The sequence below is a fragment of the Marinobacter sp. SBS5 genome (genome assembly GCF_048285575.1).
Taxonomy (GTDB): domain Bacteria; phylum Pseudomonadota; class Gammaproteobacteria; order Pseudomonadales; family Oleiphilaceae; genus Marinobacter.
Genome location: NZ_JBLWAZ010000001.1, coordinates 796,359 through 852,995, shown reverse-complemented (window position 1 = coordinate 852,995; position 56,637 = coordinate 796,359). Strand labels below are relative to the sequence as shown.

General features: G+C 55.1%; 54 protein-coding genes (2 of these 54 running past the window's edge). 26 read left to right on the top strand and 28 right to left on the bottom strand.

Going from position 1 to position 56,637, the window contains the following annotated elements; all coding sequences use genetic code 11:
- Both ACNQ6O_RS04140 and ACNQ6O_RS04135 read left to right on the top strand, forming a co-directional pair.
- Positions 1–16: the end of an acetyl/propionyl/methylcrotonyl-CoA carboxylase subunit alpha gene (locus tag ACNQ6O_RS04140; protein ID WP_418051973.1), read on the top strand. It extends 1,934 nt beyond the left edge of the window; 16 of the gene's 1,950 nt are visible here — the last part of the coding sequence; its start codon lies beyond the left edge, outside the window; it ends in the stop codon at positions 14–16.
- 59 nt (positions 17–75) lie between these two features.
- Positions 76–1,905 (top strand): long-chain-acyl-CoA synthetase, encoded by a 1,830-nt coding sequence (locus tag ACNQ6O_RS04135; protein ID WP_418051972.1) that lies wholly within the window; start codon positions 76–78, stop codon positions 1,903–1,905.
- Between the two features lie 178 nt (positions 1,906–2,083).
- Here the strand turns inward: ACNQ6O_RS04135 and ACNQ6O_RS04130 are convergent, their stop codons facing one another.
- Entirely contained in the window at positions 2,084–3,064 is a 981-nt protein-coding gene (locus ACNQ6O_RS04130) for an NADPH:quinone oxidoreductase family protein (protein WP_418051971.1), read from the bottom strand.
- Positions 3,065–3,342: 278 nt separating this feature from the next.
- On the opposite strand from ACNQ6O_RS04130, the gene ACNQ6O_RS04125 reads away from it, so the two are divergent.
- The 5 genes from ACNQ6O_RS04125 to ACNQ6O_RS04105 all read left to right on the top strand — a co-directional run bounded on the left by ACNQ6O_RS04125 (position 3,343) and on the right by ACNQ6O_RS04105 (position 8,009).
- The gene (locus ACNQ6O_RS04125; RefSeq protein WP_418051970.1) at positions 3,343–3,960 is read left to right on the top strand and encodes a trimeric intracellular cation channel family protein; all 618 of its coding nucleotides are present in this window, start codon (positions 3,343–3,345) and stop codon (positions 3,958–3,960) included.
- Between the two features lie 137 nt (positions 3,961–4,097).
- Positions 4,098–5,396 carry an NCS2 family permease gene (locus tag ACNQ6O_RS04120; RefSeq protein WP_418051969.1) on the top strand — a complete coding sequence of 433 codons (1,299 nt, stop codon included), beginning with the start codon at positions 4,098–4,100 and terminating at the stop codon, positions 5,394–5,396.
- 23 nt (positions 5,397–5,419) lie between these two features.
- A complete protein-coding gene (locus ACNQ6O_RS04115) occupies positions 5,420–5,962 on the top strand; it encodes an adenine phosphoribosyltransferase (RefSeq protein WP_418051968.1) in 543 nt (180 codons plus the stop codon).
- A gap of 21 nt (positions 5,963–5,983) precedes the next feature.
- On the top strand, positions 5,984–6,646 hold the full coding sequence (locus tag ACNQ6O_RS04110; RefSeq protein WP_418051967.1) for a fumarylacetoacetate hydrolase family protein: 663 nt from the start codon (positions 5,984–5,986) through the stop codon (positions 6,644–6,646).
- A gap of 58 nt (positions 6,647–6,704) precedes the next feature.
- The gene (locus ACNQ6O_RS04105; RefSeq protein ID WP_418051966.1) at positions 6,705–8,009 is read left to right on the top strand and encodes an ABC1 kinase family protein; all 1,305 of its coding nucleotides are present in this window, start codon (positions 6,705–6,707) and stop codon (positions 8,007–8,009) included.
- A gap of 146 nt (positions 8,010–8,155) precedes the next feature.
- Here the strand turns inward: ACNQ6O_RS04105 and ACNQ6O_RS04100 are convergent, their stop codons facing one another.
- Positions 8,156–8,842: an SIR2 family NAD-dependent protein deacylase gene (locus ACNQ6O_RS04100; RefSeq protein ID WP_418051965.1), complete on the bottom strand. Its 687-nt coding sequence runs from the start codon at positions 8,840–8,842 to the stop codon at positions 8,156–8,158.
- Positions 8,842–10,245 (bottom strand): FAD-binding oxidoreductase, encoded by a 1,404-nt coding sequence (locus ACNQ6O_RS04095; protein ID WP_418052263.1) that lies wholly within the window; start codon positions 10,243–10,245, stop codon positions 8,842–8,844. The genes ACNQ6O_RS04100 and ACNQ6O_RS04095 overlap by 1 nt, the downstream gene beginning before the upstream one ends.
- A gap of 189 nt (positions 10,246–10,434) precedes the next feature.
- On the opposite strand from ACNQ6O_RS04095, the gene serA reads away from it, so the two are divergent.
- Positions 10,435–11,664 carry a phosphoglycerate dehydrogenase gene (gene serA / locus ACNQ6O_RS04090; RefSeq protein ID WP_418051964.1) on the top strand — a complete coding sequence of 410 codons (1,230 nt, stop codon included), beginning with the start codon at positions 10,435–10,437 and terminating at the stop codon, positions 11,662–11,664.
- A 75-nt stretch (positions 11,665–11,739) separates the two neighbouring features.
- Here serA and ACNQ6O_RS04085 read toward each other — a convergent pair whose 3' ends face one another.
- The 3 genes from ACNQ6O_RS04085 to ACNQ6O_RS04075 all read right to left on the bottom strand — a co-directional run bounded on the left by ACNQ6O_RS04085 (position 11,740) and on the right by ACNQ6O_RS04075 (position 14,934).
- Positions 11,740–13,041, bottom strand: a complete 1,302-nt coding sequence (locus tag ACNQ6O_RS04085) for a S8 family peptidase (protein ID WP_418051963.1) — start codon at positions 13,039–13,041, stop codon at positions 11,740–11,742.
- A gap of 197 nt (positions 13,042–13,238) precedes the next feature.
- Positions 13,239–13,895, bottom strand: a complete 657-nt coding sequence (locus tag ACNQ6O_RS04080) for an OmpA family protein (protein ID WP_418051962.1) — start codon at positions 13,893–13,895, stop codon at positions 13,239–13,241.
- A gap of 49 nt (positions 13,896–13,944) precedes the next feature.
- Positions 13,945–14,934 (bottom strand): alpha/beta hydrolase, encoded by a 990-nt coding sequence (locus tag ACNQ6O_RS04075; protein ID WP_418051961.1) that lies wholly within the window; start codon positions 14,932–14,934, stop codon positions 13,945–13,947.
- Between the two features lie 70 nt (positions 14,935–15,004).
- On the opposite strand from ACNQ6O_RS04075, the gene ACNQ6O_RS04070 reads away from it, so the two are divergent.
- Entirely contained in the window at positions 15,005–15,898 is an 894-nt protein-coding gene (locus ACNQ6O_RS04070) for an alpha/beta hydrolase (RefSeq protein WP_418051960.1), read from the top strand.
- On the opposite strand, the gene ACNQ6O_RS04065 is transcribed toward ACNQ6O_RS04070, so the two are convergent.
- Genes ACNQ6O_RS04065 through ACNQ6O_RS04050 form a run of 4 tightly spaced genes read right to left on the bottom strand, consistent with a single transcriptional unit; the run spans position 15,876 to position 19,900 of the window.
- Complete coding sequence (locus ACNQ6O_RS04065; protein WP_418051959.1) at positions 15,876–16,154, bottom strand: GIY-YIG nuclease family protein; 279 nt, start codon at positions 16,152–16,154, stop codon at positions 15,876–15,878. The two genes, ACNQ6O_RS04070 and ACNQ6O_RS04065, sit on opposite strands and share 23 nt — an antisense overlap.
- Positions 16,147–17,052, bottom strand: coding sequence for a DMT family transporter (locus ACNQ6O_RS04060; RefSeq protein WP_418051958.1), 906 nt, complete (start codon positions 17,050–17,052; stop codon positions 16,147–16,149). Before ACNQ6O_RS04060 ends, ACNQ6O_RS04065 begins: the two co-directional genes overlap by 8 nt.
- Entirely contained in the window at positions 17,052–18,431 is a 1,380-nt protein-coding gene (locus ACNQ6O_RS04055; protein ID WP_418051957.1) for a sigma-54-dependent transcriptional regulator, read from the bottom strand. Before ACNQ6O_RS04055 ends, ACNQ6O_RS04060 begins: the two co-directional genes overlap by 1 nt.
- Complete coding sequence (locus ACNQ6O_RS04050; protein ID WP_418051956.1) at positions 18,431–19,900, bottom strand: ATP-binding protein; 1,470 nt, start codon at positions 19,898–19,900, stop codon at positions 18,431–18,433. Before ACNQ6O_RS04050 ends, ACNQ6O_RS04055 begins: the two co-directional genes overlap by 1 nt.
- Positions 19,901–20,127: 227 nt before the next feature.
- Between ACNQ6O_RS04050 and ACNQ6O_RS04045 the strand changes: the two genes are divergently transcribed.
- A complete protein-coding gene (locus ACNQ6O_RS04045; RefSeq protein WP_418051955.1) occupies positions 20,128–20,532 on the top strand; it encodes a DUF4168 domain-containing protein in 405 nt (134 codons plus the stop codon).
- A gap of 53 nt (positions 20,533–20,585) precedes the next feature.
- Here the strand turns inward: ACNQ6O_RS04045 and ACNQ6O_RS04040 are convergent, their stop codons facing one another.
- Genes ACNQ6O_RS04040 through ACNQ6O_RS04030 form a run of 3 tightly spaced genes read right to left on the bottom strand, consistent with a single transcriptional unit; the run spans position 20,586 to position 23,465 of the window.
- Positions 20,586–21,386: a mechanosensitive ion channel domain-containing protein gene (locus tag ACNQ6O_RS04040; protein WP_418051954.1), complete on the bottom strand. Its 801-nt coding sequence runs from the start codon at positions 21,384–21,386 to the stop codon at positions 20,586–20,588.
- 9 nt (positions 21,387–21,395) lie between these two features.
- Positions 21,396–22,607 (bottom strand): hypothetical protein, encoded by a 1,212-nt coding sequence (locus ACNQ6O_RS04035; RefSeq protein ID WP_418051953.1) that lies wholly within the window; start codon positions 22,605–22,607, stop codon positions 21,396–21,398.
- Between the two features lie 18 nt (positions 22,608–22,625).
- Positions 22,626–23,465, bottom strand: a complete 840-nt coding sequence (locus ACNQ6O_RS04030; RefSeq protein WP_418051952.1) for a 23S rRNA (adenine(2030)-N(6))-methyltransferase RlmJ — start codon at positions 23,463–23,465, stop codon at positions 22,626–22,628.
- 178 nt (positions 23,466–23,643) lie between these two features.
- On the opposite strand from ACNQ6O_RS04030, the gene ACNQ6O_RS04025 reads away from it, so the two are divergent.
- The 5 genes from ACNQ6O_RS04025 to ACNQ6O_RS04005 all read left to right on the top strand — a co-directional run bounded on the left by ACNQ6O_RS04025 (position 23,644) and on the right by ACNQ6O_RS04005 (position 29,905).
- Positions 23,644–24,936 (top strand): imelysin family protein, encoded by a 1,293-nt coding sequence (locus ACNQ6O_RS04025; RefSeq protein WP_418051951.1) that lies wholly within the window; start codon positions 23,644–23,646, stop codon positions 24,934–24,936.
- A 6-nt stretch (positions 24,937–24,942) separates the two neighbouring features.
- Positions 24,943–26,346, top strand: coding sequence for a di-heme oxidoredictase family protein (locus tag ACNQ6O_RS04020; protein ID WP_418051950.1), 1,404 nt, complete (start codon positions 24,943–24,945; stop codon positions 26,344–26,346).
- A 9-nt stretch (positions 26,347–26,355) separates the two neighbouring features.
- The gene (locus tag ACNQ6O_RS04015; protein ID WP_418051949.1) at positions 26,356–27,399 is read left to right on the top strand and encodes an imelysin family protein; all 1,044 of its coding nucleotides are present in this window, start codon (positions 26,356–26,358) and stop codon (positions 27,397–27,399) included.
- Between the two features lie 13 nt (positions 27,400–27,412).
- A complete protein-coding gene (locus ACNQ6O_RS04010) occupies positions 27,413–28,507 on the top strand; it encodes a DUF1513 domain-containing protein (protein ID WP_418051948.1) in 1,095 nt (364 codons plus the stop codon).
- 84 nt (positions 28,508–28,591) lie between these two features.
- Complete coding sequence (locus tag ACNQ6O_RS04005; protein ID WP_418051947.1) at positions 28,592–29,905, top strand: MFS transporter; 1,314 nt, start codon at positions 28,592–28,594, stop codon at positions 29,903–29,905.
- 78 nt (positions 29,906–29,983) lie between these two features.
- Here ACNQ6O_RS04005 and ACNQ6O_RS04000 read toward each other — a convergent pair whose 3' ends face one another.
- From ACNQ6O_RS04000 to ACNQ6O_RS03975, 6 genes are all read right to left on the bottom strand, one after another.
- Positions 29,984–31,537 (bottom strand): thrombospondin type 3 repeat-containing protein, encoded by a 1,554-nt coding sequence (locus ACNQ6O_RS04000; RefSeq protein WP_418051946.1) that lies wholly within the window; start codon positions 31,535–31,537, stop codon positions 29,984–29,986.
- A gap of 2 nt (positions 31,538–31,539) precedes the next feature.
- On the bottom strand, positions 31,540–32,613 hold the full coding sequence (locus ACNQ6O_RS03995) for an OmpA family protein (RefSeq protein ID WP_418051945.1): 1,074 nt from the start codon (positions 32,611–32,613) through the stop codon (positions 31,540–31,542).
- A 395-nt stretch (positions 32,614–33,008) separates the two neighbouring features.
- Positions 33,009–33,371 (bottom strand): DUF4870 family protein, encoded by a 363-nt coding sequence (locus ACNQ6O_RS03990; protein WP_418051944.1) that lies wholly within the window; start codon positions 33,369–33,371, stop codon positions 33,009–33,011.
- A 96-nt stretch (positions 33,372–33,467) separates the two neighbouring features.
- A complete protein-coding gene (locus ACNQ6O_RS03985; RefSeq protein ID WP_418051943.1) occupies positions 33,468–35,510 on the bottom strand; it encodes a PhoX family protein in 2,043 nt (680 codons plus the stop codon).
- Positions 35,511–35,690: 180 nt separating this feature from the next.
- On the bottom strand, positions 35,691–35,984 hold the full coding sequence (locus ACNQ6O_RS03980) for a hypothetical protein (protein WP_418051942.1): 294 nt from the start codon (positions 35,982–35,984) through the stop codon (positions 35,691–35,693).
- Positions 35,985–36,062: 78 nt separating this feature from the next.
- Positions 36,063–36,314 carry a hypothetical protein gene (locus tag ACNQ6O_RS03975; protein ID WP_418051941.1) on the bottom strand — a complete coding sequence of 84 codons (252 nt, stop codon included), beginning with the start codon at positions 36,312–36,314 and terminating at the stop codon, positions 36,063–36,065.
- A 166-nt stretch (positions 36,315–36,480) separates the two neighbouring features.
- Here ACNQ6O_RS03975 and ACNQ6O_RS03970 point away from each other — a divergent pair, with 166 nt between their 5' ends.
- A complete protein-coding gene (locus tag ACNQ6O_RS03970) occupies positions 36,481–37,734 on the top strand; it encodes an alkane 1-monooxygenase (protein WP_418051940.1) in 1,254 nt (417 codons plus the stop codon).
- Positions 37,735–37,777: 43 nt separating this feature from the next.
- Here ACNQ6O_RS03970 and ACNQ6O_RS03965 read toward each other — a convergent pair whose 3' ends face one another.
- Together ACNQ6O_RS03965 and ACNQ6O_RS03960 are read right to left on the bottom strand one after the other, a co-directional pair.
- Positions 37,778–38,557: a crotonase/enoyl-CoA hydratase family protein gene (locus ACNQ6O_RS03965; protein WP_418051939.1), complete on the bottom strand. Its 780-nt coding sequence runs from the start codon at positions 38,555–38,557 to the stop codon at positions 37,778–37,780.
- Between the two features lie 86 nt (positions 38,558–38,643).
- Complete coding sequence (locus ACNQ6O_RS03960) at positions 38,644–40,446, bottom strand: acyl-CoA dehydrogenase (RefSeq protein WP_418051938.1); 1,803 nt, start codon at positions 40,444–40,446, stop codon at positions 38,644–38,646.
- A 209-nt stretch (positions 40,447–40,655) separates the two neighbouring features.
- Between ACNQ6O_RS03960 and ACNQ6O_RS03955 the strand changes: the two genes are divergently transcribed.
- Positions 40,656–41,648, top strand: a complete 993-nt coding sequence (locus ACNQ6O_RS03955; protein ID WP_418051937.1) for a GlxA family transcriptional regulator — start codon at positions 40,656–40,658, stop codon at positions 41,646–41,648.
- A 108-nt stretch (positions 41,649–41,756) separates the two neighbouring features.
- Complete coding sequence (locus ACNQ6O_RS03950; protein WP_418051936.1) at positions 41,757–41,921, top strand: hypothetical protein; 165 nt, start codon at positions 41,757–41,759, stop codon at positions 41,919–41,921.
- Positions 41,922–41,985: 64 nt separating this feature from the next.
- Here the strand turns inward: ACNQ6O_RS03950 and ACNQ6O_RS03945 are convergent, their stop codons facing one another.
- On the bottom strand, positions 41,986–44,040 hold the full coding sequence (locus ACNQ6O_RS03945) for an FAD-dependent oxidoreductase (RefSeq protein ID WP_418051935.1): 2,055 nt from the start codon (positions 44,038–44,040) through the stop codon (positions 41,986–41,988).
- Positions 44,041–44,387: 347 nt separating this feature from the next.
- Here ACNQ6O_RS03945 and ACNQ6O_RS03940 point away from each other — a divergent pair, with 347 nt between their 5' ends.
- Genes ACNQ6O_RS03940 through ACNQ6O_RS03910 form a run of 7 tightly spaced genes read left to right on the top strand, consistent with a single transcriptional unit; the run spans position 44,388 to position 51,850 of the window.
- Positions 44,388–47,189: a monovalent cation/H+ antiporter subunit A gene (locus ACNQ6O_RS03940; protein ID WP_418051934.1), complete on the top strand. Its 2,802-nt coding sequence runs from the start codon at positions 44,388–44,390 to the stop codon at positions 47,187–47,189.
- Positions 47,189–47,557, top strand: coding sequence for a Na+/H+ antiporter subunit C (locus tag ACNQ6O_RS03935; protein WP_418051933.1), 369 nt, complete (start codon positions 47,189–47,191; stop codon positions 47,555–47,557). Before ACNQ6O_RS03940 ends, ACNQ6O_RS03935 begins: the two co-directional genes overlap by 1 nt.
- Complete coding sequence (locus tag ACNQ6O_RS03930) at positions 47,554–49,071, top strand: monovalent cation/H+ antiporter subunit D (RefSeq protein ID WP_418051932.1); 1,518 nt, start codon at positions 47,554–47,556, stop codon at positions 49,069–49,071. The genes ACNQ6O_RS03935 and ACNQ6O_RS03930 overlap by 4 nt, the downstream gene beginning before the upstream one ends.
- Complete coding sequence (locus ACNQ6O_RS03925) at positions 49,071–49,559, top strand: Na+/H+ antiporter subunit E (protein ID WP_418051931.1); 489 nt, start codon at positions 49,071–49,073, stop codon at positions 49,557–49,559. The genes ACNQ6O_RS03930 and ACNQ6O_RS03925 overlap by 1 nt, the downstream gene beginning before the upstream one ends.
- Positions 49,556–49,825: a K+/H+ antiporter subunit F gene (locus ACNQ6O_RS03920; protein WP_418051930.1), complete on the top strand. Its 270-nt coding sequence runs from the start codon at positions 49,556–49,558 to the stop codon at positions 49,823–49,825. The genes ACNQ6O_RS03925 and ACNQ6O_RS03920 overlap by 4 nt, the downstream gene beginning before the upstream one ends.
- 21 nt (positions 49,826–49,846) lie before the next feature.
- Entirely contained in the window at positions 49,847–50,173 is a 327-nt protein-coding gene (locus ACNQ6O_RS03915; RefSeq protein ID WP_418051929.1) for a Na+/H+ antiporter subunit G, read from the top strand.
- Between the two features lie 30 nt (positions 50,174–50,203).
- On the top strand, positions 50,204–51,850 hold the full coding sequence (locus ACNQ6O_RS03910; protein WP_418051928.1) for a fatty acid--CoA ligase: 1,647 nt from the start codon (positions 50,204–50,206) through the stop codon (positions 51,848–51,850).
- Between the two features lie 60 nt (positions 51,851–51,910).
- On the opposite strand, the gene ACNQ6O_RS03905 is transcribed toward ACNQ6O_RS03910, so the two are convergent.
- The 4 genes from ACNQ6O_RS03905 to ACNQ6O_RS03890 all read right to left on the bottom strand — a co-directional run bounded on the left by ACNQ6O_RS03905 (position 51,911) and on the right by ACNQ6O_RS03890 (position 54,787).
- Entirely contained in the window at positions 51,911–53,164 is a 1,254-nt protein-coding gene (locus ACNQ6O_RS03905; RefSeq protein ID WP_418051927.1) for a D-amino acid dehydrogenase, read from the bottom strand.
- Positions 53,165–53,199: 35 nt separating this feature from the next.
- A complete protein-coding gene (locus ACNQ6O_RS03900) occupies positions 53,200–53,559 on the bottom strand; it encodes a translation initiation factor Sui1 (protein WP_418051926.1) in 360 nt (119 codons plus the stop codon).
- Positions 53,560–53,580: 21 nt separating this feature from the next.
- A complete protein-coding gene (locus tag ACNQ6O_RS03895; RefSeq protein ID WP_418051925.1) occupies positions 53,581–54,108 on the bottom strand; it encodes a DUF4136 domain-containing protein in 528 nt (175 codons plus the stop codon).
- Positions 54,109–54,181: 73 nt separating this feature from the next.
- Positions 54,182–54,787 carry a YigZ family protein gene (locus ACNQ6O_RS03890; protein WP_418051924.1) on the bottom strand — a complete coding sequence of 202 codons (606 nt, stop codon included), beginning with the start codon at positions 54,785–54,787 and terminating at the stop codon, positions 54,182–54,184.
- 10 nt (positions 54,788–54,797) lie between these two features.
- Between ACNQ6O_RS03890 and ACNQ6O_RS03885 the strand changes: the two genes are divergently transcribed.
- Complete coding sequence (locus ACNQ6O_RS03885) at positions 54,798–55,013, top strand: hypothetical protein (RefSeq protein ID WP_418051923.1); 216 nt, start codon at positions 54,798–54,800, stop codon at positions 55,011–55,013.
- On the opposite strand, the gene ACNQ6O_RS03880 is transcribed toward ACNQ6O_RS03885, so the two are convergent.
- Positions 54,990–56,306: a sensor histidine kinase gene (locus tag ACNQ6O_RS03880; RefSeq protein ID WP_418051922.1), complete on the bottom strand. Its 1,317-nt coding sequence runs from the start codon at positions 56,304–56,306 to the stop codon at positions 54,990–54,992. The two genes, ACNQ6O_RS03885 and ACNQ6O_RS03880, sit on opposite strands and share 24 nt — an antisense overlap.
- A protein-coding gene (locus ACNQ6O_RS03875; protein ID WP_418051921.1) for a response regulator transcription factor crosses the window boundary here: on the bottom strand, positions 56,303–56,637 show its 3' portion. Its footprint extends 355 nt past the window's final position; the window shows 335 of its 690 coding nt (coding positions 356–690); the start codon falls outside the window, past its right edge; it ends in the stop codon at positions 56,303–56,305. The genes ACNQ6O_RS03880 and ACNQ6O_RS03875 overlap by 4 nt, the downstream gene beginning before the upstream one ends.

Sequence of the window (56,637 nt, the reverse complement as noted above, 5' to 3'; positions counted from 1 at the left end):
CTCTGAAGAAGCATAACTAACAACATAATTCGCGAGCACCACGTATGCTCTCGTGACGAAGGGAATGGAACAAAAATGAGTCAAGATATAATCTCCACCCGCGACTTAATGCGTAGCCTTCCACCCGTGCTCGGTCGTTTTCCTTCTATTGCACGAGGGCTTTACTACTACCTCGCCAAAGACAACGAAAAAGACCTGAACCTGAGTAAGTTGATCGATCGCAACGCTCGGAAATATCCAAACCGACCAGCAATACTTTGTGAAGATCTCACGGTCACCTGGCAAGAGTTTGATGCCTGGAGCAACCGGGTCGCGCATTATCTGAAAGATCAGGGACTGGTGAAAGGCGACTCCATTGCCGTCTTACTGGAAAACCGCCCGGAATTGCTCGCGGTTGTCGCCGGCGCAGCAAAAATCGGCGTTGCTTGTGCCATGCTGAACACCTCTCAGAAAGGCAAGGTGCTGATCCACAGCATTAACCTGATCGAACCGAAAATGTTCGTAGTCGGTGAAGAGCTGCTTGAGCAGGCGGAAGGGGTACGCTCCGACATCAAGTTGGATCACGCCAACCCCATGCTGTATCTGGCAGATGCCAACACCCAGAACGTATTCGGCGAAGCGCCTGAGGGCTACACAAACATGGCCATTGAGGTCAGCCGGTTCCCTTCAACCACGCCCGAGTTAACCGTTCCGGTGCTGATGGGTGATACCGCCGTTTATCTGTACACCTCAGGCACAACCGGACTGCCCAAGGCTGCACCCGGATCTCACCGTAAGTTTGTACGCGCCTACGGTGGCTTCGGCATGCTGTCGCTGAACATGAAACCGGAAGACGTGCTCTACTGCACGCTCCCGCTCTACCATGGCACCGCCCTGCTGGTTTGCTGGGGGTCTGTACTGGCCGGTGGTTCTGCCATCGCATTGCGCAGAAAGTTCTCCGCTCGAGCTTTCTGGGATGACGTTCGTAGATATCAGGCCACCACCTTCGGTTATGTCGGTGAACTTTGCCGCTACCTTCTGAACCAGCCCGCCAGTGCGCAAGACCGCAACCACCCTTTGACCAAGATGATCGGCAACGGTTTGCGCCCGTCCATCTGGAAAGAATTCAAAGAACGGTTCGGCATTGAAACTGTGGCAGAGCTTTACGCGTCTTCCGAAGGCAACATCGGGTTCTCGAATTTTTTCAACATGGACAACACCGTGGGCTTTTCGACGGCCCCTTACCGCTTGGTAAAATTCCACGATGGCACCCGCGACCCAATTCGTAATGAGAAGGGCTTCCTGGAGGAAGTCGAGAAAGGAGAGCCCGGCTTGCTGCTAGGCGAGATCACCAAGAAGTGGGCGTTTGAGGGTTACACCCAAAAAGAAGCCACAGAAAAGTCGATCCTGCGGGATGGCTTCAAGAAAGGTGATTCCTGGTTCAACACTGGCGATGTGTTGCGGGAAATCGGCTTCCGCCACTTGCAGTTTGTGGACCGTATGGGCGACACCTTCCGTTGGAAGGGCGAGAACGTGTCCACCAACGAGGTTGAAAACATCATCGACGGCTCCGGCATGGTCGAAGAAGCGATCGTTTACGGTGTCGAAATCCCTCACACCAACGGTAAGGCCGGCATGGTAACGTTGGTTCCACAAAAGGCCAACGGTGACTTTGATGCCGACAAGTTGCTAGCTTACCTGCAAGAGAACTTGCCAGCTTATGCTGTTCCGGTGTTCATTCGGGTGACACAGGCCATCGAGAAAACGGGTACTTTCAAGTACCGGAAGGTGGATATCCAAAAACTGGGCTACTCCTTGGAGCGTCCGGAGGATGAAGTTTACGCTTGGCTTCCGAAAACATCCGCCTATACCAAGGTAACTCCGGAGCTGATTGCTGATATTGAAGCGGGTGGCGTTCGCTTCTGACCTGCACGGGCCTGGGTCGATCTCTTCGGCCCTAGCCTGCTTGTTTTGGCGTTAGCCGGGTTGGCTTGGGCTTCCAAAAAACCGCTACGAGCACATCCATGTGCTCGTAGCGGTTTTTGGGAGGGGCCACCCGCTCGCGCCTACCTCCCAACGTCCAGGCTAGGTGCCGAAACTTAGATCAGACACCCACGTTCAGAACAATCTTCCCGGTAGCCCGGCGCCCCGATAACGCACCCAATGCCTCGGCGTACTGCTCGAACTCAAATACCTCACTGACCTTCGGATCGATTTTGCCTTCGGCATAAAGCTTCAAAAGCTCCATCATATTCTGAGCACTGGCCTCTGGCTCACGCTGGGTGAAACTGCCCCAGAACACGCCTACCACCGAACAACCCTTCAGTAACGTCAGGTTCGCCGGAACTTTCGGAATATCACCCGCAGCAAAACCGATGATCAAGTGACGACCGTTCCAAGCCATCGAACGCAATGCCTGCTCTGTGAAATCACCACCAACCGGGTCGTAGACCACATCTACACCCTTACCTTTGGTCAGCTTCTTAACCGCATCCTTCAGCGACTCTTCGGAATAATTAATCAACTCATCCGCGCCGGCGGCTTTGGCGACAGCCAACTTTTCGGCAGTACTGGCAGCAGCAATAACTTTTGCGCCCATCGCCTTGCCAAGTTCCACAGTCGCCAGACCTACACCACCACTAGCGCCCAACACCAACAAAGTCTCACCAGGCTGAATATTCGCGCGCTGCTTTAACGCGTAATAAGACGTGCCATACACCATCATGAAGCCGGCTGCTTGCTCGTAAGGCATACCTTCAGGCAACGGCAAAAGGTTGGATTCCGGCGCTACCACTTCTTCAGCGAATGCGCCCCAACCAGTTAGCGCCGCTACACGATCGCCCGGCTTAAAGCGGGTTACTTTATCGCCCACCTCGATCACCTCACCCGCAAGTTCTCCGCCGGGCGAAAAAGGCATAGGCGGCTGTAGCTGATACTTGCCCTCAATAATCAAAGTGTCTGGGAAGTTCAGGCCAGCAGCCTTTACTCGAATCTTTACTCCACGACCTTTGGCCTCCGGGCTGGGCACGTCTTCGATAACCAGATTTTCAGCCGGGCCGTATTCTTTGCACAGAATTGCTTTCATGATCTCTCCAAGGCAGTCGGGTGCTCAAAAATTTCTGCACACCCAATTATCAGCAGGTTGACGCTTATTATTGACCAAACTCAAGCTAAACAGAGTTGTCCCATGAAGCAAATCAAGTTCGCTTATCTAGCTCGATAAACCCAGCTAATATAGCAATTGACCGCCCCCAGCCTGTCATATCACGCCATTTTGGATGAATTTAGCGGCAATTTCGGCTATTCTTCGCGCTGCCCGTTCTGAACACATCTAAACCGAACCTTTTCAGCCCAGAGCTCACCATGTTTGACATCATCTACGCGCTTGAAATGATTGGCATCGTGGCTTTTGCCATTTCCGGAATGATCGTTGCGCGGTCAAAAAACATGGACCCTGTCGGGGTGTTTGCTATCGGATTCATCACCGCGCTGGGTGGCGGTACGCTGCGGGATTTGATGATGGATAACCATCCCCTGTACTGGATCAAGCATCAGGAGCAGCCCATTCTGATTCTGGGCATGGCCATTGTTTTCAGTTACTGGAGCCGTGCCCACAGCCTGAAAGAGTCTCGAATTGTTTTTCCGGATGCTATCGGCCTGGGCATTTTCTCCATTCTTGGCGCTCAGCTGGCACTGGACTTGGGGCACTCGTGGTTTATCGCATCCATGCTCGGAGTAATGACCGGGACTTTCGGAGGCGCGCTGCGCGATACACTATGCAATGAAGTGCCCTTTATATTCCGGAAAGACCAGATATATGCCTCCATATCATTCGCCGGCTGCTGGCTGTATTTCGTTTGCCAATGGCTTCTGGAAAGTGAAACAACGGCACTGACCATTGGCCTACTGTTCATTGTTCTAGTAAGAATGCTGGCCGTGCGTTTTGATATTCGCCTGCAGCGTGATCAAGCTCAAAACTGAGCATGAAATCATCACTTGGCGCAGAGCCGTCTAGCCGGTAACATTGCTTTTTTTTCACACAGATCGCTTTTTTTTCCGCATTTAATCAGTTTTTTCACACCTTCAACCCTAGGCACCCCGAGAGGCAGACCCACGTCATGCTTGAACGACTGTTCCAACTCAAAGCCCACGGCACCAACGTCCGTAAAGAAGTCATCGCAGGTATCACCACATTCCTGACCATGGCTTACATTATTGTGGTCAACCCCAGCATGCTTTCGGCAACCGGCATGGACTTCGGTGCCGTATTTGTTGCGACGTGTCTTGCGGCGGTCATCGGCACCCTGATCATGGGCCTATGGGCCAACTACCCCATCGCCTTGGCACCCGGCATGGGCCTCAACGCCTTTTTCGCCTTCACCGTTGTCGGCAGCATGGGTTACAGCTGGCAGGTTGCGCTGGGTGCCGTATTCATCTCCGGTTTCCTGTTCTTTATGCTGAGTATTTTCAAGGTTCGGGAATGGATCATTAACAGCATTCCGCTGTCCTTGCGCTTTGGTATCTCCGCCGGTATCGGTTTCTTTTTGGCTCTGATCGCGCTGAAAAACGCCGGCATCGTGGTTGATCACCCCGCTACGCTAGTCAGCATGGGTGATGTCACCGCAGCAGAAAGCCTGCTGTTCTTTGGTGGTTTCATTCTGATTTGTGCGTTGGCCTTCCGTCAGGTTACCGGTGCCGTGATGATCGGTATTATCGCCGTGACTGTCGTCGCTTTGATGCTCGGCATGGTGGAGTACAACGGTTTCGTGTCAGCACCACCCAGTCTGGCCCCTACGTTCATGCAGCTCGATCTGGCCGGCGCTCTGAACATTGGCATGATCAGCGTGATTTTTGCCTTCCTGTTTGTGGATCTGTTCGACACCTCTGGCACCTTGGTTGGCGCCGCTCAACGTGGTGGCCTGTTGGATAAAGATGGCAAACTACCTCGCCTGGGCCGTGCCCTGATGTCGGATTCTGTCGCCACCATGTCTGGCGCTGCACTCGGCACCTCGACCACCACCAGTTACGTTGAGTCCACCGCGGGTATTGCTGCGGGTGGCCGTACCGGTTTGACTGCGGTTGTTGTGGCTGGTCTGTTCCTGGCTTGCCTGTTGTTCTCTCCCATCGCCAGCATCATCCCCGCTTATGCAACAGCGCCGGCTCTGCTTTATGTTGCCTGCCTGATGGCCAGTGGTCTGAAACTGATCGACTGGGACGACATCACCGATACCGCGCCTGCCATCGTGACTGCCTTGATGATGCCTCTGACTTTCTCCATTGCTCACGGTATCGCACTGGGCTTCATCACTTACGTAGCAGTTAAAGCCCTGGCTGGTAAGTGGTCCGACCTGAACTGGAGCGTAGCCGTCATCGCGATCGTTTTCGTCTTGAAATTTATTTTCCTGGATGTGGCATAAGCCGCATCCAGAACAGGTGAGTTATGGATTATTTTTCCCAGAGCATTAAGCAGGCCATTCGTACCGTTCCGAACTGGCCGAAAGAAGGCGTGTCGTTCCGTGACATCACCACGGTTCTGCAAGACAAAACCGCCTTCCGTAAACTGATCGATGCCTTCGTGCACCGTTACCACGGCCAGCACATTGATGCCGTCGCCGCAGTAGACGCACGAGGATTCATCATCGGTTCGGCATTAGCTTACGAGCTGAACGCCTCTCTCGTGCTGGTGCGTAAGAAAGGCAAGCTGCCGTTCGACACCATGGTCGAAGACTACGAACTCGAATACGGCACCGCATCCGTAGAACTGCACAAAGATGCCTTCCATGCTGGCGACAAAGTTGTGCTGGTAGACGACCTGATCGCCACCGGCGGCACCATGCTGGCGGCCAGCCGCCTGATCCGCCGCATCGGCGCCGAGATCGTGGAAGTGGCCGCGATGATTGACCTGCCAGACCTCGGCGGCTCAACCAAGCTGCAGGAAGAAGGCTTGCGGGTTTATACTGTGTGTTCGTTCGAAGGAGAATAATCACTCAGTCAGGAGGCGACCATGCCCGGTTATCAACACCTTTGGAAAGACGGCACACCTGTCCATTTACCACTCGGTAAAATCGTGTGCATTGGTCGCAACTACGCCGAACACGCGCGGGAGCTCAACAACCCGGTACCCAGTGAACCGCTGCTGTTTATCAAGCCCTCGACAGCAGCGACTCACATTACCCGCCCGCTCGAATTACCCCGCAATCAGGGGCAAGTGCACTTTGAAACCGAGCTTGCCGTACTGATTGGCCGACCGCTAACAAACGCCTCCGCCAGCGAAGCAGAACTGGCTATCCTCGGCTACGGCTTGGCTCTGGACCTGACCCTTCGAGACCTGCAAACAGAACTCAAAGAGAAAGGCCATCCATGGGAGCGCGCCAAAGCGTTTGACGGCGCCTGCCCGCTATCTCCTTTTGTACCGGCCGACAAGCTCCCCAGAGGCAACATTCACTTCACCCTCGATATCAATGGTCGCAGGCAACAGACCGGCGATACCCGTGATATGCTCAATACCATCGTGCCGCTCATTGCACACATGAGCAGCCAATTCTCTCTGCTCCCGGGCGATGTCGTATTGACCGGCACACCCAAGGGCGTTGGCCCTCTGGAATCAGGGCAAACGCTGTCATTGGAGCTGGAGGATGTACTGTTTGTGGAAACCAAAGTCCTCTGATCGGCTGTTGCCAAAGGCCTTCGGTTAAACTTCTGCGTTAGGGAAATCGCACGTCACTATGGCTAAGAAACCCGTCACCTCACGTTCAGGCCGTTTTCTCAAGCTGGCCGGCATGACCGCTTCCGTAGCCAGTGAATACGCCGGGCAGAAAGCTCGCGGCCTGTTTCGCACCGTCGACGATGAAGGTGCCAAAAGCGAAAGCTACACCCGCATGGCCAGCCAGATTGCCGACACGCTCGGAGAAATGAAAGGCGCCGTCATGAAGGTAGGCCAGATAGCCTCCCAGACTCAGGACTTCCTTCCTAAAGAGTTTTCCGAAGCACTTGAAAAGCTGCAAAAAGAAGCGCCGCCCATGCCTTTCGAGGTTATTCTGGAGCAGGTGGAGTCGGAACTTGGCAAACCGGTCAGCGAGCTCTTCGAATACCTTCAGGAAACCCCTTACGCCTCAGCGTCCATCGGCCAAGTCCACCGCGCTCGAATGCACGACGGCACAGACGTCATCGTAAAGGTTCAGTACCCGGGGGTCGATGAATCCTGCGATTCCGACCTGAAGCAACTGCGCATGGCGTTAAAACTTGGCGGCCTGCTCAAGATGCCGAAAGAAACGGTAGACCTGCTGTTCGGAGAAATTCGGGAACGCCTGAAGGAAGAGCTGGACTACGAGAACGAGGCGCAAAATCTCAAGATTTTCGGCGAATTCCACAAAGACCAGCCCTGGGTCATTATCCCGACGGTTATCGATAGCCATTCCACGCGCCGGGTTTTAACGCTGGAATTGGTCGAAGGCGATCACATCAGCAAGGTCACGCCTGAGCGCTACAGCCAGGAAACCTTGAACCTCATCGGCCACCGAATCTTCACTATCATGGCTGATCAGTTGTTCCGTTTCCAATGCATCCACGGTGATCCACACGCTGGCAACTTTGCCTACCGGCCGGACGGCACCATCGTCATGTACGATTTTGGCTGCGTGAAGAAACTGAAACCGGAAATTGTGGAGGCTTACCGGAAAGCTCTTATCTCAGCACTCGAGGAAGACTATTCCAGTCTCGATCAACACCTGATCGATTTAGGCGCTCGCGTAGGTAGCCAGCCGGCCATCGACGAAGCCTACTACGCCATGTGGCGGGATATTTTGATCGTGCCTTTCGTGGATGACGAACCTTATGACTTTGCTGAAGCCGATATCCACAAGCAGGTCGCAGCGAAAACCAGCACGGTCTTTAAATACCTGGATTCGTTTAAACCACCGGTCGAAAGCATTTTTATAGATAGAATGATTGCCGGGCACTACTGGATGTTGAAGCGACTAGGTGTGCAGGCTGCGTTCAAGAGCGAACTGGAGAAATACCTGCAAGCTTGAGGCGTATGTAATCAGGTGCAAGCCCTGTCGGGGGGCGCTTTCCAAAAACCGCTCCTTCGGCACGTCCATGTGACGCTTCTGCTCCGCCATCCATGGCTGCGCACATTTTTGGAAAGCGCCCCCCGACAGGGCCCAAGCTCTTCAGTCTATCCGCTACAACCTAACGCATTCACCCACTCAGCCAAGCCTTCACTGGCGCCTTTTCGAATTACCCGCGCCCGAGAAACCGAGGCGGGCTCGCCGGGGTCGATGACCGTGATCGGCACGTCAAAGTCCACTTCGTGAACCAATCCGGCTGCCGGGTACACCTGCAAAGAGGTGCCGACAATCAACAACCGGTCAGCGGTTCGCACCAATTCAGCGGCGGCTTCCAGCATCGGCACTTCCTCGCCGAACCAGACAATGTGCGGGCGTAATTGAGCGCCGCGGCCGCAGGTGTCACCCGGCTGGATATCGCGGTAGCCGATGTCATAGACCAGCTCAGGGTCAACCGTGCTTCGCGCCTTGGTCAGCTCACCGTGCAAATGCACCACATTGGTTGAACCGCCCCGCTCGTGGAGATTATCAATGTTCTGGGTAACGATAGTGACCCGGTATCGGCTTTCGAGTTCTGCCAGCAAACGGTGGGCCGGGTTGGGCTCAACTGTCTGAAGTTGCCGGCGCCGTTCGTTATAGAACCGGAGCACCAAGTCCCGATTCCGTTCGAAGGCTTCCGGCGTGGCTACGTCGTACACACTGTGCTTTTCCCATAGACCGTCGTTATCCCGGAACGTGGAAAGACCGCTTTCGGCGCTGATACCAGCGCCGGTGAGTACAACGATATGCTCTTTCATTAATCGAAAATCTTTCCTGGATTCATAATACCGTTCGGATCAAACGCCAGCTTAATCCCCTTCAGGTAAGCGATTTCTGCTTCACTGCGAGTGTAGTGCAAATAAGGCTTCTTGGTCATGCCGACGCCGTGTTCCGCAGACACACTGCCCTGATAGCGTTCAACAATCTCAAACACCCACTTGTTCACCTGCTGACACTTCTCGAAGAAGTCTTCCTTCGCCATGTCTTCGGGCTTGAGAATGTTCAGGTGCAGGTTGCCGTCGCCGATGTGACCGAACCAGATGATTTCGAAGTCCGGGTAATGCTCGGTCACTACGCTGTCGATTTCCTGCAGGAATCCTGGCACCTTGGAAACCACAACAGAAATGTCGTTCTTGTAGGGGATGCGCGGGGCGATGGACTCGGAAATCCGCTCACGTAGCTGCCACAAGCCGTTGGCTTGAGTTTCGCTCTGGCTGATGACGCCATCCAGAACCCAGCCCTTCTCCACGCACTCTTCAAACAGCGTCATGGCGTCGTCCATCACCTGATCGGACACGGCCTCGAATTCCAGAAGTGCATAGTAAGGCGCTTCGGTTTCAAACGGAGCCTGAACCTGGCCGTGGGCCAAAACGTGTTGCATGGCTTGGTGGGAGAAGAATTCGTAAGCGGTCAGATCCAGTTTGCTCTGGAACGACTGCAGCACATCCATGGTGTTGACCAGATCGTTAAGGCCCAGCACCAGCACCGTCAGGTTGTCCGGCTTACGGGTCAGTTTCATGGTCGCTTCGGTGATGAAGCCCAAGGTGCCTTCTGCGCCGATAAACAAATGGCGCAAATCGTAGCCGGTGTTGTTCTTGGCCAGATCCTTGTTCAGGTCCAGGATATCGCCCTTACCGGTCACTACCTTCAGGCCAGCCACCCAGTCACGGCTCATGCCGTAACGGATCACTTTGATGCCACCTGCGTTAGTGGACAGGTTTCCACCCAGCTGGCTGGAACCAGCAGAAGCGAAGTCCACGGGGTAATACAAGCCGTTGTCTTCCGCGAAGTTTTGCAGTTGCTCGGTCACCACCCCGGCCTGGCAGCGCACAGTTCGATCGCTGGCGTTGAAATCCAGCACCTGATTCATGTTATCGAAGGCCACAACGATTTCACCGTTGGCAGCCACTGCGCCGGCGCTCAAGCCCGTACGCCCGCCCGACGGCACCAAACCGATTTTGTTTTCGTTGGCAAACCGCACCACTGCCTGCACTTGCTCTGTGGTCTTCGGCAATACAATGGCCAACGGCTTGGGCGGATAGATCTTGGTCCAGTCCTTACCGTAGGTGTCCAGATCGGAAGGGTCAGTCAATACTTTGCCCGGGTTCTCACCGGTGGTAACCAGTTTTTCAAGGGCGGCAATGATCTGTTCGGAACTCATGAGCGTGTCGGTCTCGTCAGGTTTGGGCTCTGGTTTGATCAAAATCAACACAAAAAGAATTGATCCAGGCAAACCGGCGCACTGTGAAAATCGATCTTTATGGTATCATACCGCCCCTGTTCTGTGAGCTAGGCTGACGATCCCTGGCCGCAGGTCATTTCACGTGACGAAAGGTTCGGAAGCACGCCCATGTCAAATACGTCTCTCGAAAAGAGCAAAATCCGGATCCTGCTGCTGGAAGGCGTCCATCAATCTGCCATTGATACCCTGAACGCTGCGGGCTACACCAATATTGAGTACCTGACCCATTCACTCGGTGAAGAAGAGCTGATCGAGAAGATTGCCGATGCCCATTTCGTTGGCATCCGCTCTCGCACCCAGTTGACCGAGAAAGTATTTGAAGCTGCCAAAAAGCTGGTCGCTGTGGGCTGTTTCTGCATCGGCACCAACCAGGTTAACCTGCAGGCCGCAACCCGTCGCGGTATCGCAGTGTTCAACGCGCCTTTCTCCAACACTCGCTCTGTAGCAGAACTGGTGCTGGCTCAGGCTATCCTGTTGTTGCGCGGCGTACCCGAGAAGAGCGCCAAAGCGCACCGCGGTGAGTGGCTGAAGTCTGCCAAAGACAGCTACGAAATCCGTGGCAAGAAACTGGGCATCATTGGTTACGGCAACATCGGTACTCAGTTCAGTGTTCTGGCCGAAGGTCTGGGCATGGACGTGTACTTCTACGACGTGGTTTCCAAGCTGCCGATCGGTAACGCCACTCAGGTAGGCTCCCTGAAGGAACTGCTGAACATCGCCGACGTCGTTTCCCTGCACGTACCGGAAACACCTTCTACCAAGTACATGTTCAAAGCAGAACAGCTGGCACAAATGAAGCCAGGCTCCATTCTGATGAACGCCTCCCGCGGCACCGTGGTCGACATCGACGCTCTGGCCGACACCCTGCGTTCCGGCAAGTTGTTGGGTGCTGCCATCGACGTGTTCCCGGTTGAGCCGAAGTCCAACGACGAAGAGTTTGTTTCTCCGCTGCGCGAATTCGACAACGTGATCCTGACCCCGCACGTGGGCGGCTCCACCATCGAAGCGCAGGAAAACATCGGTCGCGAAGTGGCTGAAAAGCTTGCCATGTACAGCGACAACGGTACTTCCGTTTCTTCCGTGAACTTCCCGGAAGTGGCGCTGCCCTCGCACCCGGACCAGCACCGCTTGCTGCACATTCACGAGAACGTGCCGGGCGTTATGTCCGAGATCAACCAGGTGTTCTCCGAGAACAACATCAACATCTGTGGCCAGTACCTGCAAACCAAAGAAGATATTGGTTACGTGGTTGTTGATGTCGATAAAGCCTACGGCGAGCTTGCACTTGAGAAGCTGCGTCAGGTGAAGGGCACAATTCGTACCCGCGTACTGTTCTGATTGAAGCCATAACGGCGCATTCAGGACACAAAAAAACCGGAACATTGTTCCGGTTTTTTTGTGTCTGTTTAACGGTTACTGTGGTGCGCGCAACAGCAAGTTCGGTGAACCGGCTTTGATACCATTCAGCACGTTACCCGTACCCAGATTAATCACGGCATCTGCAACCTGGGCTGGTGTGAGTCCCGGCCGCTCAGACAAGATCAAAGCCGAAACACCCGCCACATGCGGTGATGCCATAGACGTACCACTGATGGTATTCGTCTGATCATCGCCCTCGTGCCACGCAGCCGTGATATTCGATCCCGGTGCGAAAATGTCCAGACACTGGCCGTGGTTGGAGAAGGAGGAACGCTGGTCGTCACGAGTAGTACTACCCACCGTGATCGCAGGCTCCACCCGGTTCGGAGAACCGCCGCAGGCATCGGCATCGTCATTGCCCGCAGCAACAACAAAGGTTACACCCTCTTCGATAGCGCCACGAACCGCGCTATCCAGCGCTTCGGAAGCACCGCCACCCAAAGACATATTCGCAACCGCCGGAGCTTGGTGATTAGCAGCCACCCAGTCAACACCGGCAATCACATCGGCGTTACTGCCGGAGCCGGAGCAATCCAGAACTCGCACGGCAGCGATCGAAGCCTGCTTGGCCACACCGTATGTTGAACCCACTGACGTGCTGGCTACGTGGGTGCCGTGGCCGTTACAGTCGGTGGTGTCTGTCGCATCGGTCGAACCACCCAGGTTAAGAAGCGGCCCAACCAAAGGCAGCGCACCCAATCCTAGAAAACCGGCATCGTTAACCGCAAAGTTACGACCTTCAATCACTCGGCCAGCAAATTCCTGATGGGTATCACGAAGCCCGGTATCAATCACATATACGCTGACACCAGCACCCGCGGAGGCCGGGTAACGATACTGCTCATCCAGCGGAAGAACCGTCTGATCGATGCGGTCCAGTCCCCAGGTAGCACCGGGCTGAGTTGCCGAGTTCGCCGCGACGACACGATCCTGCTCAACCTTCAGAACACCCGGCAAAGAAGACAGCAAACCTGCCTGTTGCTCGGTTAGCGCCAAAGCGGCCCCTGTCAGTGCCGTCTGATAAACATGCAGCACTTCACCGCCACCCACAGCAAACAGCAACGACTGAATACCCGCGGTCAAATCTCCAAGACCTAATAGTTCAGGAAGTGCCGGGGCGAGCGTCACAATGTATCGACCGGGAATCGCATCCCCCGCTTGCAGAGTAACTGTCTGGTTTGAAGTGTTTGCCGAACTGCTCAGGCCAAGCGTATCAAACAATCCAGCCTGAGCTGGAGCTGCGGATAGAAGGCAAACGCTCAAACTGGCAGCGGTGATCAGTGCGTGCTTTTTCATAGGGTACTGCTCTCTTGTTGTAGTTAACCGAGCATGAGAACTTGCCATAATGTGCCCCTGCTCCCACTATCCATTCAGGCCAACCACCAATCTGCTTCCCTATAAAACCAAAAAAGCTTCGCAACCCGAAGGTGGCGAAGCTTTTTGAAGCCCCCGGTATAGCCGGGCGCCAAAGCTCTATTGAGAGCCTGTCGAGCTTACTGCATTGGCACCAGCGTTAGCTCTACACGACGGTTCTGCTCACGGCCAGCCGCTGTCTCGTTTGACGCAACAGGAGCCCGTTCACCGTAACCAGTAGCGCGAGTACGTCCTGGCGCAATGCCTTGATTCATCAAGAAGTCACGTACAGAAGAAGCGCGACGCTCACTCAAGAGCTGGTTGTAGCTGTCACGACCAGTGCTGTCGGTATGGCCATCGATCTGGATGATGGTCTTGTCGAATTCCTTCAAAACAAGCGCAACAGACTCCAGCGTGCCGGTAAAGCCGGGCCGGATGCTGGACTGGTCCGTGTTAAAGGTGATGTTACCCGGCATAACCAACTCGATCTGGTCGCCGTTACGCACAACACGCACCCCGGTGCCTTCCAGCTTATGACGCAACTGCGCTTCCTGGCGGTCCATGTAGTAACCAATACCGCCACCCACAGCAGCACCGCCTGCGGCACCAATCAATGCGCCCTTGCCGCGATCGCTTTTGCTGGACGTAGCCGCACCAATAGCTGCGCCGCCCAAGGCACCAATGATGCTACCTTTGGTCGCGCTCGAGGTTTTCTCTTCCCCGGTATACGGATCGTAGGTCATACAGCCACTCAGGCCCACGGTAGCAACTGCAAAGGCAAGAATCGTTTTCTTCATCACAAACTCCTGATGCTATTAGTTTTTTAGCTGGTCATTCCTGACCGCATTACTGCGAGAATGTATCAATAATGGTATTAAATACCGTCGCCTGCAAATCCTTGGCCTCATTGACCAAGTGATGGCGCCCATCTGGAATAGTGCGTTCGTTGACCGACGAAAACTTGTTTCGAATGATCCGCAGATTGTGCTGCCAGTCGACAGTCAGGTCTTTTTCGCCCTGTACAACCGTTACCGGGAAGTCCACCGGTCGCGCCGATTCAATGTGCGGCACCCACTTGCGCAAAGCCGTTACCCAATCCACATGCACGGCACGAGCCTGCAAAGGATCATGCTCCCGAAGAAACTTCAGGAACCGGGTATTGCTACTATTCTGACCAAAGGCTCTGCGCCAGCGACTCAGGAACGGGCGCGCGACACTGTGCAGCACCTTGGCACCCAGCCAGCCCATAGGCCGCACCAGTGGCGCCAACAACACCACCTTTCGGAAAGCCGATGTTTCCTGGTTATGGTGGTTAGACAACAGATAGTCGATAAGAATCGCACCACCTGTGCTTTGTCCAACCGCATACCACGGCCCCCGAATTTTATCGTCCACCTGCGTCATAACGGCCGTTAAAACCGCCTGGTACTCCAGGAAGCTACCGATCGCTGCCGGCGTGCCACTGGACAGCCCATGACCAGGCTGGTCATACGCAAGGACATCAAAGCCAGCCCCCAGACACCGGTCAATAAGCTGGGTATACAACCCAACGTGATCAAAATAGCCGTGCAATATAAACACGGTACCTTTGGACTCAACCGCATCCGGCAATCGGAAATAATGCACCATGACCTCATGATGCTGAGCCTTGATGTAGCCTTGGTGATAGGTCACCTCTGGGTGTTCCACCCACAAGTCCAAACCGTAAAACCGACAATAGGCTTCCATCTCGGAACTCAGTTCCCGAGGCTTCTGCGGGTTGAACGGCTCCAGCCGTTCAAGCAACGAGTGCCTGTCCCAGTTCGGTATTTCTATGGTATCTGTTTTCCAGTACACGTAGAGTTAAACGCCTGTCATGTGTCAATAATTGACGATCATCGTAACCCATTCACTAGGGAGAGCACAGATGTTCCAACCGCTTCTTGAAGCTGGACTGCGCCAGATAATGTACCGACTCGTGCGCCCGCTGCTCTCGAAGGGTGTCCCATTAGCACTGCAACGGGATCTGATTCGACAAGCCTATCGGGCATCAACACCACCCCGAAGCGTGCAGTTCAGCAAAGACAAACTGGGCGATGTACCCGTATTACGTGCACAGTCCAACACCCTTTCATCCGGCACCATCTTGTACCTGCACGGCGGCGGTTACATTATCGGCTCTGCGGCTACACACAACGGCATTGCGGGCCACTTAGCAAAGCTGACCGGCTGTGAAGTGATCGTTCCCGATTACCGGCTGGCGCCCGAACATCCGTATCCCGCGGCACCAGACGATGCCGAAGCGGTGTATCAGGCCTTGATTCATGAAGGGAAACCGGCAGATAAGATCGCTCTAGCCGGAGATTCTGCTGGCGGCGGGCTGGCACTAGTTCTGGCGATGCGCCTCCGAGAACACGGGCATCCCGTGCCCTCATCCATTACGTGTTTTTCACCTTGGACTGATCTGACCAGTCAGCAACACTACACACCCGAGTGCGAACCGGTTCTTCACGGCAGCTGGGTTTTCAAAGCGGCAAGAATGTATGCCGGCGAAGAAGCGCTGACTCATCCAATGATCTCTCCGGTATTTGGAGATTTGAAGGGGCTTCCGCCCACATTGATTCAGGTCGGGAGTCAGGAAATTTTGCTTAATGACTCTACTCGGCTGGCAGAGGTTGCCAAAGAACACAATGTCGACGTCACTCTCGAAATCTACAACAACCTCTGGCACGTTTTTCAGATCCACAGCGCCCAATTAAGCCGTGCCTCTGATGCCCTTAAAATAGCGGCCAAGCACATCAGGCGCCATCTAGCAGAGTAACATCCCCACGCACCAAAGCCTCTTTTCGCGCTCTTGGCCAGCGTTTCACCTGCCACTCCAGCTTGGAGGCCCGGCTTCGGTCACCGGCCAGCGTATGAAACTCCAGCGTCAACGGGCCTTTGCCTCGCAAGCTACGGGCGCCTTTTGGCGCGCCCGCCTGATGTTCCGAAAACCGACGAGGAACATCTGTGGTTATACCGGTGTACAGACTACCCGCTGCGGTGCGCACCAGATACAGGTGCCACTGCTCAGCCATGCTCCAGTCCTTGAGTCCGAGCTTGTACCTTCTTTTGCTGCAGCCACAAGCCAGCGATGATCAACACTAACCCGATATACGTCGATGGCAGGATAACCTCACCCAAGATGAAGTAGATAAACACCAAAGACAAGAACGGCGCTATAAAAATCAAATTACTGACTTTTGCCGTATTTTCCGCTCTTTTCATGGCCTGAGACCACAAAATAAAGGCAACACCCATCTCGAAGACACCAATGTACACCGCTGCGGCAAGCGATCCAAAGCCGGAAAATTCGAACCCGACGGTATACCAGCACACCAATGCAATCACCGGCAGGCCAAACAGAAAGTTCAGGAATAACCCCACAATGGGGTCGCGGGTGTCTCGCGTCGCGATAATCCAGTATGAGGCCCAAACGATGGTGCTCCCCAAAGCCAGAGACACCCCCAGCGGGTCTGAAAAATTCAACGAAGTAACGGCGCCCCGGGTGGCAATCACCACCACGCCGGCATAACACACCAAACCCGCCAGCACGTCGAGGCGACGGAGTTTCTGCCCCAAGAACGGGACAGACAAATACGCAAGAACCAACGCCCAGGTATAGTTGAGTGGCTGGGCCTCCTGAGCCGGCAGCCGATCAAAAGCCCCGAATAACAGAAAATAATACAGACACGGGTTGATGAGGCCCATGCCGATAGATTGCAGATATTGGGTCTTACTGAGCTGGAATACCTGCTGCCAGCGCCCCATGATGACCAGCGCCGAAGCCATAACGAAAATCGAGGCGGTGCAAGCCACCAACAACATCTGAACCGGCGCCAAATCCGCCAAGGCCAGTTTGAATGCGGTCGCCACAGTAGACCATAGCAACACCGTAGCCAGGCCAAACAACATGGCCTGTTTCTGATTTTTCATCACTTTTGCTCCAGAGTGGATTCCAGCCAACGGTAGAGAGTTCGCCTGTTAATACCCAATATTTGCGCGGCGCGACGTTTGTTGCCCTCCACCGCAGTCATCACTTGGCGCACATAATTTTGCTGCAAGGCGTCCAAAGTGGGCCATTCTGGGATATTAGTGCCCTCTGGGTCTATCGCATTAATCTGAAACGCCCCCTGACGCTTACGAATACGTTCAGGCAAATGTTCGGGCTGAATGGTGTCACCGCCGCAAAAAGTTACCGCCCTTTCGATCGCACTGGAGAGCTCCCGTACGTTGCCGGGGAACGGATAGTCCCTCATGACTCTTAAGGTGACCTCACTAAACTTGGTAAACCCGCGACCGTGCCTGAGACACGCTTCCTTGAGAAAGTGCATGGCGAGTAACTCCACGTCTTCCCCCCGTTCTCGCAGGGGCGGCACGCAAAGAGATAAGGTTTCAAGGCGGTAGTAGAGGTCTTCACGGAACAATCCGTCTTCAACCGCTTTCATCAGGTTCACGTGAGTGGATGCAAGTATACGCACATCAACCGCTTCTTCGTGGTCTGCCCCTACCGGCTTGATCGCACCCTCCTGCAATACCCGCAGCAGCTTGGCCTGAAGCGACATTGGCATCTCGCCGATTTCATCCAACAACAGAGTGCCACCGCTGGCCTCAGCAAATAAGCCCTTCCGGGCCTGACGGGCGCCGGTAAATGCGCCGGCCTCATGACCGAAAAATTCACTTTCCATCAGATCCGGCGGAATACCCGCGCAGTTCACCGCCAGAAACGCTTTGCCGGCTCGGTCACTCTGGTTATGGATGGCATGTGCCACCAATTCTTTTCCGGTACCGCTTTCGCCATGGATCAATACCGCAGCCTGACTACGAGCAACCTGTCGGATTTCCCCCCGCAAGCGCTCCATAGCGGAACTGTCGCCCACCAACCCCATATTTTTCTCGCCGTATTGGCGGGACTGGATTTCGGCCAGTTGCCGGTTGATATCGGCCTGCGCCAGTAACCGCTTTATTTTCAGGCGCAGGTGATCGGTAGATAACGGCTTTGTCAGAAAATCATCAGCCCCCGCCTTCAAAGCTTCTACGGCCTGGTCAACCGTGCCAAAAGCTGTGATGACTATAAAGGGAATCCCCGGGTATTCTGCCTGCTGAAATGCCAGCACCTGCATGCCGTCGCCATCAGGCAGCCGAAGATCCGAGACGATCAACGCCGGGCGCTGTTCTTTTAAAGCCTTACGGGCGTCTTGAACCGTTGCAGCACCAATAACCGTATAACCATCCGCTTCCAGTTCCTCAGCCAGCAGTTGCCCCAAACTCGGGTCATCTTCCACCAACAGAATAACGGGTGCGCTTGCCGGCATTATGTTGCCTCCTTCGGGAAATAAAGACTCATACGACAACCTCCCAGATCACTGTCACTTACCTCTACTCGGCCTCCGTGTTCTTTAAGTACACTACTCACCACTGCCAGACCAAGACCGGTCCCCTCGCCGGCCGCACGGGTACTGTAGAAAGGTTCAAACACCCGGGAACGGTGCTCTTCCGGTATACCGGGACCGTCATCTTCCACCCGAACTTCCCAGCAATCATCAGCATCGTGTGCCGATACCCGTAACCGGCACCGTGCAGACTGGCACGCATTGCGGATCACATTCAGGCAAGCCAGCCCCACTCGTAATGGTTCTGCACGCACGGCCATAGGTTGGCCAAGCCCGGCCGTGTCCAGTATTTCAGGATCGCATCGACTGTCTTCCGATACCCACGTCATGACGTCCGAGAGCACCGACGACAAGTCCAGCGAACGGCGGGAGTCCGGCACGTGGCGAAAACAGTCCAGTAGCTGCTGAATAATGGTGGTCATCCGGGTGACCTGATGATCGATATCCGTGAGATGGCGTTGCTGCGCTTCTGGCAAACCCGAACGAGCAAGAATACGGGCACGGCCCTGAATCACGTTTAATGGGGCCCCCAATTCGTGAGCCACGCCCCCGGCGACCCGGCCAATCATTGCGACCTTTTCCTGATATTCCAACTGCTCGGCCAGCGCTCGCTCCCGAGCGATTCGCCCTTCAATTTCCGATTCTGCCCCGGCCATCCGACGACCCAGCTTCAGAATGCCCTGATGAATCTGCCGAAGCTCCCGGGGGCCAGACGGTGGAACAGCCAACAACCATCGCCCGGGCGCCAAACCGGCCATATTTTCAAGCAAGCGGCTGACATGCCGCCCTACCGTTCGGTAGTGTCCCAGCACAACCACCAGAATCATAATGAAGGAAAATGCAGACCAAATGCTGACTGCCCACCAGCGAGATGAGGCCACCAAATCATGGAAATCACTGCGTTTACGGGTGACCTGAAGCAAACCCTGGATACGACCATCTGCGCCCACCAACGGTGTAAAGTGGGAAAATACCGACTCTCCATCTACCCGACGAAACGCGCCGCCCAGCTTCCCGCTGGCAATCACTCTTTCCGCACTCGCACTGTTGGATACGTCCGTGTCCGCCACGCCCAGACTGGCTACCCGATCGCTGTTTTCATCGAATACCGAGGCCCCGGATATGCGGCCAATCTGAAAGATGGATTTGAGCGATTCCCCCAGCACCACCTCATCGCCTTGCGCCAATGCATTGGATACCGGCCCGCTAATCGCTTGGGCAACCAACTCCAGATCTTCTCTCAGACGGTCATTCAGATTCTTTTCTACCGCACCCAAGCCTATATAGATGGCGATACCACTGAACAAAACCAAAGGCACAACAATGCTCAAGACCAGAGTCAGCTGCAAAGACCGGAACATATCCCGAAAGCGCCGGCTAAGAGGAATCATAAGCCGCTCCTTTACCAGAGTGTCACAGCATTTCTGACACATGAGGCATATTGCCACAACCTTCATTACCAACCATTAACACAAAAAACTTATAACTATTTGATTTGTATGAATTTAAAAGAAACACCAAGATTGGCACGCAGTCTGCAAACGTTAAAGTGACATCCACAGACACCGGGCGCAGCAATCTTCCACCCCGGTATGCTCAAGAGAAAGGAGCCTGACCTATGAATAAGCTACTTGTTTCCGTAACGGCATCTCTGGCACTTCTGGCTGCCACCCCAACCATGGCGCAGCAACAAGGACAGCAGCCCCCTGCCAATCCCCACACTCAAAGCCCCGGCTATTCTGATCCCGCCGCTGCAGGCACCCAAAGCACCAACTTCAGCGATGCCCAACTGAAAGAGTTCATTGAAGCTCAGGATCGTGTCATGGAAGTCCGTGAAGAGTACATCGAGAAGATTGAAGCCGCTGACTCACAGCAGAAAGCTCAGGAGCTTCAAATGCAGGCAAACGACAAAATGGTTTCTGCGATTCAGGACGCTGGCATCGAGATATCCACCTACAATGCCATCGCAACCGCCTACAGCAGCGAGCCAAAAATTCGCAACCGCGTTGATGCCCTGATGTAAGCACCACGATAACTGAGTCGTCAGTTGCCCCGCTTTTGCGGGGCTTTTTCATTTCAGTGCAACAGCAGTGGCCGTGAAATCATTCTCACACCCTCCGCGGCACAGACCTGTGCTGCCCGAGCCGTCAGATCAGCGATAAACTGGGTTTGATCACCCGGCGTTAATGGGTAAGCCTTCAAGCGATACTTCATGCCGATATCACTGCCTACGACAGCAACGACAACCGGCTGATAGGTTTTGGTCAGCGGACAGGTATAAATCACATCGCGAAACAGTTCACGCATGCGCGCAATATCGTGGTTTGGCTCTAGATAGAGCTCCGCCACACACATCAGGTTATCAGAACCATCGGTACTGTTTGCCAGCAGGTTGTTCCATAGCAAACCATGCGGAACAACGACGACCGTATCGTCGAGGGTGACAATTTCAGCGGCCCGAGTGCCAATCGCACGGACCTCGCCGTACTGACCGTTAACTTCAATCCAATCGCCTGGCCTGTAGGGCATTTCGTACAAAGTGACGATTCCGGCAATCAGACTGTTTGCGTAATCCTTGAACGCAAAGCCTAGCGCTAAACCCAATGCCCCGAAAATCGCGAGCATATTTTCGAACGACGGCTCCACCAAAATCGGAACGACCATCACAATGGTCAATACAATGATCACCAGCCGGAGCAAAGGCACCATTGCCAACAAGTACAACCGAGGCTTACCTGACAGTTTATGCGCCAGTATGGGCACCAGCTTCTGCACCACCATAATCAGCAACGAAGCAACGGCAACGACAGCAACTGCTTCTATAATTGCATCCGACGTGATCGTGGCCAGCGCGTCCTTAAGACCCAAATCTTCCATTATCCGCTCCTAGAACCCATCTACCGAGAATCCGCGTGCCTGCAGGTACTTGCGGACTGACGGGTAACCCAACGGAGTCAGCTGATACGCTTGCGTGTTTTCATCCTGCTGGATCAGATCCGCTCTGAGAAAACGGGACAACACCAGCTTCAGCTCACGAATAGCAATGCCTGTGACCAGCTCAAGAGAGTCAATGGTCAAACCGCTGTGTAGCAGCAAGGCGTGCAAAACGATACCGGCTTGTTGCCCAGAACCCTGCGGCACGCCGGGTAGACTTAACTGATCAAACGGCACCACCCAGCACTCAGCGGCGTTACCCTCACCCGCTCCGTTTTTTTCCTGCTCGGCATCTTCTTCCGGCTTGGCTCGCAATGCTCGCTGCCAAATAGCGTGGGCAACCCCCCTGTTTCCCCTGGCAGCGTTGGCAAGATCCTGCATGAAACAACTGTACTTTTCTTTGGACTCTTCGGTCTTGGGCGGCAATACATAGAGACCGTCGTTCGTCATGCGCGCCGTGAGTGACCATCCATTGCCACCATGTGCTAAAAAATCCAACCAGCCGGTTAAACGCTCCGAATCCAAAGGCGCCAATGTTAACGGCCCTACATGTAACTCTGGCCAATACCTGACCCAGAACTGCCAGCACCAACTCGAGCATGCCACAATTCCATTACCAGCATTATTCAGAGCGGCACGAGCAAAAAAGGATTTCAGCAGATTCAAACCAGAACGGTGTCGGAGCCAAAAGTCAGCGAGCTCTGGCAGCACCCAGTCATCATCGTTCAGTTGCTCGTCCCACCAACTGTCTGCGTCTTGCTCTGTCATCAACAGGTTATCTGGCGGCTCAATCACTCGTGCCGGCAAAGTCAACAACGCTTCGGATACCCCGGAAAACGGCGGCGCGACGATAAAACTCAACTGACGATTGTGAGTTCCTTGCTGGCGGAGCGCTTCGAGCTGCTCCAGTATGGCTGATGCAAAAGCCACGGCGTCCGGTTTCGGCGCGTACCTACTCAGTTTTTTAGCCGGCAGGGAGGGCAAGTCATCCAAACTTTCAAAGGCTTCGCTCTCGGGCGCAAGTCCCGATCGCAACTGGTCCAGTATGTCCTTAAACCCGGCACGCAGCGTTTTGTGTACCGAAATATCCGGAGTACTCCACTGATCCAGTGGTATCAAGCCTCCCGGCAGACAAGATTGTCCGCTGTCCTTTTCCGTCGTCAAAAACTGTCTCCCTTTGTGTTATTCAGGCACCAGCCAAGTAAGAGTCGCCGACACTCCCAGTCTAGCCTCACCCTCAAGCTCCGCCAGCATATCGCTGAGACGTTGATCGAAGCCCCAGGGTGGATTGATCACCAACATTCCGGAACCGACCATGCCCCGTTCTGGCGGCTGCTCGAGCATCACTTCACTGCGCAACACTTTGCGCACACCACTGCCTTCCACGCCGGCAATCAGCGGTTGCTGAAGGCCACTGGTCAGAATGGGATACCAAATCAGATACACACCGTGGCGACATTTCTTCCATGCCTGAGCCAAGGTCTTCGCGACCAGGTCGTAGTCGTCTTTCACTTCATAGGACGGATCGATCAGTGTGAGCAGTCTGGGCTGCGCGGGTGGCAAACATTTCAACAACCCTTTCAATCCATCTTCGTTCAAAACTCGAACACCGCTCTCAGCGCCCCAGGTTTCCAGATGCCGCCCTTCAGTGGGATGCAACTCGAACGTCGTTATCGAATCCCCGGGCCGGCCCAAATTCGCAAACCAGGCGGGAGAACCGGGGTACAGCGATAAGGTGCCGGAGCCTTTGTTCAGGCCGCCCAACAACTTCACCATTGGCTGCCAGTCTGGCGAATTCAGCTGTCCGCGTAACGACCACAGCCGGTGAATACCGGCATCGGCTTCTGCCGTTTTTCTGGCGCGCTCACTGGTCAGGTCATACAGCGCACTACCGGCGTGGGTATCAAAACACGCAATGGCGGTTTTCTTGGCTTGCATCATGGTCAACGCCAACGTCAATGCCGCGTGTTTTTGAACATCTGCGAAGTTTCCGGCATGGAAGGCGTGAAGATAACTCAACATATCGTACTCCTGATTTCAGCCGTCCATTAAGCCGCAGACACCCCTTACAAACAACACCAAACTGATGCGCTTTGTCGCTTCAAAACAAAAATTCTTGCGTCAAAGTTATCAAAGCCCCCATAATGCAAACGCTAATACTTCCTATTACCAACCACATCCACGCAACACGGAGTTTTCGATGACCGCTTTGTTCCGCCCGGTTCCGCTGGCCCTAACCATCGCAGCCACCCTGTCCACCGGCTGCGCCCTCACCAACACTGCCGACAACTCTGAACCGGTCACTAAAGCATCTGTGGTCTCTCATTACGCGGACCTGGCTCACGCCAACTACCAGGACGCCCTGATCACCGCAAAAGCATTAGATAAAGCCACTGATCAACTGATTGCCAACCCTACCGAAGCAACTCTGCAAGCAGCCAAAGAAGCCTGGCTAGCTGCCCGTGTGCCCTACCAGCAAACAGAAGTGTTCCGGTTCGGCAACACGGTCGTGGACGACTGGGAAGGCCAGCTGAACGCATGGCCGCTGGATGAAGGGCTGATCGATTACGTCAAAGCCGACGATTACCAGTACGAATTGGGCAACGCCGGCGCAACGGCCAACATTATCGCAAACACCAGCGTTAACGTGGGCGGGGAAATGCTCGACACAACCGTATTAACCCCGGAACTGCTGGCTAACTTGAACGAAATTGGCGGCTCTGAAGCCAACGTCGCCACGGGCTATCACGCGGTGGAATTCCTGCTGTGGGGGCAGGACCAGCACGGTTTTGAACAAGGCGCCGGTGAACGCCCGGTCACCGATTACGCAGCGGGCTCGGACTGCACCAACGGCCACTGCGAGCGCCGCGGACAGTATCTGGATGCTGTGACCGACCTGTTGGTCTCCGACCTCGAATGGATGGTGGCCCAGTGGGCTCCGGGTAGCGAGAACAACTACCGCAGCCAACTGACAAGCGGCAATGTAGACGAAGCGGTTCAGAAAATGCTGTTTGGCATGGGCTCTTTGTCTCTCGGCGAGCTGGCTGGCGAGCGTATGAAGGTGGCTCTGGAAGCCAACTCCTATGAAGACGAACACGACTGTTTCAGCGACAACACCCACAACTCCCACTACTACAATGGCCAGGGTATCCAGAATGTTTATACCGGCACCTACCGCCGCGTAGATGGCAGTCTGGTCAGCGGTCCGTCACTGTCCGATCTGGTGGAAGCCAATAACCCTGAATTGGACGCTCGCCTGAACGCCCAACTGGATGCTTCCATGAAAGCGCTGGGACAACTAAAAGCGCACGCTGAAAGCAGCGACAACCCGATGGCCTTTGACACCATGATCGCACCGGGCAACACCGAAGGTGCACAGATCGTTAATAACGCGATCATGGCACTTGTTGAACAGACCGGTTCCATTGAGCAAGCCGCACGCCAACTCGGCATTGAAGCCCTGTCCCCTGACGATGCCGGCCACGCATTCTGAGGCACGATGAAAAACGTACTAATCTGGGGAACGCTGGCTATGGCCAGCGTTCCCGTTTTCGCCGCCAGTCATTCTGGCTACCCGATACAAACCACACCGAATACCGGTGGTGAAGGCACGGTTCAACAAGCAGACACCAATGCCTATTCGCTGCCCCAAGCCAACCTGTCGATGACCAAACGGCTGGACTTCAGTGTGGGCAACAGCTTCTTCCGAAACCCTTGGGTTGAAGCCCCTGCCAGCACCGACGCCCGCGATGGGCTTGGGCCGCTGTTCAACACCAACTCGTGTCAGGGCTGCCACATCAAAGATGGTCGCGGTCACTCTCCGGGCATCGACGAGCCGCCGGTATCCCTGTTCCTTCGGTTGGCCGTACCCGCGGACCCGCTAAAAGATTCGGACATACTTCGAACTCAGGGATTCAAACCGGCTCCCGTTTATGGCGCCCAGCTCCAAACAGCCGCTTTACCAGCAGCCAAACCCGAAGCCAATCTGCGCATCGAATGGCAACCCGTCACTGAGACTCTGGCCGATGGCCATCAAGTATCAATGCGTAAGCCGGTGTATCACATCGACACCCCCAACTACGGCCCGTTGCCGGAGAATCTGTTGACCTCCCCCCGCGTGGCGCCGCAAATGATTGGCATGGGGTTGCTGGAAGCCATTCCAATCAGCGACCTTCAGGGCTTGGCCGATCCTGATGATGCGGACAAAGACGGCATTTCAGGGAAATTGAATCAGGTATGGGACCTGGCCACTAGGCAGACAGCCCCGGGCCGCTTTGGCTGGAAGGCTGCAGAGCCCAACGTACACCAGCAAAGCATGGGTGCGTTCGCCGGTGACATGGGGCTGACCTCTAGCCTGAAGCCAACCACCGACTGCACGCCGGAACAGAAGTGTGAACAATTCCCCGATGGAGGCGCACCGGAAGTCACCGACAAAGTCGCCGGCTTTGTCACCTTCTACGCCAAGAGCCTGGCGGTTCCCGCACGGCGCAATCTGGAGCAGAAAACCGTGCAGCAAGGCGCCAAACGCTTTAACGAAATAGGCTGTGCGGCTTGTCATACGCCCAAGCACACCACCGGAGAAGTAGCCGACCGCCCTGACCTCAGCAACCAGACCATCTGGCCTTACACCGATTTGTTACTGCATGACATGGGGCCTGCGTTGGCAGACGGGCGCGATGAATTCCTCGCCAACGGCAACGAATGGCGCACTCCGCCACTGTGGGGCACCGGTTTGGCCCAAGTGGTGAATCCGCAAGCAGGGTTCCTGCATGATGGCCGTGCACGTACACCGGAGGAAGCCATTCTTTGGCACGGCGGCGAAGCACAGGCAGCTGCCGACCGTTACCGTCACTTGCCAGCCAGTGACCGACAAGCTCTGATCGATTTCCTCAATTCGCTTTAAGGAGTTGCCATGCAGCCCATCATTCGAGCTTTATGCGCTTCGACCCTCGCCGTTGTCGCCTCAATCAGCTACGCGGCCGCTCCGGCAGATGGGCCGCAGAGTGCCCGCGCTGGCTGGCACCCATCGATCCAGTCCGGCTACGACCTACTGGCCGAGGAAACCAACCAGCTTGCCAAACAAGCGAAGACCTACTGCGCAGCGCCCAGCAGAGACGCGAGAGAACAGCTCGAGCAACACTGGCGTGATGCCTTTATGGCCTGGCAACAGGTGCGTTTTGTCAGCTTTGGGCCAGTGGAGAACAACAATCTGGCTTGGCAGTTCCAATTCTGGCCAGACCCGAAAAATCTGGTTGCTCGTAAGGCCAGTTACTTAACCAAATCAGACCAACCCATCACCGCAGACGTAATTGAGCAATCAGGCGTGGCGGTTCAGGGCTTCCCAATGCTGGAATACCTGTTATTCGATGAGGCCTTGGCTTCCGGTGAACGCGCCCTGCCAGCCCCCCATAGTTGCGCTCTGCTAACCAGCATCACCCGGCACATGGCCTCAAACAGCCAACGGCTCAGCGCCGACTGGCACGATTTCAAAACACCCTATCTCAATACCGAGGCCTATCACATCTCCACCATCAAGGCTGCCATGACAACCTTGGAGATCCTTGAAGAACGGCGCCTGGCAAAGCCCATGGGGCTTCGCGGCAACGGCAAACGTAATCCATACATCACCGATGCCTGGCGCAGCGGCGCCAGCCTGTTGTCGGTTGAAGCTACTTTGCGTGGACTGCAGCAACATTTCCTGCCCGGCTTTCTGGAATTGCTGGAACAGAACGGTGAACTGGATCTCGCTGCTCGAATCCGACGCCAGTTCAAAGCGGCACTGGATAATTTCCCGGCTGCAAACCAACCAATGACGACTCTACTATCCGACGACAACGCTTTTCGGGTTCTGCAAGGGCTGTACGTAGATGTCTCTCAGCTAACCACACTCGTCAACGATCAAGCCGCCGTTGCTTTGGGTGTTGTGCGCGGCTTCAATTCCAGTGACGGCGACTGAGAGGCCACTTGTGATGGATAGAAGCCGACGACAACTTTTGAAGGCTGCTCTTGCCGGCAGCGCTGCTTTGAGTCTGAGTGGCTGCAGCCTGCTGCCTCGAAAATCCGGCTTCAACCCCGAACACTATTCCGCGGCTGTTGGTAAACCCGATGGCACCTTCGGCGTTAGCGCGTTCGACCTGAAAGGCGCGCCGCTTTGGGTTTCGCCAGTGAAAACCCGTTGCCACAGCGGTTGCTCTCGTCCAGTGGGCAACCAGCTGGTGTTCTTCGAGCGCCGACCGGGATGGAGCTTCTACGTGCTGGACACCCGAACCGGTAGCCGCCTTCACCATATTGAAGCTGCTCCGGGCGAACACTTTGTTGGTCATGGCGTATTCTCGCCAGATGGTCGCTGGCTGTATGCCACCGCCAGTCGTTATGAGCCGGGTGAAGGTATCGTTGCTGTTTTCGATGCCGAGCAAAACTACCAGCGGGTGAATACCTTCGAATTGGCGGGTATAGGCCCACACCAAATTACTCTACATCCAGACGGCGAAACCCTTGCCGTCGCCCTTGGCGGCATCCTCACCCACCCCGATTACGACCGGCTGAAACTCAATCTCGATACAATGGCACCGGCACTGATTCTGATGAATCGTCGCTCGGGTAAGATTATTGGCCGCCTAAACCCTAGCCATCACCAACAGAGCCTCCGGCACTTAGACATCCACCCTTCGGGCAAAGTGTATGTGGCTTATCAACACCAAGGGCCCCGCCATGAAAGCCCGGCTCTGCTTGCCCGGCTGGACGACAACCGGCTGCGAGAAATTCGTTTTGACGAGGAGACTCAAGCCGCCCTCGCCAACTACATTGCCAGCGTCATCGCGCACCCGGAAAACGATCTGGTAGCGGCAGCGTCTCCGGTGGGCGGCACGGCAGTGATTTTCCAAGGCAGCACTGGAAAACTGCTCACAAAAGCCTCTATTCCGGACTGTTCAGGTGTGCAGGCGCTGGCCGGAGGGGATTTTCTGATTTCCTCGGGCCAAGGCAAGCTGGTTCAGCTTGGCGCAAACCAACCCGCTCAGGAAATTGCCCAACTGCCCCTGTATTGGGATCACCACTTGGTGTAGTCAGCAACGAGTACACCAAGTGTTCCTTAAGCAACTTCCCGGCTCCTGCTATGCTTGGCAAAAACTTTGGCCGGAGTAGTCACCTTGTCCGAAAAGTCTTCCTATTCGATTGACCAGCTATACAGCCTGATTGCCAACGAAGAAGATGCGCGTGTTTGCAAAGACATTCCCGCGGAAGCCTGCCGGGAAGTCCCGCGTAACTTCTTCTTGATTCTATTCAGCAACGTTTTGACCAAGCTGGGCGACCTGCTGATCAGCCCGAAGACCGTTTTGGCCTGGCTGATGAGCGCCGTCGGGGCACCCGCTCTGGTGGCTTGGCTGGTGCCCATCCGGGAATCGGGATCGATGGTGCCGCAAATGGTGATCGGCGCTTGGGTCCGCCGAAAAGCTGTGCGCAAGTGGTTCTGGACTTTGGGCAGTTTCGGGCAGGCAATGAGTGTCATAGCCATGGCTGCCAGCGTTTGGTTTCTGGAAGGCTACGCTGCAGGTACCGGCATTGTGGCTGCCCTCGTCGTATTCTCGCTGTCTCGCGGCTTTTGCTCAGTCTCCATGAAAGACGTGCAAGGCAAATGCATACCAAAAACCCGCCGCGGCCGCTTGTCCGGCTTGGCCAGTTCCCTTGGCGGCACGGCCACCGTGATCCTTACCGCCCTGCTATTCTGGGATCGCGGCGACCCAACCGTCGGCTTCTACACCCTTCTACTGTTGCTCGCCGCCAGCATGTGGATTATCGCCGGTTTTCTGTTCGCTGGGGTTGAAGAATACCCCGGTGAAACCGATGGCGGTGGGAACGCTTTGGCTGAAGCCTTCAAAAGCCTTTCTCTGCTTCGCACCGACACCCTGTTCCGAAACTTTGTCATCACCCGGGCCTTGTTGCTGTGCTCCGCACTGGCCTCCCCCTACTTCGTCGTGCTGGCCCAGAAAGAATCCGATATTGGCTGGATGCTCGGCTTCTTCCTGCTCGCCAGCAGCTTGGCCAGCTCCCTCAGCGCCAGTTTCTGGGGGTGGGCGGCCGATACCTCCAGCCGCCGCGTGATGATCCGTGGCGCCGCGATGGCCAGTGGGATCTGTGTCACGGTTGGGTGTTTGGCGTTGGTGTTTGGCCCCGGTTTCGGGGGAGCCTGGTTTTACCCCATTGCCTTCTTCATTCTGAGCATTGCCCACGCCGGAGTTCGTCTTGGCCGTAAAACCTATTTGGTGGACATGGCCGGCGGCAACAAGCGCACGGACTACACATCAGTGAGTAACACGGTGATTGGTGTTTTGTTGCTGGCAACCGGAGCACTCACCGCAGCTATCTCGCTGATTTCCGATATCGCCGTGATTATCGTGCTTGGGTTGATGGGATTTGCGGGGATGATCAGTGCGCTGCGGTTGGATGAAGTGACGGAAGATTGACCGGCCTTTTTAGACGGGACACGGGAAACAAAAAAGGCCGGCAAATTGCCGGCCTTTTTTGTTTCATTCAGGTTGTTGTTACGGCACCTGAACCTCGGTTTTGGACGCGCACACAGCGTGTACGTTGAACTCGTCCAGCAGTGACAGAAGCTGGAAGCCGCCACTGACCACTTCCACCGAATCAAAACGTTTTGAAGTCTGGAACACTAGGAACCCTACCTCATCACCACCCAACAGTCCGGAGATACCCAGCAGGTCCAGATCCGCACCCACCTGACCATTAGACTCCTCCTGAATCTCACCGTCGAGCAACGTCCGCACTTTCAAACCACCGTTGGTCAGCAGACCTAGCCTAACCAGCTGAGCCGCCTCTGCGACCGAAACACCGATCACATTTTGTCCAGGATAAGCGAAACCAGAGGTCGCCGCTACCCGCAGTCCAACGTTCGACAGACCAAGCAGGTTGGTATTCTGGATGGTCGCAAAGTTGCCCAGATCCTCATCGATGACGTTGCCTTCATCGCTCACGTTACACAACAGCCCACCCAAAGCGGGTAACAGGCAGCCAGACTCGTCTGCGGAGGCCACCGCTTTGATGTCGTTGTCGCTAGCGAGCATAGGCGTGAACTGCTGACCAACGCCGCAAGCAAACTCGATGTTATCGACTCGATCACATGCGTCACCAATGCTGTCACCGTCGGTGTCGGTCTGGTTACCAACACCGGCAACATCCGCTTGGTCAGGACCGTTAGGTACATACGGACAGTTGTCCGGATTGATCAGTTTCGGCCCGAAGTTACCAAATCCAAGATCGATTTTATCATCCACGCCATCTCCATCCATGTCGACGTCACAGGCGTCGCCGGTACCATCAAGATCGGTATCTTTCTGATTGGGGTTGGACACCAACGGACAGTTATCACCAGTAACAACACCGTCTCCGTCTTCGTCCTTATCAGCCGAACACGCATCGCCGACACCATCCCCATTTGCATCTTCCTGACCGGAGTTCGCTTCCAGAGGACAGTTATCACCACCATCCGCCGGATCGATCACCGAGAACTGGCCTGTAGCCTCATCGACTGCCTTATCGGCAACCCCATCCCCGTCTGCATCGGTATCACAGGCATTACCCACATTATTACCATCACGGTCCGCCTGGGAAGGGTTGGCAATCAGAGGGCAGTTATCTGCACCGGTGTCGGTGTAGCTGCCATCCGTATTCTTTTCTTTATCGTCAATGCCGTCACCATCGGAATCGATGTCACAGGCATCGCCGAACAAATCACGGTCGGTGTTGAGCTGATCCGAATTGGCAACCAACGGGCAGTTATCTACACCATTGAGGACGCCGTCACCATCGATGTCGTCATTATTGGAGGTTTCGCCGTCACAGGCATCATCAATACCGTCGGCGTCTGAATCAACACCATCGTTAGCGGTATTCGGGCAGGAATCCTCGTTATCAGGAATTCCGTCACCGTCTCCATCAAAATCTCTGCGGTCGTCAACGTTCTGCCCACCACCGTTAACGCTAGGGCCATCACCAGAGCCATCGGCTTCACAACCGGCCAACGCCAGCAATGCGGTAAACAATAAAATCAAAGGGAAATTCAAGTTATTCAACTTCATGATTAAACACCCTCTCCGGCTGCATCCGATACCACATTGAATTCAACGCGGCGGTTCCGTTCACGACCCTCTTCGGTGTCGTTACTACGCACTGGGTTGGCCTCGCCATAACCTTTGGCGGTTAATTGCTGAGGTGCAACACCCAGACTCAGCAGGTAATTGCGTACCGCATTCGCACGCTTTTGAGACAACTCGCGGTTGTAGTCTGCAGAACCTTGGCTATCGGTGTAACCGGCCAATTCTACTTTGAGATCGGTCTGACCTTTCAGAGCGTCAGCCGTGCTGATCAGAATGTCTTTCGCATTCGCGGTAAGGCGGTCAGAATTAAATTCGAAAGTCACACCCTGCAGCACAACGGTCTGCGCTTGGTTAGTTTCCACACAGCCAACGGCGTTAACTTCGAGACCTTCCAAGGTGTTCGGGCACTGATCGACGCCATCGACCACGCCGTCACCATCCGAGTCTGCGAAGCTCTTCTCAACGACAATCGGCTTTTCAATAACGACAGTTTTTTCAACAATTCGGGTACGGGTTGCACCGATAGGAACGGTTAAACCTAAACTGAAATGAAGATCCGAATAGTCTTCTTCAAAGGCATCCCAAAGGTATCTGGCATCTGCTCTGAGGCGAAGTCCAGTCTTGGAGAAGGAGGAAGAAATCACCCCTAAAGCGGCGTTCGCATAACCATTAAATTCGTTGCCGGTGCTTTTGAATACATCGTTGCGAGAAACACCGCCACCGATGGAAACATAAGGAGAGAAAGTTTCAGCTCCGAACAGGCGGTAGTTAAAATCTGCACCTAATCCCTGCTGGTAATAGTCCGTACCACCATCAACACCCGTTTCCAGAATTCCCGCAAAGAACTGCGGCTCTAACCACCAATGTTGACTGAGCCTTTGGCTATACATACCCCGTATCGCGGTGCCGTAGTCATCGACTCGATCTGTGTCCGGTTTAATATAACTACCGAGTATTGATACCTCACCTTCATGCTGAACGGGCTTTGCCTGAACCATAAATGTCGTAGTCATACACAGGCCAGCAACCGATACTGCCAACAAATTCCTTCGCACCATATAAAGCTTACTCCTCTTCCTTGGTTCTTATTAGTTACCAAAATACGTAAATCGACCTCGCTACTGGCATTTTAGGCCAGCACTAGATTTATCTAGGTGACCCAAACGCCTAGCCAAAGTGTCAAATTCGCCATTACCAGACAAAATGCAAGAGAGGCGAGACTTGAATCTCATATCTAAAATCTTTTTATTACATGCACCTATACCTACCGACAGGCTAGACAACGGGCCCCCAATGATTCAAGCGCGAAAACATTAACTTTTTGTTAAACAATATTGCGATATAGATACTGCATGCACAGACAGGAATACGGAAATCACGCGCCGCCCCAAGGAGAAGGAGCGGACCAGTGAGAACAGGGTGGGGGGAGGGAAATTAGCTTAAAAAAGAAGGATTAAACGGTTCTCCGGTCATTCAGCGCCAAAGCGCCTTTGACAATTTTATAGATGACCCAGATCGATGTGCCCAACAGAATGAACCAGCCGATGATCAGGGGCGTCGTAACAATCCCTATCACCGTCCACAGCAGACCAATCCAAAAGGTGCGAATCTGCCAACGGAAGTGGCTTTCAATCCAGGTGCCGCGAACGTCGTCCATCTTGACGTAATTCACGATCACACCCACCAAGCCCGTAATACCGCCCAAGAAGAACGACAGCGCTTGAAGAAGGTAAACGACGACCGCCAGATTACGCGCAGAGTCCGTGGAAGGTTGCTGAGGTTCATCGTTACGGGGAATGTATTCCGGTTCGGCCAAAGGTACGGCTCCTAGAAATGGGTTTTCCCAAGTCTAGCATAGCGGGCTTGCACTCTCGCAAAGCCCGCTATGGTCCAGCAGTTGCCCCCGACTGGATCAGCTTCCGATCACGCCACCGTCCTCACGGGTCACTATCACCGTTGCATCCCGTGGTCGCGGGTCGTTGGCATCCGGCCAGTTTGCAGCTGGGTGCTGAATGTTCACGAACATGGTTGCCATGTCTGGCGTACCGGTTACACCGGTCACCTCACACCCCACCGGCCCGACGAAGAATCGTTTGATCTCCCGGGTTTCAGGGTTAGCCGCCAACATCATATTGTTCTGGTAAGGTGCCTCGTCCCGGCCATCGGTCTGAATCCACAGCCGGCCGTTGTAGTCGAACCACAAGCCATCCGGACTGTTGAAGATGTTGTCGTCGTTCAGGGTGACAACCGCTTCGCCATCAACCACCGTTTCAGTGCCTTGTTCACCAGCGAACACGAAAATATCCCAATCAAAACGGGTAGCGGCGTGATCATTCTCCGCTTCCGTCCAGCGAATGATGTGCCCATTGCGATTATTGGCAATCGGGTTGGCTGCGTCGGTCTGGGCCTCGGTGCGCTTGGAGTTATTGGTCAGAGTGAAGTAGACCTCACCCGAGTTCGGGTCAACGGCGCCCCACTCCGGCCGGTCCATTGGCGTGGCACCGGCAATATCAGCCGCTAAACGGGTATTCAGCAGTACATCCGCCTGACCGTCAAAACCATCAAAGGCAATCTCACCCACGGTAGTTCCGATCGCTGCGGTGACTTTTGAGGCGAAGCCGGCATCATTCAGATCCAACGGCAGCCACTCCCCCGAGCCGTCATCATTGAAGCGAGCCACATACAAGGCGCCCTCATCCAGCAGATAGCCACCCGCCGTCGCTGCGTAATAGGGCTTCGACGACACAAACTTGTAAATGTACTCAAAACGGGAATCATCACCGGAGTAACACACTACCGGCTGCCCTTCTTTTACGGGGGCGAAAATCACGCCTTCATGGCCAAAGCGCCCCAGGGCCGTGCGCTTTTGAGGCGCGCTTTCCGGAGTGAAGGGGTCGATTTCAACCATATATCCGAAGGTATTGGCTTCGTTCCGGTAATCCTCCGTAGCTGCGCCTGCCCCCGGCGTTACATCAAAGCGCACATACGCATCATCGCCGTTATCCGCCAGCTCCCAGTCGTAACGGGACGTACCATCAACGCCGTGGCGAACCTGTTCACGAGGGCGCACGCCCGGAGTTTTGTTGGCAAAGTACCCGTGCCAGTTTTCCTCAGCAGCCAAATACGTGCCCCAAGGCGTTGGCCCCATGGAGCAATTGTTCAGAGTTCCGCGAGTGCGTTCTCCGGCCGGACTGAACTTGGTCGCCAGCTTGGGATAGCCGCGGAGAGGGCCTCGTATTTCCATTTCGGTACCGCCGGTAACGCGACGGTTGAACGGACTTCCAAACACAATGTCCCACGTGCCGTTGTTATCTTGTTTGATGTGAACAACCGACACGCCATGAGCGGCAATTTCCTTACGCACTTCATCGGCAGGGCGGACACCGCCATTGCTGCTCGCTCCCGTGGCACCATTGGCATGCAAGGCGGTCTGGTTGATGTATTCATGGTTCATCACCAACAGACCTTCAGTGGAACTGTTGCCACCCGCTTTCAGGTCGATAGGAAAGAAGTGCACGCCATCGTGATGCATGCCCATTTGCTGCTCTTGATCTGCACCGGTATTGGTTCCATCCGGCTTGTAGGCCGGGTAGCTTCCGGTAATAGGGGTGCCCCAGGGCAGGAACGCTGTGGTGGCATAGCCTTCCGGCACGACGACTTGGTTCGCATTAGAAACGGGCACCGCTTTGAAGCCCATGGAAAGCTCAACCGTTCCCTCTCCAGTGCCACCAGAGCCATCGGGAGCAGAAACTGAATTGTCGCCATCACTGCTACCGCAGCCCGCGAGCCCCACACCCACAAGGCTGGCCAGTGCAGCCCCGACAGAACCTTTCAACACCGCACGGCGCTGCATTCGGGTGGTTAACACCTGATCAAATGGACGGTTACCCGCGTGATTCACGACCGGTTCGTAGTTAGGGTCCTGATAATTGGAGTCAAGATCGTGCTTAGCCATGCTTTCTCTCTCTTGAATAATTGGGCCATCCGGCGTTATCGAGAGATCAGTGTCCTAGGTCTATATGACAGGCTCGCATCGATTTCGTGTCGTTTTATTTACCGTTTAAAGACAGTATGTGTGAACCATAAAAAAGGCGCCATGAAGGCGCCTTTTTGACTAGCTGCTTATACAACGAACTTATTTGGCAACGTCATCTGCAGCTTCTTCCATAGCATCGCTGGTATCGTCAGCGGCTTCTTCCATTTTATCACCGGCTTCTTCAAAGCCTTCTTGAATCTCGCCCAAGGCGCTTTCGTCCGTGCCGGTGGCTTCTTCCATGCCTTCTTCCGCGGAATCAGTCGCATCGTCCATCATCTCCGCAGCGTTTTCGCCCGCTTGCTCGAAATCAGCACCTTCATCGCTTTCGGAACTGCAAGCTGCTAGGCCGAGCGTCATAAGGAGCGCCAGTGCACTTAGTGTGAGCTTGTTCATAACATTTCCTTCTGTTGGTACGTGACTTTAGCTTTCCTAGCGTAGAGCCCGAGCCAGTAGATCGCAATTACGGCAGAATTACTGTTTCGTTAACTCCTGACCATCGATAAGCAGTACACGCTCGACACCCAGTACTTTGCCGGTGCCTAAAACCAGAAAATCATGACCAGCCCGACTCAAAATATCTTGCAGAACTTCGTGCACAATCATCATCTGCCCTGACGGATCCTGATACACGATTTCAGCCTGGCGCTGTGTGCGTATGTATTCTCTCAGCCACTCCTGAGCACTCCAGGAAATCACCTCCCGTGCGGGATTTGTAGTACTCATGTCGACATTTCCTTGTTGTTTTTATTACCCGAAGAATGGACCACTGTGGCGAGTTACGCCAACCCACCCAGATTATCATTACAGGCCATTGTTCCACCGCATTGTTGTATTGCCATATTGTTCGACATAAATTAAATGCATCAACGAGCGAGAGGGAGCACCTCCTATGAATGCCAAAGTTCAAACAACACTAAAAGCATCCAACGTCCATACATCTGCGCGGCCAGCGGGTAAAGACTGGAAAGACCCCAAGCGATATATGTGGCTGCTAGGCCCGGCTCTGCCGGGTATCGGTCTGGCGGCGTTGGCCGGGTACGCAATTGCACCCAAGAAACTGAAAGCACTGGCGTGGACCGGCCCGATTCTGATTCACGGCGTGATCCCAGCCCTCGACAGAGCGGTGGGAGAAGACAAAAGCAACCCGCCGGAATCTGCAGTGAAGTCTTTAGAGCAAGACAAATACTACGACCGGATCGTGAAAGCCTTCATTCCCACCCAATACGCTATGACGTTTATGGGTGCTTGGCTGGCCAGCCGCAAGAACGTCCCGCTCGAAGACAAAATCGGCTTAACCTTTACGGTGGGGGCCATCAACGGCATCGGGATCAACACCGCTCATGAGCTGGGCCATAAATCGAACAAGTTAAATAAACTGATGGCGATGGCGGCTCTTGCACCTACCGGTTATACCCACTTTGTGGTCGAGCACAATTTCGGGCATCACAAGCGAGTGGCAACCCCGGAAGATCCGGCCAGCAGCAAGATGGGCGAAAGTTTCTGGAAGTTTTTGCCGCGCACGGTGGTAGGCGGCCTGAAGTCTGCGGTCAAAATTGAGAAGACACGCCTAGCCCGCAAAGGTAAGAGCTTCTGGAGTCTGGATAACGAGCTGTTGCAGGGCTGGGCTATGAGCGCCGGGTTCTTTGGCGCAACAACTCTGATTTGCGGCCCGCGAGCAATTCCATTTCTAGCCGGTCAGGCTATGTATGGCGCCAGTCTGCTGGAGAGTGTGAATTACATTGAGCACTATGGCTTGCTGCGCCAGAAGAATGAAAACGGTAAGTACGAGCGAACCAAGCCGGAGCATAGTTGGAACAGCAACAATATTGTGACGAATTTGTTCCTGTATCAGTTGCAGCGGCACTCGGACCATCACGCCCATCCTAGCCGTAGCTTCCAGGCTTTGCGTCACTTTGAGAATGCGCCTCAGCTGCCAAGCGGCTATGCGTCGATGTTGTTGCCGGCCTATTTCCCGAAGTGGTGGTCGGAGACGATGGATAAGCGGGTGATTGATCACTACGAAGGTGATTTGTCGAAGATTAACTGGGACCCGGATCGTAAAGAGGAGCTAATGGCCAAGTATGCAGATTATGCGGCTGAGGTGGCTGCGGCCGCCAAAGCCCCTAAGTCTGACGCAGCCTAATCCTTGAGCTGGTTCCGGCAGGAAACCGGAACCAGTTTTACTCTTACTTTCCTTTAAACACGGCATCCCGTCTTTCTAAAAACGACTGAATACCTTCCTTTACATCTTCGCTGGCCATCACAGGGCCTAGGTCGGGAAACAAACGTTGTTTAGCGGTATCCTGCCCTTCACTAACGGCGATTTTGGACGATTTCAAACTGCCCTGAACGCCCAGTGGTGCGGCCTTGGCGATCTTCTCGGCAATTTCCAGGGCCTTGTTCAGCTGCTCACCGGGTTCGACCAGTTCTTGAATCAGGCCCCATTGATAAGCTTGTTCAGCGGTCCACTCGTCACCGGTCAGCAAATAACGCTGGGCGTTGCCCCAGCCAATTTCCCGCTGCAACCGGATAGTGGCGCCGCCGCAGGCGAAGATGCCACGTTTTACTTCAAGCTGTGCAAAGCGGGTGCCTTTTGCCGCAACGCGAATGTCGGTGTTGAGCATCATTTCCACGCCACAGGTGAAACAGATGCCTTGGGCTGCGAATACCACTGGCTTGGTGAGACCTTCACCTGTGATGTGGAAAGGATCCAGTTCGCCTTCGGCGGGTTCGATGCCTTTTCCATTGGCGAAGACTTCAGCCCAGTCGTCCAGTTGCAGGCCGCTGGTGAAATGGTCACCTTCGGCGTACATCACCGCCACGCGCAGTTCCGGGTCGTTCTGCAGCTGGTAATAGGCGGCAGCGATTTCGTGGTACATGGCCCGGTTCATGGCGTTCATTTTTTCCGGGCGGTTCAGTCCGATCAGCAGGATATGATTTTTCTTATCAACATTAACCAGAGCCATAACGCTTTCCTTTCCTGTTTTCCTGTCAGCAGGCTATGCCAATGTGCGGGCACAAGCGATCCCGGCCGATTGCGCCTACTCCAAAGTCAGAACCAATCAGCTTTCATATTCAGGCACGTATCATCCTGATTGCGCAGCAATACCAAGTCCTGCGCTACCGTTGGCAGTTCCCAGTGGAAGAAATATTGGGCGGCTTGCAGCTTGCCTTGATAGAAGTTTCGCTCGCTGTCGCTGTTGGCTGAGGCCAGGGCGTTGGCAGCGGCATTGGCTTGGCGGAGCCACATCCAGGCGACGATGATGTGCCCGAACAAATGCAGGTAGCAGCTGGCGTTGGCCAACGATTTGTCGACTTCGCCGCCCATCAGGGATTTACCCAAGCTTTGGGTAACTTTTACCGCTTGCTGCAGGGTTTCGCTCAGCGACAGTGCCCATTGCTGGCAGCGGTCAGTGGTTGCCGCTTGCAGGTCTGCCTGCATTTCCTGCATCAACAGCTGCAATCCGTGGCTTTGGTCTTGCCAGATTTTCCGGCCCAACAGGTCGAGAGCTTGTATGCCGTTGGTTCCTTCGTGAATGGGATTCAGGCGGTTATCGCGCCAGCATTGTTCCACCGGGTATTCGCGGGTGTAACCGGCACCACCGTAGACCTGAATCGCCAGGTCGTTGGCTTTGGGGCCGAATTCGGAGGGCCAGGCTTTAATGACCGGGGTCAGCAGGTCCAACAGTTTTCCGGCCTCGACACGCTTTTGTTCATCCGGGTGAGTGTGCTGCTCGTCCATCAAGCGAGCACCGTACAAACACAGCGCCAAGCCACCTTCGCTATAGGCCTTCTGGGCTAGGAGCATGCGGCGCACGTCGGCGTGGTCGATAATCGGTACTTGTGGGCTTTCCGGGTTTTTCTCGCTGGCTTTTCGGCCCTGCAGGCGGTCTTTGGCGTATTCGAGGCTGTGCATGTAGCCACGGTAGCCAATCACCGCCGCGCCCATACCGACACCAATTCGGGCTTCGTTCATCATCTGGAACATGTACTTCAGGCCGTGGTGGGGTTCGCCCACCAGATAGCCGTGGCACGGCGCGTCATCGCCGAAGCTCAATGCGGTACTTGTAGTGCCCCGGTAGCCGAGTTTGTGAATCAGGCCGGCGAGGCTGACACCGTTGCGCTCGCCCGGGTTACCGTTTTCGTCCACGTGGAATTTGGGAACGATGAACAGGGAGATACCTTTTACCCCCGCCGGTGCGCCTTTGATTTTGGCCAGCACCATGTGGACGATGTTTTCGGTGATGCTCTGCTCGCCACCGGAGATGAAGATTTTCGCACCTTTGATCAGGTAATGCCCTTCATCGGTGGGCGTGGCCGAGGTTCGAATATCGGCAAGGCTGGAACCGGCGTGCGGCTCGGTCAGGGCCATGGTGCCGCTGAAGCGGCCATTGAGCATGTTAGGCAGGATGGTCGCTTTCTGCTGGTCGTTGCCGAACACTCGGATTAAGTTGGCGGCTGCGGTGGTCAGGAAGGGATAGCCTGCGGTCCCGGGATTGGCGGCAGTGAAGAAGCCGTTGCAGGCGGCCATGACCGATTCCGGCAATTGCATGCCGCCCAGTTCGTAATCGTACCGCCCGGCGAGAAAGCCGGCTTCGGCGTAGGCGTCGAAGGCTTCTTTTACGTCCGGGAGCATTTCGACCTGGCCGTTGACGAATTTGGGTTCGTCTTTGTCAGCGGCGCTGTTGTGGTTGGCAAACTTTTCTTTTGCCATTTTGTCAGCGGTTTCGATGACGGCATCGAAGGTTTCTTTGCTGTGTTCGCTGAAGCGTTCGCGCTCGGTCAGCGCTTCGGTGTCCATGACTTCGTAGAGCTGGAATGCCAGGTCGCGGCGGTCGATCAGGGTGTCGGTCATTCGTGTTCTCCTGTTGATTGGCTATAGCCTCTCACAACCGTTGCTGTTGTTGAAATTGTCGTTTCTGACTTATTCTTGGCCGAAACCGCCAAAAATAAGAGTTATCCGCCCGGTGCTTAATTCAGGGGGGCCTCTCCGAGAGACGCCCCTGAATTAATCCCCTACTCTTGCGGCAACTGGCCTAGTTTTCTTTATCTGGAGTCATCTTTGTGAAAACCGTCACCATTATCGGCTTTACTGGCGCGCTTGCTAGCGCCATTACCGGCGTTATTGATTTGTTTCGAATGGCCGGTGTGACTTGGGCGCGGGTTCATGGAGAGGCACCGCATCCGTATTTTCGTACGCGTTTGCTGACGGAATCCGGCGAGCCTTGTCGATGTATCAATGGGCTGACCATTAGTGCTGACGGCTCTTGGCAGGGCGTTGCCCCGCTGGGTGAGAACGATTTGGTGATCATTCCCACCATCGGCGCGCCGATTGATCAGGTATTGGCCGATAACCCGGGGCTGGTGAATTGGCTTTCGCAGTTCCAGTCCACTAACGATGATCAGGTGCGAGTTGCCAGTAATTGCACCGGGGCTTTTCTATTGGCTGAAGCCGGGGTGCTGGACGGGCGGCAAGCGACTACCCATTGGGGGTTCAGCAATCAATTCCGGCAGCGGTTTCCAGACGTGGATTTGCAGCCGGACAAACTGGTGACGGTCGATGGTCACGTTGCCTGCGCCGGTGGCGGTATGGCTTGGTGGGATCTTGGGGTGTATTTGGTGGAACGACATGCGGGGGCGCAGGTCGCGCGGGAGCTAGCGAAGGCCTTTGTGATTGACGCTGGGCGGTCGAGTCAGGCGCCTTACAGTGCATTGCAGGCTTGCCGCTACCATTCTGACCCGGACATTCTGAAACTGCAGGAGTGGCTGGACACGCATTACAGCCAGTCGATCACGCTGGGGTCTTTGGCATCGCGGTGTGGGTTAACGGAGCGTTCGTTGATTCGCCGGTTCAAAGCGGCCACGGGTGACACCCCAACCGGCTATTTACAGGTTTTGCGAATCGAATCAGCCCGGCAACATTTGGAAAACTCGCGAATCACCATTGAAGAAGTGACCCGGATGGTGGGTTACGAAGATGTCAGCTCTTTCAGTCGCCTGTTCAGAAAACATACGGGATTAGCCCCTGGCGTGTACCGCTCTCGCTTTGGGCGCTAATCGAAAACAGCGTCATTGTGGCGCGCGTTATGCAGCAAATTAAACATAAGGTCCGTTTCAGGCCCTTAATGTAAGGAATCCCGACAGATGTATAAAGGGGAAGAGACCGTGAACACATTATTGAGGCAAAGCCAGTCCGACGTTCTGAACCGGCTCTATGAGATGAAGTGCAAGCAAATCGAACACGCTCTTCAGCAGGGACAAAGCCTCCGCTGTCAGGTGCTTGAAGCCGAGGCTGAGGCCATCTCGAACGCATTGAAAGCGGTTCGGTAACGCCCCAACCTCTATGCGCCATAAAGTGACCTCAATGGTCACTCTATGGCCCAACATGACTACATCAGAGCGCTGCCGCCACTTCCGTACCTTGTCGAATAGCCCGCTTCGCATCCAGCTCTTCGGCCAAATCCGCTCCACCGATCAAGTGCGCTTTCACGCCTGCGCCTTCAAGCTGATCGTAAAGTTCTCGGAACGACTCCTGACCGGCACACAGAATCACGTTATCAACCGGCAGTACTTTCTTCTCAATTTCTTTGCCGTCCTTATCTGACAACGTAATGTGCAAACCTTCGTCGTCGATGCGGTCATAGCTGCATCCTTTGAGCATTTCTACGTCGCGATGATTCAAGCTACTACGGTGTACCCAGCCGGAGGTCTTACCCAAACCACCGCCAACTTTGCTGGTTTTCCGCTGCATCAGGTAGATTTTGCGCGGTGTCGGCGTGGCTTCGCGCTCTGCCAAGCCACCTGGGCCTTCGAACTCCGGATGCACGCCCCACTCGGCCTGCCAATCGATGACTTTAGCCTGTTCACCTTCCGGCTGGCGCTCGAAGTCGTGGGTCAGGAATTCACTGACATCGAAGCCAATCCCGCCCGCGCCGATGACTGCCACGGTGCTACCAACGGGCTTGTTGTGGCGAAGCACGTCGAGGTATCCGAGCACTTTCGGGTGATCGATACCTTCGATTTTCGGCGTCCGCGGCTTCACACCGGTGGCGATGATCACATCGTCGAAGCCCTGTGCCTTCAAGGATTCGGCATCCACTCGGGTATTGAGCTTCAGATCAACTTCCAACAGCTCAATCTGGCGCTGGAAGTAGCGCAGGGTTTCATAGAACTCTTCTTTGCCGGGAATGCGTTTGGCGTAGTTAAACTGGCCGCCAATTTTGTCGTCGGCTTCGAACAACGTCACTTTGTGGCCGCGCTTGGCTGCGGTTGTGGCGGCTGCCAAGCCCGCGGGGCCAGCTCCGACTACCGCAACACGACGAACCACAGGGGCAACGGTTAGCACCAGTTCAGTTTCGAAACAAGCACGGGGGTTCACCAAACAAGAAGCCCGCTTGGCTTGGAACACATGGTCCAAGCACGCCTGGTTACAAGCGATGCAGGTGTTGATCTCGTCACTTCGATTTTGCTCAGCTTTACGCACGAATTCGCTGTCTGCCAACAAAGGCCGAGCCATTGAGACCATGTCGGCTTTGCCACCGGCGATGATCTCTTCGCCTTTCTCCGGCGTGTTAATGCGGTTGGTAGTGCACACCGGAATATCGACTTCGCCGTAGAACTTGGCGGTCACATCGGCGAACCCTCCTCGTGGAACAGAGGTCACAATGGTTGGCACACGCGCTTCGTGCCAGCCGATACCGGTATTAATGATGGTAGCGCCAGCCTTCTCGACGGCTTTACCCAGAGTCACGATCTGATCCCAGGTTTGGCCGCCTTCCACCAAGTCCAGCATGGACAAGCGATAGATGATGATGAACTCGGGGCCGACCGCTTCGCGCATGCGGCGAATGATTTCAACCGGCAGGCGCATGCGGTTTTCGTAGGGGCCACCCCACTTGTCTGTGCGCTTGTTGGTGCGTTCACACAGGAACTGGTTAATGAAGTAGCCTTCGGAGCCCATCACCTCAACGCCGTCGTAACCGGCAAACTTCGCCAGCTTGGCCGCGTTCACAAAGTCATCGATGTGGCGATCCACGCCTTTGGTAGACAACGCACGAGCTTTAAACGGGCTGATGGGGGATTTGGTGGCCGAGGCTGAAACAATCAACGGCTGGTAGCCATAGCGGCCTGCATGCAGCAGCTGCAAGCAGATTTTACCGCCTGCCTCGTGGACAGCACCGGTGACATGGCGGTGCAACAGCGCGGTGGCACGGTTGTTCATGGTTGAAGCCAGCGGTGCCAGCTGTCCGGCCAGGTTCGGCGAGAAACCACCGGTCACCATCAAGCCAACACCACCTTCAGCACGCTCGGCAAAGTATCGGGCAAGCTTGTGAATATTCCAGAACCGATCTTCCAGCCCCGTGTGCATGGAGCCCATCAATACGCGGTTCTTCAGTTCGGTAAAACCAAGATCCAGAGGTTTCAGAAGGTTAGGATACGGTGTGTTCATGGTTCTCTCTCAAAGATTATTTTTGAGCAGTATACACTTGATCGCCATCAAGTTGACTTGACCTACCCGGCTAGCCACGTATTATCGGCTTTCAAGTTTCATTGACGGAGCAAACATGACCGGAAGGTCCACCGGCCGCATAGTTTCGCCAGGATTCCTTCAGCCCGCTGACATTGTCTTGCAGCGCGGGCGTCTTCCCTATTTTCCGGATCCGCCACGCTTCGGCTAACCCCTGTATAAACCGGTGCTTACTCGGTTTTTCTGTGCAGTGAGGCTGGCCGCCCACTACACTTTGAGGGGCATTTCGCCCTACATTCACGCCTGAAAACACCAAAAACGAGGTTGCGATGTCGCTACCGCTGGTTGTCCTACTGCCCTTTTTAGGCGCGATTGCTGCTCCCCTGTTTGCTCAGGGAGGGCGTACAGCGATTGCTATAGCATCTTCCGTGCCCGCGCTGATTGCGTTGGCAGCCCTGTTTCCACACTGGGCCACATTGGCTGATGGCGGTGTGGTGCTGCACAGCTTCGAATGGCTGCCGGCGATAGGGATTTCCTTCTCGTTCCGTCTGGACGGCCTGGCGCTGATGTTCGCGCTGCTGATCCTGATCATCGGGTTGCTGATTATTATTTATGCCCACTACTATCTGAAGGCCAGCGAAAACGTCAGAAAATTTTACTCGCTGCTCCTTTGCTTCAAGGGATCGATGCTGGGCATCGTGCTGTCCGGCAACCTGCTGCTGATGCTCATTTTCTGGGAAATCACCAGCCTTACCTCATTCTTGTTGATCAGTTTCTGGACCCACAAGCAGGACGCCCGCCGAGGTGCCCGGATGGCGCTCGCCGTAACCGGCGGTGGCGGTCTGGCGCTGCTCGCAGGCATCCTGATCATCGGTAACATCGTCGGCAGTTTTGAGTTGGACGATGTGTTGGCCGCAGGCGACCTGATTAAAGCTCACGCCATGTATCCAGTTGCTCTAACACTGGTGCTGTTAGGCGCGTTCACCAAATCGGCCCAGTTCCCGTTCCATTTCTGGCTACCTCACGCTATGCAAGCGCCCACGCCAGTGTCTGCTTACCTGCACTCTGCCACCATGGTAAAAGCCGGCATTTTCTTGATGGCGCGTTTGTATCCGGCTCTTGCCGGTACCGAGCTTTGGTTCTACATGGTCAGCTTCACGGGTATGGCGACGCTGCTAATCGGCGCATACACGGCGATGTTCAAGCACGACCTGAAAGGCCTGCTGGCGCACTCTACGGTCAGCCACCTTGGCTTGATCACGCTGTTGTTCGGCATGGGCACCAAGCTGGCGGCCGTTGCTGCGCTTTTCCACGTCATCAACCACGCGACCTTTAAAGCCTCCCTGTTCATGGCGGCCGGGATTATCGATCACGAAACCGGCACCCGGGACATGCGAAGAATCAACGGCCTGTGGCGCTACATGCCCCACACAGCCACCCTCGCCATGGTCGCCGCGTCGTCTATGGCCGGTGTTCCGTTGTTGAACGGGTTCCTGAGTAAAGAGATGTTCTTTGCAGAGTCTTTGGAGCTGAATCTGCCGGGGTTCTGGGCTTGGATTCCTCCGATCGTAGCTACCTTGGCGGGTATTTTCGCCGTTGCCTATTCCGCTCGCTTTATTCATGACGTGTTCTTCAACGGCAAGCCTGTGAACCTGCCGATCTACCCGCCTCATGAGCCGCCGCGCTACATGAAGTTCCCGGTAGAAATTTTGGTATTTGCCTGCGTCATGGTGGGCATGTTCCCAGCCATTTCGGTTGGCCCGCTGCTGTTTTCCGCGGCTCAGGCTACACTTGGTGGCGCGGTCCCAGATTACCAGTTAGCCGTAATGCATGGCATCAACCTGCCTTTGATGATGAGCGTCGCAGCCTTTGTGGGTGGTTTGTTGATGTACAGCCAACGCCAGCGTTTTTTCGACTTCCACGCTCGCTTCAAGGAAATTGACGAAAAAGCGATATTTGAAGCCGTGCTGATGCGAATCGAAGACTTTTCCCACCGCCTGACGGCGCGCATTGAGAACGGCTCATTGCAACGCTACGCCATGTTAATGGTGGTGAGCGTTATCGCCGTTTCGATCGTCCCCATCATGGATTTGGGCGTCTTTGTGGGTAGTAACGGGCTTTCCCCTATCGACTGGCCTACCGCCGTTGGTGCGGGCTTCTTGATCGTGTCGGCACTGGCGACCGCCTTTATTCACCGTGAGCGCTTCACCGCCCTGGTGCTACTCAGTGTGGTCGGTCTGATGGTCGCTTTGGCCTTCGCACGCTTCTCGGCCCCCGACCTGGCAATGACCCAGTTGTCGGTGGAAGTGGTCACCATGGTGCTGTTGATGCTGGCGCTCTACTACATGCCATCCTGGACTCCGCTTGAGACGTCAAAGAGCAGGAGGACACGGGACATTATCCTTGCCTTGACAGCCGGTACCGGCATGACGTTGATCACCCTGGCCATGCTGACCCAACCGTTCACCTCCATTTCCGAGTTTTTCCTTGAGAACAGTAAACCCGGGGGTGGTGGCACCAACGTGGTGAACGTCATTCTGGTGGATTTCCGGGGCTTTGATACTCTCGGTGAGATTAGCGTACTGGCCATCGCGGCCATGGGCATTTACGCCATGCTCAAGAATACGGCACTGACACCACCCCCTGGGGATGGTCAAGGCCACACCTGGACTCGTGATGCCTATCCGTTGATGCTGAAGCAAATCGCTCGCCCCATGCTTCCCATGGCACTCATGGTGTCGGCCTATATTTTCCTGCGAGGCCACAATATGCCAGGCGGCGGCTTCATCGCTGGCCTGATCACATCGGTGGCGCTGGTCATTCAATACATTGCCAATGGCATGGTCTGGACTCAAGACCGCGTCGGCATTAAGTACCACAACGTCATCGGGTTTGGCTTGCTGTTCGCCACCATTGCCGGCGCTGGCAGCCTGGCCTTCAGTTACCCGTTCCTGACGTCTACGTTCGGGTACATCACCTGGCCGGTGGTCGGCAAATTTGAAGTGGCCTCGGCACTGATCTTCGACTTAGGCGTTTACCTGGCAGTCATTGGCGCCACCATGCTGATTTTAGTCAGCATTGGCCGGATTTCGCCGCACTCAGCCATTAAAAGCCCGGGGAGGAAATCATAATGGAACTCTTGTTTGCACTGGCCATAGGTGCGCTCACCACATCGGGCGCTTACCTGTTGCTCCGGGCCCGAACCTTCCCGGTTGTCATGGGGCTCACGCTGCTGTCTTACGGGGTCAACCTGTTTCTGTTTGCCTCAGGCCGCCTGAGTACAGCGCAACAGCCCATTCTCGGTACCGCTGAACATTACGCGGATCCCCTGCCCCAAGCTCTGGTGTTAACCGCGATCGTTATCGGCTTCGCTATGACCGCGTTTGTGGTGGTGTTGTCGTTGCGTAATCTGGCCGACAACGACGACGATCATGTAGACGGCTGCCCGCCGGTACAGCCTGCCAACAAAAAGCAGGAACAGGAGGAAACCGGCAAATGAATCACTGGCTCATTGCTCCCATCGCAATCCCGTTACTCGGCGGGATATTGCAGACTTTTATGGGTTACGCGCCCATCAGCTTGCGGCGAACTCTGGCCATTGCCACCAGCGCGCTGGTTTTAGCTGCCTCCGTGGTCCTGTTAAGCTTGGCTGACGATGGCAGCTACCGGGTTTATGCCTTCGGTAACTGGCAACCGCCCTTTGGCATCGTACTGGTGCTCGATCGCCTCGCCGCGCTGATGCTGGTGCTCACATCGGTACTGGCTGTGTTTGCCCACATTTTCTCGATTGGTGGAGCAGACGAGGGAAACCGACAATTCCACACGCTGTTTCTGTTCCAGATCATGGGCCTGAACATTGCCTTTCTGACCGGCGACCTGTTCAACCTGTTTGTTGCATTCGAAGTTCTGCTCATCGCGTCCTACGGCTTGCTGATGCACGGCGGCGGTACCATTCGAACCGTGCCCGGCCTGCACTACGTGGCCTTGAACCTTGTGGGTTCAGCCATCTTCCTGATCGCCGTGGGCATGATTTACAGCGTAACCGGCACCCTGAACATGGCGGATCTGGCGGTAAAAGTGCCGCAGGTTACCGGTGAAAACCTGTCACTGGTGAAAGCCGGCGCCATGATGCTGCTGGTCGTGTTCGGCCTGAAAGCGGCCATTCTGCCGCTGTGTTTCTGGCTACCGAAAGCCTACGCCAAAGCCACGGCGCCGGTGGCGGCCTTGTTTGCGATCATGACCAAGGTTGGTGTTTACGCAATTATCCGGGTATATGTTCTGATCTTCGGTGAAAACTCCGGAGAATTAGCATTCCTTGGCATGGACTGGCTGTTTCCTCTGGCCCTCATCACTCTCGCCATGGGTGTCATCGGAGCCTTGGGTGCTAACAACTTGAAGACACTCATTTCATGGCAGGTCATCATCTCTGTCGGCACGCTCCTGGCGCCTGTTGCTTTAGGTTCTGAAGCGGGGCTGTCGGCCGCACTGTTCTATCTGATGAGCACCACCTGGACGGTCGCTGGACTGTTTTTAGTCGCCGAATTGGTGGCAATTCAGCGAGGCAGCGCGAGCGACCGTATTGTCACCGCGCCGAAAATGCCGCACAGGACCCTGATCAGTGTGTTGTTCATGATTGGTGCGGTATCCGCTGCCGGCCTGCCACCGTTGAGTGGTTTCTTCGGCAAAGTGCTGATTTTGAAATCCGTAGACGCCGGCCCGCAAATGGCGTGGCTCTGGTCTGTTCTGCTTGTGGGCAGTTTCCTTACCCTTATCGCATACAGCCGCGCCGGCAGCATCCTGTTCTGGCGTACCATTGACGGACACATCAAGCCGCCCGAGCCGATGAAGGGTGTCGTGTCTGTATCAACCGGTGCTCTGATCGGGCTAACCGTTGTAATCGTGGCCTTTGCCGGCCCCATCAACGAGTACACTGTGGCCACAGCCGCCCAGCTGTTCGACACCTCTGCCTATACTCAGATTCTCACAACACCAATGTTCGGGGGGAATAACTGATGCTGGACCGATTGAACTTCCCGCAACCTTGGTTGAGTCTGGTGCTGTTCAGCACCTGGCAATTTCTAAGCGATGGCATTTCCGGTGCGAGCGTGGTCATGGGCTTGCTGTTAGCTTGGATCATCCCTCAAATCACCCACGGTTTCTGGCCTGAGAGACCGGCTTTCGTGAAGGTCTGGCGCATGCCCATGTTCGTGCTCATGGTGCTCTGGGATATCCTGGTTGCCAGCTGTTCTGTGGCGATTCTGATCCTGAGCCCCAGACAACCTCAGCCAGTCTTCGTGAACTACCCGCTTCAGCTGGATCACCCTCTGGCCATCTCCCTGTTAGCGAGCACTATTTCACTGACACCGGGTACGGTAAGCGCCGATGTCAGCGATGACAACAAGACCCTTCTGATCCATGCTCTGGATGCTGCCAGCGAGCAAGAGGTGATCGATGCCATCCACAAGCGATACGAGAAGCCGCTGATGGAGATGTTCCGATGATGACGACCGCACTCTACATAACCATCGCGATGGTTATGGTTGCCGCCCTGCTCAACGTGTACCGCTTGATCAAAGGCCCGGACGCACCAGACCGGGTTCTGGCGCTGGACACGCTGTACATCAACGCCATCGCCATGATCATTCTGCTCGGTATTACCTTTAACTCGCGCATGTACCTCGAGTCTGCGCTGCTGATTGCTGTCATGGGCTTCGTCAGTACCGTCGCCATGGCGAAATACCTGAAACGCGGCAGCGTCATCGAATAATCCGGCCGAAAGAGGCATTCCATGAGTCCACTTGTTGAATACATTGTTTCTGCCCTGCTGATTCTGGGCGGCGCGTTCACCCTGATTGGTGCTATCGGTCTGGCCCGTTTGCCAGACTTTTTCACCCGCTTGCATGGCCCCACTAAAGCGACCACAGTGGGTGTCGGCGCGATCATGCTAAGTTCCGTGATCTACTTCAGTAGCCACGGCTTTGGTATTTCTGAAATACTGATCACCGTATTTCTATTCATGACGGCGCCGGTCAGCGCCAACATGCTGGCGAAAGCCGCGATGCACATAGGCGTCAAGCCCATGAAAGACACCCAAGGGAATCCCTGGGAGCAATAACAACAAACAAGAGACACGAGGTGTTCCGAGATGGCCAAAACAAAAATTCTTCAGCCAGCAGACAATGCCTACCAGTACCCGCTACTGATCAAACGACTCCTGATGTCCGGGCCCCGATATAACCCGGATCAGGAAATCGTCTACGCCAATCGCAGCAAGTACACCTATAGCGATCTGGTCGATCGCGTTCACCGCTTGGCGAACGCGCTGACCGATGCCGGTGTAAAAGCTGGAGATACCGTTGCCGTGATGGATTGGGACACACCTCGTTACCTGGAGTGTTTCTTTGCCATCCCCATGATTGGCGCCATCCTGCACACCGTGAACGTGCGGCTATCACCGGAACAGATCGTCTATACCATGAACCATGCTGAAGACGATGTGGTGCTGGTACACGATGACTTCATGCCAATTATCGAAGGTGTGAAAGACGACATCCAGACTGTCAAAACCTGGATTCAGCTCACCGATAACGATTCTGCAGTCGATACCTCCATAGCGACCTTGGGCGAATATGAGACCTTACTGAGCAAGGCCCACAATCAATTCGACTTCCCGGACTTCGACGAGAACAGCGTCGCCACCACCTTTTACACCACCGGCACCACCGGCAACCCCAAAGGGGTCTATTTCAGCCACCGCCAGCTGGTTCTGCACACGCTCGCTATGACCGGCACCCTGTCTGCCTACGATGAAATGCCGTTCCTGCGCTCGTCTTCCGTTTACATGCCGGTAACGCCCATGTTCCACGTCCATGCGTGGGGCGTACCCTATGCGGCCACGTTATTGGGTATCAAACAGGTGTATCCGGGCCGGTACGAACCAGAATTGCTGGTCGATCTGCTCAAAACCCATAAGGTCACCACTTCGCACTGCGTGCCCACCGTTATGCAAATGATGATGGGTACGGAGTCGATTAAAACTGCGGATCTGAGCAACTGGCATGTTCTGATCGGGGGAAGTGCTCTCACCAAGGGCCTGTGTGATGCCGCGGCCAAGCTGGGCATCAAGATGTACACCGGCTACGGCATGTCGGAAACCTGCCCACTTTTGAGCGCCACCTACCTCAAGCCGGAAGATCTGGAATTGCCGCTGGAAGAACAAACCCACATCCGCGTAAAAACCGGTATTGCGGTACCCATGGTTGAGTTGGAGATTGTTGACCCGAATGGCGAGCCGGTTGCCCACGACGGAGAAGCCAAAGGCGAAGTGGTTGCTCGCGCTCCGTGGCTGACTCAGAACTATTTCAAAGAGCCCCAGAAAGGCGAAGATCTGTGGCAAGGCGGCTGGCTGCACACCGGCGATGTAGCTTCAATGGCGCCGGATAATACGCTGACCATTAAAGACCGAATCAAAGATGTGATCAAAACCGGCGGTGAATGGTTGTCGTCTCTGGACTTGGAAAACCTGATCAGCCAACACCCGGCGGTTGCCGGTGCCGCTGTCGTAGGCGTACCAGATGAAAAATGGGGCGAACGGCCTTACGCGCTAGTGACCTTGAAGCCCGGTGAAACGATTGGGCAGGAAGAGATTCAACAGCACCTGCAGAAATTTGTGGAGAGCGGCGAGATCAACAAATGGGCGATTCCCAGCCAGATTGATTTCGTGGCAGACATCCCGAAAACCAGCGTCGGTAAGATCAACAAGAAACTGATACGGGACCAGCTGGCCGAGTGATCCGCCCGCTAACTAAAAAGCCAGTACCCGTTCTCGCGTACTGGCTTTTTTATGTGCGATTCACAGCCCAGTGAACGCAAAGTCCACGTCTGGCTTACGCCCGTCCACAATGTCCGCCAGAGCAGCAGCGGAACCACAGGAATGGGTCCAACCTAACGTGCCATGACCGGTATTGAGGTACAGGTTACTGAACGGACTTTTACCAATGTATGGCACATTGGAAGGCGTTGTTGGCCGAAGCCCGGTCCAGAACGCTGCCTGCTCCCAATGCGCTGCATCTGGCATAAGTTCAGCCGCCCTGCGAACGATAGCACGGCACCGAGTACTGTTCAGCGTCCGGCTATACCCACCCAACTCTGCGGTACCGGCAACCCGAATACGATCACCCAGCCTGGAGTAAACCAGCTTGAACTCGTCATCGGTCAAACTCACGTTAAAAGCGGCTTCTTCGTTTTTGACCGGTACCGTAATGGAATATCCCTTGGCAGGGTAGATATTCAAAAACAGCCCTAACGGCCGCGCGAGCAACGCACTGAAACTCCCTAAGCTCAAGACATAGCTATCGGCCCGGAGCGTTTGGTGTTTGCCTTGACTCAGGGCTTGCACACCAAGAATCCGGTCGCCCACTTTCTCGAAACCCAATACATCGGTGCCATAAAGAAACTCAACGCCGGCTTCCCGGCAGCGCTCAGCCAGTGCTTGGGTAAACTTCCGGGCATCGCCACTTTCGTCTTCTGAGGTATAAGTGGCACCCGCAATGCGATGGCGAATGGGCTTCAGGGCCGGTTCAAGTTCCACCGCACGATCCGCTTCAACCACCTGCCGATCACAGCCCAACTCACGCATAATCCTCGCCGGCTCCAACGCAGCTTCAAATTCTTTGGGGTTGGTATAAAAGTGGAGAATGCCTTTTTCGAGCTGGTCGTATTCCAGGCCAATATCCTTGCGCAAGGACTGGAGCTGGCCACGACTGTAAGTGCCCAGATTCACCATCTGGCGAATATTATGGGCGGCTTTGGCCGAGGTGCACTGCCCCAGAAAGGAAAGCGCCCAGCGCCATTGGTATGGGTCTAGCCCCGGGCGAAACAGCAAGGGTGCCTCGGGTTGAGCAAGCCACTTAAGAACCTTCAGCGGGGCTGCCGGATTAGCCCAGGGTTCAGCGTGGGAGACGGAGATCTGGCCACCATTGGCATAACTGGTCTCGAGCCCGGATTGAGGTTGACGATCGACCACCGTAACCTGGTGCCCCTGCGCCTGAAGAAACCAAGCCGTAGTAACTCCCACGACCCCAGCGCCCAGTACCAGAAGGTGCATACCTCTTGTTCCTTAATATTCGTTTGAATAGAGCCTCAGCCGCCGGACCGCTTAACCGTCCATCCTTTTTGCTGAAGCAGGGGTACCAGAAGATCTCGATGATCGCCCTGAATCTCAACCACGCCGTCTTTTACTGTACCACCTGTGCCACATTTTGCTTTTAGCACTTTGGCGTAGTCCTTCAGGGCTTTAGTGTCCATAGGAATGCCTGTAATCAAGGTCACACCCTTACCTTTTCGGCCTTTGGTTTCGCGACTGACCCGCACAACGCCATCACCTTCAGGCTGCACTGGCTCGCCGCAAGAACACTCGGAGACCGGGTTTCGGCAGCCCGGGCACATACGCCCCTGCTCGGTGGAAAACACCAGGCCACCTTCGCGCTTCTTCATACCCATGAACAAAATCCTGTCTGCTAATCAGTTCAAGCCCGGAGGGTATTTCGAAAACATTTCCGAGACAACCTCATCAATCAACTTGCGACGTGTTTCAGGAGACTGGTTTTCATTCAGGTAACGACGACTGGCCGCGCGCCAGACCACTTCAGCACTGTCTTGATCAACCAATTCCAGTACCAGCTTTCCTTCGGTCACTTCGCGAACCGGGGCGGGCGCCGCCATGCCCCAGCCAAAGTTTCCACTACCAAACCCAAAGCCGAGCCCTACGCCGGTTTGCTCCAGACGCTCTTCCGACACAATCTGCCAGCTGACCAACAAGTCCGCATCGCCCTTCGCCACTTTCTTCATAGCTTTGCGGTTAAGTTCCCGCTCAACGGCACTGCGCACCCGCGCATCATCCAGAGAGGCAAAGCCGGAACCTTGCTCCATTGGCGCATAGGCCCAGCTGCTGTAATTACCAAAGACCGTCGCTGTGTTGTAATCGGTCACCACATTGCTGGCACAACCAACCAGAATAGTCGTCATGGCTGCAATCAATAAAACACGCATAGGTTTTCTCCTGCTTTGGAGGCTGTCAGTGTCATTATACCCGCAGCGGCCGGCATTCGGCTCACCACGTCCGTCAGGTTTCAAAACGGTAATCCAGTTTCTGAGCGTCGCAAAAGGCGGAAAATTCCCCCTGCCGGACCTCAGGAACGGATACCCGAGCGTACACTCTGGCACGGTAATCAATCGACTCGATGCTACCTTCGTGGCCATCACACCAATGCCTCAGTGGTTGCTCATCAGCAAAATCCAGTTCCACATGAGCCTGAACCCTGGCCTGTTGAACCACCCTGTCCACCTCTGACAACACGCTCTCAGCCGCTCCGGCATAGGCACGCACCAAGCCGCCAGCGCCGAGTTTAATGCCACCAAAATAGCGCACCACAATCACCAGCACATCGCCCATGTCTTTATGCTGAATCACGTTCAGAATCGGCTTGCCCGCTGTGCCGGAAGGTTCGCCGTCGTCGTTCATCGCGGCCTCTGCCGCAGAGCCGGGGCGGCCGATCTGATAGCCCCAACACACATGGCGGGCATCCGGATAGTCCCGGTGCGCCTCGGCTACCCGCTCGCGTACTTCATCACGGCTACCGACCGGATACACCCGGGCGATAAAACGGCTTTTCTTCACTTCCGTTTCTCGCTCAAGGTATCCTGACGGAACCGGGTAATCTTTACTCATGAGGCAACCTATGACATCCAACGACAGTGAACATAAAACACCGGGCACTGCCAGCCCGGCACAATTCCGCAAAGCCGGCTGCGGCATTCGGTTTGAAGAAGACGAGTTGCAGGAAGGCATCGATTTCTCAAATGCCACTCACCTGAAACCCGTTAATGACGAAGCCGAACAAGCGCCAACAACACCGCAGACCAAAGCCCAATCAGCTGCCAAAGAAAACCGGTAACTGAACGGTCACCTGAAGGCCGCCACTCGAGCGGTTGCGAGCGGTAATAACCCCGTCATGGGCATGGATGATATCCCGCGCAATGGAAAGCCCCAAGCCCCAGCCTTTACCGCCGCGAGATTCGTCGGCACGGAAGAATGGCTCAAACAGCTGATTGAGCATGTCCTCTGGCGCGCCGGGGCCCTCATCAGCAATCGACACTTCCACCTGCCTGCTCGAAACCGAAAGCTCAACGTCAACGGATTGGCCCGGCGGCGTGTGATCCAACGCATTCTGCAGAACATTATCGAATGCCCTCTGCAACAAGCCCGAATCGCCCAAAATCGAAACGGTGACAACGTCATCACTCGCCACTAATTTACAATCTACCCCTTGCTGCTCCGCGTAATCACTCGCGTCACCCAACACCCGATTCATCAACGACAAGGGTTTGACCGGCTGCTGTTCGATGGAACCTCCATTTTCAGACACACGATACAGCGTCAGAATCTGGCCGGTCATGGCTTCAAGCCTCTCGTTTTGGCGCAAAATACTTTCCATGAGCGCAGGGTCTGCGCCCTCGTCACTGGCCAGCTCAATAGCAACCCGCTGCCGGGCCAGAGGGGTTCTCAGATCGTGGGAGATGTCTCTCAACAATCGATTGTGGCGATCCAGTAACTGGCACAAGCGATCAGTCATGGCATTAAAGGCTGTGGCCAGCTGCCCCACCTCGTCACGGCGGTGAGCAATGGCATCGGCCACCCGCAAATTGGTATCGCCATGGGCGATCGAGCGAGCCGTCCCTTCCATATGTTTGAGCGGCCGAGAAACGAAGCGGGCAATCCACCAACAGGCCAACGATATGATGAAAAAAGCCAACGCCAGTTCAATCATGCGGAAAAAGCCCGGATGCAGCCAGCCTTCGCCGCCCATTCGGGGCCAGGCAATCAACTGAAAACCGCCGTCCAAATCCAGCACCGCGGGCTTGCTTGGGTGCCAGCTGGATTTAATGCGTTCGCGAACGCTGTGCGGCAAACGATGTTGACCACGTTCCTTTTCAATCAGCATCAAATGAAGCTGCAGCCGCTCACCTTCAACACGAAGAAATCGCCATGCTTCGTTCTTACCAAGCTGCTGCCTTAGATTCACCGCCTCATTGGCAATCTCATGCAAACCCACCTGGCGTTCAATGGCTTGGCGTTCCCGGTCCAGCAGAAAGCGTGTAGCAAGCTGACTCGCCACCACCGTCACCACCATCGCCAGCCAAATGGACAGAAAAATGCGCCAAAACAAAGGAAACTTAAAACGCGTCATTCAGTGGGCACCCGATAGCTGTATCCAAGGCCCCGCACCGTTTCGATTCTGGGCGGGTCGTCATTTCCGAGTTTTTTGCGTAAGTTGCTCACATGCATATCCAACGTGCGGTCGTAGGCTTCGAGCCTGCGCCCTAAAGCCCACTGCATCAGGTCGGTTTTACGAACCACACTGCCCGCACGGGCAAGCAATACCTGCAACACCTCGTATTCGGTCGCGGTCAGCTCAAGGGGCTTATCGTTCTGATAGATACGCCGCTGATCCGGCTCAACCCGCAGGTCTCCATAGACCCGACTGGCATCTACATCTGCCTGCTGATCCCAGGCTACCC

Excerpts from the sequence above, each read along its gene's own strand:
- ACNQ6O_RS04135 (WP_418051972.1), top strand. The coding sequence starts at position 76 with ATGAGTCAAGATATAATCTCCACCCGCGACTTAATGCGTAGCCTTCCA.
- ACNQ6O_RS04130 (WP_418051971.1), bottom strand. The coding sequence starts at position 3,064 with ATGAAAGCAATTCTGTGCAAAGAATACGGCCCGGCTGAAAATCTGGTT.
- ACNQ6O_RS04125 (WP_418051970.1), top strand. The coding sequence starts at position 3,343 with ATGTTTGACATCATCTACGCGCTTGAAATGATTGGCATCGTGGCTTTT.
- ACNQ6O_RS04120 (WP_418051969.1), top strand. The coding sequence starts at position 4,098 with ATGCTTGAACGACTGTTCCAACTCAAAGCCCACGGCACCAACGTCCGT.
- ACNQ6O_RS04115 (WP_418051968.1), top strand. The coding sequence starts at position 5,420 with ATGGATTATTTTTCCCAGAGCATTAAGCAGGCCATTCGTACCGTTCCG.
- ACNQ6O_RS04110 (WP_418051967.1), top strand. The coding sequence starts at position 5,984 with ATGCCCGGTTATCAACACCTTTGGAAAGACGGCACACCTGTCCATTTA.
- ACNQ6O_RS04105 (WP_418051966.1), top strand. The coding sequence starts at position 6,705 with ATGGCTAAGAAACCCGTCACCTCACGTTCAGGCCGTTTTCTCAAGCTG.
- ACNQ6O_RS04100 (WP_418051965.1), bottom strand. The coding sequence starts at position 8,842 with ATGAAAGAGCATATCGTTGTACTCACCGGCGCTGGTATCAGCGCCGAA.
- ACNQ6O_RS04095 (WP_418052263.1), bottom strand. The coding sequence starts at position 10,245 with ATGAGTTCCGAACAGATCATTGCCGCCCTTGAAAAACTGGTTACCACC.
- serA (WP_418051964.1), top strand. The coding sequence starts at position 10,435 with ATGTCAAATACGTCTCTCGAAAAGAGCAAAATCCGGATCCTGCTGCTG.
- ACNQ6O_RS04085 (WP_418051963.1), bottom strand. The coding sequence starts at position 13,041 with ATGAAAAAGCACGCACTGATCACCGCTGCCAGTTTGAGCGTTTGCCTT.
- ACNQ6O_RS04080 (WP_418051962.1), bottom strand. The coding sequence starts at position 13,895 with ATGAAGAAAACGATTCTTGCCTTTGCAGTTGCTACCGTGGGCCTGAGT.
- ACNQ6O_RS04070 (WP_418051960.1), top strand. The coding sequence starts at position 15,005 with ATGTTCCAACCGCTTCTTGAAGCTGGACTGCGCCAGATAATGTACCGA.
- ACNQ6O_RS04065 (WP_418051959.1), bottom strand. The coding sequence starts at position 16,154 with ATGGCTGAGCAGTGGCACCTGTATCTGGTGCGCACCGCAGCGGGTAGT.
- ACNQ6O_RS04060 (WP_418051958.1), bottom strand. The coding sequence starts at position 17,052 with ATGAAAAATCAGAAACAGGCCATGTTGTTTGGCCTGGCTACGGTGTTG.
- ACNQ6O_RS04055 (WP_418051957.1), bottom strand. The coding sequence starts at position 18,431 with ATGCCGGCAAGCGCACCCGTTATTCTGTTGGTGGAAGATGACCCGAGT.
- ACNQ6O_RS04050 (WP_418051956.1), bottom strand. The coding sequence starts at position 19,900 with ATGATTCCTCTTAGCCGGCGCTTTCGGGATATGTTCCGGTCTTTGCAG.
- ACNQ6O_RS04045 (WP_418051955.1), top strand. The coding sequence starts at position 20,128 with ATGAATAAGCTACTTGTTTCCGTAACGGCATCTCTGGCACTTCTGGCT.
- ACNQ6O_RS04040 (WP_418051954.1), bottom strand. The coding sequence starts at position 21,386 with ATGGAAGATTTGGGTCTTAAGGACGCGCTGGCCACGATCACGTCGGAT.
- ACNQ6O_RS04030 (WP_418051952.1), bottom strand. The coding sequence starts at position 23,465 with ATGTTGAGTTATCTTCACGCCTTCCATGCCGGAAACTTCGCAGATGTT.
- ACNQ6O_RS04025 (WP_418051951.1), top strand. The coding sequence starts at position 23,644 with ATGACCGCTTTGTTCCGCCCGGTTCCGCTGGCCCTAACCATCGCAGCC.
- ACNQ6O_RS04020 (WP_418051950.1), top strand. The coding sequence starts at position 24,943 with ATGAAAAACGTACTAATCTGGGGAACGCTGGCTATGGCCAGCGTTCCC.
- ACNQ6O_RS04015 (WP_418051949.1), top strand. The coding sequence starts at position 26,356 with ATGCAGCCCATCATTCGAGCTTTATGCGCTTCGACCCTCGCCGTTGTC.
- ACNQ6O_RS04010 (WP_418051948.1), top strand. The coding sequence starts at position 27,413 with ATGGATAGAAGCCGACGACAACTTTTGAAGGCTGCTCTTGCCGGCAGC.
- ACNQ6O_RS04000 (WP_418051946.1), bottom strand. The coding sequence starts at position 31,537 with ATGAAGTTGAATAACTTGAATTTCCCTTTGATTTTATTGTTTACCGCA.
- ACNQ6O_RS03995 (WP_418051945.1), bottom strand. The coding sequence starts at position 32,613 with ATGGTGCGAAGGAATTTGTTGGCAGTATCGGTTGCTGGCCTGTGTATG.
- ACNQ6O_RS03985 (WP_418051943.1), bottom strand. The coding sequence starts at position 35,510 with ATGGCTAAGCACGATCTTGACTCCAATTATCAGGACCCTAACTACGAA.
- ACNQ6O_RS03980 (WP_418051942.1), bottom strand. The coding sequence starts at position 35,984 with ATGAACAAGCTCACACTAAGTGCACTGGCGCTCCTTATGACGCTCGGC.
- ACNQ6O_RS03975 (WP_418051941.1), bottom strand. The coding sequence starts at position 36,314 with ATGAGTACTACAAATCCCGCACGGGAGGTGATTTCCTGGAGTGCTCAG.
- ACNQ6O_RS03970 (WP_418051940.1), top strand. The coding sequence starts at position 36,481 with ATGAATGCCAAAGTTCAAACAACACTAAAAGCATCCAACGTCCATACA.
- ACNQ6O_RS03965 (WP_418051939.1), bottom strand. The coding sequence starts at position 38,557 with ATGGCTCTGGTTAATGTTGATAAGAAAAATCATATCCTGCTGATCGGA.
- ACNQ6O_RS03960 (WP_418051938.1), bottom strand. The coding sequence starts at position 40,446 with ATGACCGACACCCTGATCGACCGCCGCGACCTGGCATTCCAGCTCTAC.
- ACNQ6O_RS03945 (WP_418051935.1), bottom strand. The coding sequence starts at position 44,040 with ATGAACACACCGTATCCTAACCTTCTGAAACCTCTGGATCTTGGTTTT.
- ACNQ6O_RS03940 (WP_418051934.1), top strand. The coding sequence starts at position 44,388 with ATGTCGCTACCGCTGGTTGTCCTACTGCCCTTTTTAGGCGCGATTGCT.
- ACNQ6O_RS03935 (WP_418051933.1), top strand. The coding sequence starts at position 47,189 with ATGGAACTCTTGTTTGCACTGGCCATAGGTGCGCTCACCACATCGGGC.
- ACNQ6O_RS03930 (WP_418051932.1), top strand. The coding sequence starts at position 47,554 with ATGAATCACTGGCTCATTGCTCCCATCGCAATCCCGTTACTCGGCGGG.
- ACNQ6O_RS03925 (WP_418051931.1), top strand. The coding sequence starts at position 49,071 with ATGCTGGACCGATTGAACTTCCCGCAACCTTGGTTGAGTCTGGTGCTG.
- ACNQ6O_RS03920 (WP_418051930.1), top strand. The coding sequence starts at position 49,556 with ATGATGACGACCGCACTCTACATAACCATCGCGATGGTTATGGTTGCC.
- ACNQ6O_RS03915 (WP_418051929.1), top strand. The coding sequence starts at position 49,847 with ATGAGTCCACTTGTTGAATACATTGTTTCTGCCCTGCTGATTCTGGGC.
- ACNQ6O_RS03910 (WP_418051928.1), top strand. The coding sequence starts at position 50,204 with ATGGCCAAAACAAAAATTCTTCAGCCAGCAGACAATGCCTACCAGTAC.
- ACNQ6O_RS03905 (WP_418051927.1), bottom strand. The coding sequence starts at position 53,164 with ATGCACCTTCTGGTACTGGGCGCTGGGGTCGTGGGAGTTACTACGGCT.
- ACNQ6O_RS03900 (WP_418051926.1), bottom strand. The coding sequence starts at position 53,559 with ATGGGTATGAAGAAGCGCGAAGGTGGCCTGGTGTTTTCCACCGAGCAG.
- ACNQ6O_RS03895 (WP_418051925.1), bottom strand. The coding sequence starts at position 54,108 with ATGCGTGTTTTATTGATTGCAGCCATGACGACTATTCTGGTTGGTTGT.
- ACNQ6O_RS03890 (WP_418051924.1), bottom strand. The coding sequence starts at position 54,787 with ATGAGTAAAGATTACCCGGTTCCGTCAGGATACCTTGAGCGAGAAACG.
- ACNQ6O_RS03885 (WP_418051923.1), top strand. The coding sequence starts at position 54,798 with ATGACATCCAACGACAGTGAACATAAAACACCGGGCACTGCCAGCCCG.
- ACNQ6O_RS03880 (WP_418051922.1), bottom strand. The coding sequence starts at position 56,306 with ATGACGCGTTTTAAGTTTCCTTTGTTTTGGCGCATTTTTCTGTCCATT.